The organism is Phenylobacterium sp. (assembly GCF_016793225.1).
Taxonomy (GTDB): domain Bacteria; phylum Pseudomonadota; class Alphaproteobacteria; order Caulobacterales; family Caulobacteraceae; genus Phenylobacterium.
The window spans coordinates 1-41,003 of the sequence record NZ_JAEUMN010000018.1 but is presented as its reverse complement, the minus strand read 5'-3'; the positions used below and the strand labels follow the sequence as shown (position 1 = coordinate 41,003).

Here is a 41,003-nt window from a genome sequence, read left to right as displayed (position 1 = left end):
ACCCAGCCGCCCCAGATCGCCGCCCAGACGCTGCGGATCTCGGACACGTGGCCCGCGTGGCTCCAGACGGCGTAGCGCCGGGCGCCGACCCGCAGGCGCGACAGGGCCGGCGGCAGGTCGGAGAAGTCGGTTACCTCCACGGCCGCGAGGTAGTCCGTGGCCCCGTCGTCGTCGCCGTTGAAGACGACCCCGTAGGTCGCCTGCGGGACCTGGCCGGGAATGGCGCCGAGCCAGGGGGCGAAGCGCTGCCACTGGCCCGGAATCCCCGACATGTCGCCGTCGCGGTAGTGCTCCAGCAGGCCCGCGAACAGCAGGGGGCCGCGGTCGACGAAGCGCGGCGGGGCGAGTTCCAGGCCGATGATCTGTTCCAAGGTGAGGGGCTCCACGAGCGCGAGGTCGGTGATGCGGCCTGCCGCACGGACCTGCTCCGGGGTGGCCCCGAACTGGTCGCGGAAGGCGCGGGTGAACGCCTCGTGGGAGCCGTAGCCGGCGTCGAGCGCCACCGACAGGATGTCCGGGGCCCCGGCCGCCAGCGCGCGGGCGGCCTCGGTGAGCCGGCGCGCGCGGACGTAGCGCATCACCGACCGGCCGGTGACCTGGCCGAAGGCGCGGACCATGTGGTGGCGCGACAGGCCGGCCACCTGCGCCACGTCGTCGAGGGTGATCTCCTCGCCGAGGTGGCCTTCGACGAACCAGATGGCGCGCTGCACGGGGTCCATGGCGACTCCTACGAAACGCCGACCTTCTCGCCCGCGCCAGTCCGCGCCGCTTGATCGCGGTTGCGTTTCCGGCGAACCCTCGCGCCATGGCCCGCGCGCTTCCGCCCCCGACGCTCGACGACGCGCCGCTCGCGCCCGGCCTGTACGTGGTGGCGACGCCGATCGGGAACCTGCGGGACATCACCCTGCGCGCCCTGGACGTGCTGGCCCAGGCCGACCTGGTGCTGGCGGAGGACACGCGGGTGACGGGCAAGCTGCTGTCGGCCTTCGGGCTGTCGGCGCGGCTGGAGCGGCACGACGAGCATGCGGCCGAGCGGGCTCGGGCCAAGGCCATGGCGCAGCTCGGCGACGGCGGCCGCGTGGCCCTGGTGAGCGACGCCGGGACGCCGCTGATCTCGGACCCGGGCTACCGGCTGGTGCGGGAGGCCGCCGCGGCGGGCCACGCGGTGCATCCGATCCCCGGCGCCTCGGCCCTGCTGGCGGGGCTTTCGGCGGCGGGCCTGCCGACGGACCGCTTCCTGTTCCTGGGCTTTCCGCCGTCGCGGTCCGCCGCCCGCCGCGCCTTCCTGGAGGAGGTGGCGGGACTCCGCGCCACCCTGGTGTTCTTCGAGGGGGGTTCGCGCCTGGCCGAGTGCCTGGCGGACATGGCGGCGGTGCTGGGCGCGCGCGAGGCGGTGGTCTGCCGCGAGCTCACCAAGCTGTACGAGACCTTCTACAGGGGACCGCTGGCCGAGCTGGCCGCCGACCCGCGGCTCGACGCGCCCAAGGGCGAGATCGTGATCCTGGTGGCGCCGGGCCGCGAGGCGGAGGCCACCGCCGCCGACGCCGACGCCGCCCTGGCCGAGGCGCTCTCGCGGCTGAAGCCCGCCGACGCGGCCGCGGAGGTCGCCAAGGCCCTGGGGCTGCCCCGCCGCGAGCTCTACCGGCGGGCGCTGGACATGAAGCCCGGAGGACCGAAGCGATGAACGTGCGGGTGGCGCGCGGCGCCCAGGCGCGCCGGTCGGGCCGCCGGGCCGAGGCGTGGGCGGCGGTGTGGCTGATGGCCAAGGGCTACCGCATCCTGGGCTTCCGCCTGAAGACGCCGCAGGCCGAGATCGACCTCCTGGCCAAGCGCGGGGACGTGCTTGCCGTCGTGGAGGTGAAGAGCCGGACGAGCCTGCAGGCGGCGATCGAGACCGTGACGGCCGACCAGCGCGAGCGGCTGCGCCGCGCCGGGGCGGGGATCGCGGCGAATCGTCCTGCGCTCAGGGGGTGCGGCGTTCGGCTCGATCTGCTGGCCCTCGCGCCCGGCCGCCTTCCCCGGCATATTCCCGACGCCTGGAGAGGCGGCTGAGTCCGTCGGTGGGCCTGGGGAACATGGACCGCGAGGAAGCCGAGACCATCCTGTCGCAAGCGGGGGCCGCGCCCGACGCGGAGTTCCCGCTGCTGGAAGCCGCCATCGCCTGCGCCATCCACGAGGACCCGGTGCGCGACCCGGCCCAGGCGCGGGAGATGGCCGCCCGCGGCGTGGAGCGGCTGGGCGAGCGCCTGAAGCGCGAGAGCCCCGAGGAGGCGATCGCCGAGACCATGGCCGGCGACCTGGGCCTGTCCGGAGATCTCTTCACCCTCGAGGACCCCGACAACGCCGACGTGCTGGCGGTGGCCGGCAAGCGGCGCGGCCTGGCGGTGACCATCGGGCTCTTCTACCTGCACGCGGCGCGGCGGTGCGGGCTCTCGGTGCAGGGCGTCGACTTCCCGGGGCACTTCCTGCTGCGGATCGAGACCGACGAAGGGCCGCTGGCGCTGGACCCGTTCTCGGAAGGTCGCGTGGTGCTGCCGTCGGAACTGACCCGCCGGGCGCTCCATGCGGGGCTGACGCCGAACGTCGCCGACCGCCTGGACCGGCTGATGACGCCCGTGAGCGACCGTGCGGTCCTGCTGCGGCTGCAGAACATCTGCTTCGCCACCGCCACGAACGGCGGCGACTTCGCCCGCGCCGAACGGGCCGCCCTGCGCCGCGCCCTGCTGGATCCGCTGGACCACCGTCCCTGGCTCGACGTGGCCGCGGCGCGCGAGGGGCAGGGGGCGCTGGCGGGGGCCCTGGAGGCCCTGCAGCGCGCCACGACGCTCGACGGCGGCGCGGCCCTCGCGGCCCGCGCGCAGCGGGAGCGGGTGAGGCTGCGGCTGAACTGAGCGCCAGCCCGCGCTGCCGACAAGCGGCAGGCCGTCTTCCCCGACGGCTCCTGGGTGGCGCTCGTCCGCGCGACGGCCTATGTCGGCTGAGCCTCAACGCCGAAGGACGCCCGCATGCCGCTCAAGGTCGCCGTGCAGATGGACCCCATCGAGGGGATCAACATCGAGGGCGACACGACCTTCCTGATGATGGAGTCGGCCCAGGCGCGGGGGCATTCGCTGTTCGTGTACCTGACGGACTCGCTGGCGCTGGAGGAAGGCCGCGTCTTCGCCCGCGGACGGGACATCACCGTCGACCGCGTGAAGGGCGACCACTTCAAGGCCGGGCCGGTGCGGCGCGCCGAACTCACCGAGTTCGACGTGGTGCTGATGCGCCAGGACCCGCCCTTCGACATGCACTACATCGACGCCACCTTCTTCCTGGAGGCCGTGCATCCGCAGGTGCTGGTGCTGAACAACCCGCGCGAGGTGCGCAGCGCGCCCGAGAAGCTGTTCGTCACCCGGTTCCCCCAGCTGCAGCCGCCGACCCTGATCACCAACGACCGCGAGGCGATCCGCGCGTTCCGGGAAAAGCACGGCGACATCGTGCTGAAGCCGCTGAACGGCAAGGGCGGCTCGGGCGTCACGCGGCACCTGAAGGACGACCCCAACCTGTCGGCCCTGCTCGAGATCCACGCCGAGCTGAGCCGCGAGCCGGTCATCGTCCAGAAGTTCCTGCCGTCGGTGACCAAGGGCGACAAGCGCATCCTGCTGGTGGACGGCGAGCCGGTGGGCGCCATCAACCGCGTGCCGGCCAAGGGGCAGATCCGTTCCAACCTCGCCGTCGGCGGCGAGGCGCACCCGGTGGAGCTGTCGGCGCGGGACCGGGAGATCTGCGCCACCATCGGCCCGGAGCTCAAGGCGCGCGGGCTGATGTTCGTCGGCATCGACGTGATCGGCGAGTGGCTGACCGAGATCAACGTCACGTCGCCCACGGGCGCGGTCGCCTTGAAGCGGTTCACCGGCGTCGATGCGACGGACGTAATGTGGGCGCGCGTCGAGGCGCTACGGCGGAAGGCTTAGGCCGTCGTCGAAGAGACTCCGAGAAGTCACGGAAACGTATCAGTTTCCTCGAAGTTCCCAATTTGTTCTTGATCTGACCCTGCCGGTATGCTCGGTTGTGGATAACTTTCGCCGGTCCACGAGGGGTTGAAGATGGCCGCACGCGTGGTGACGCTGGCCTTCAGCGGCGTCGAGGCCGTGCGCGTGGACTGCGAGGTCCAGATCGTCGGGGGCGAGAGCGCGTTCATCCTGGTGGGTCTGGGCGACAAGGCCGTGGGCGAGAGCCGCGAGCGGGTGCGCGCCGCGTTCACCGGCATGGGGCTGGCGCTGCCCTACAAGCGCATCGTCGCCAATCTCGCGCCCGCCGATCTGCCGAAGGTGGGCAGCCATTACGACCTGCCGATCGCGCTGGCCCTGATGGCGGCCATGGGGATCATCCCGGCCGACGCGCTGGACGGCTGGGCGGCGGTCGGCGAGCTCTCGCTGGACGGGCGCATCGTGCCGGTGGCCGGCGCGCTGCCGGCCGCGGTCGCGGCGAGCGGCCTGGGCCTGGGCCTGATCTGCCCGGAGGCCTGCGGGCCCGAGGCGGCGTGGGCGGGGGACGCGCGGATCATCGCCGCGCCGTCGCTGATCGCCCTGGTGAACCACTTCCGCGGCACGCAGGTTCTGGCGCCGCCAAGGGCCGGCGACATGCTGGACGCCGACCGTGTCCCCGACCTGCGCGATGTGAAGGGCCAGGAGAACGCCAAGCGGGCGCTCGAGATCGCCGCGGCCGGCGGCCACAACCTGTCGTTCATCGGGCCGCCGGGGTCGGGCAAGTCGATGATGGCGGCGCGGCTGCCGGGGCTGCTGCCGCCGCTCACGCCGGCGGAACTCCTCGAGACCTCGATGGTCCATTCCATCGCCGGCCTGATCGCCAAGGGCCAGCTCAGCCGCGCGCGGCCGTTCCGCAGTCCGCATCACTCGGCCAGCATGGCGGCGCTCACGGGCGGCGGCGCGAAGGCCAAGCCCGGCGAGGTGTCGCTGGCGCACAACGGCGTCCTGTTCCTCGACGAACTGCCCGAGTTCAGCGCCCAGGCCCTGGACTCGCTGCGCCAGCCGCTGGAGACGGGCGAGGTGGTGGTGGCGCGGGCCAACGCGCACGTGCGCTATCCGGCGCGGTTCCAGCTCGTGGCGGCCATGAACCCCTGCCGGTGCGGCCACGGCGGGCCGGGGCGCGGGGCCTGCGGGCGGGCGCCGCGCTGCCAGACCGACTACCAGGGCCGGATCTCGGGACCGCTGATGGACCGGATCGACCTGCAGGTGGAGGTCCCGCCGGTGACCGCCGCCGACCTCGCGCTGCCGCCGCCGGCGGAAGGCACGGCCGAGGCCGCCGCCCGGGTCGCCGCCGCACGCTCGCAGATGGCGGACCGGGCCGGAGACCGGGGCCCGCCGCTGAACGCCCAGGCCGAGGGGGACTTCCTCGAGGCGATCTGCGACCTGGACCCGCCGGCCCGCGCCCTGCTCGCCCGCGCCGCCGAGGTCGGCGGCCTCTCCGCGCGGGGCTGGACGCGCACCCTCAGGCTGGCCCGCACCATCGCCGACCTGGAGGGCTCGGGCCCCGTGCGCCGGGTGCACGTCGCCGAGGCGCTGATCTACCGCCGTGTCGCTCCGGGCGGCGTGACGGGCGCCGCCGTCGGCGCGGTCTGAGCCGCCACGGCAGGCGCCGGCGGCTCAGAACAGCGTGCGGATGTTGAAGACGCCCCGCCAGTCGCTGCGGTCCAGCGCCGGGATCGGGTTCGTCAGCGCCTTGGTGGCCTCGAGCTGCACGATCGCCCGGGACGCCACCACGACGCGGACGCCGCCGCCCGCCGACGAGAGCCTCGCCGACTGCGTGGGAAGATCGAAGCGGCCGCGGTACCAGACCTTGCCGCTGTCGACGTAGACGTAGGCCTCCGACCCCGCCAGCGAGACGGGGGCGGGGGGCCGCCAGGCCAGCTCGGCGACGGCGCCGTAGCCGTAGTCGCCGGCGATGAACGAGGCCTCGAAGGCGCGTCCGAACTCCTCGCCCCCGAGGGCGAACTGCTCCGACGCCGGCAGCCGGTCGCCCGTGTACTGACCGGCGCCCGTCAGCCGCAGCGTGATCGGCTGGGCCAGGGTGCGGTTAAAGGTGAGCCGTCCGTTGGCCTTGGTGAAGTCGAGCCTGCTGGCCTCGGGCACGGTGGCGCGCGCGCCCAGGCCGGCGATGCCGCGGCTGACGGCGCCGCTCGCGCCGAAGAGGCTCCTGTCGGTCGAGCGCGAATAGGCCAGCGACAGGCGCAACGCCCGGGTGCGGTCGTCCGAGAACGTGAAGCCGAAGAAGGCGTTGTCGCTGTCCACCCCGTCCAGGCCCAGGCCGACGCTCAGGTCCCGGTCGAAACTGCGGATGATCGGATGGGTGACCTGCACCCCGGCCGAGTAGGCGTGTCCCAGGAGCGCGGTGTCCTTCGGCCGCGTGCGCAGGGCGATCGCATTGACCTGCAGCGTCGCGCCGTCGGCGTTCAGCGGCTGGCTGTGGCCGAGCGCATAGAACTGGAAGCGGCGCGGCCGGGTGGGCGTCGCATAGGTGAGCCGCGTCTGGTCGCCGGGCCGCAGCAGGCTGTTGAAGTACACATCGGCCTGCACCTGGGTGCGGCCCAGGAAGGCCGTGCCCCGGTTGTTCACGGCCAGGCCGAACTGCACGGGACGATGGTCGAGCGTGGCGGCGACGCGCACGGCGCCCGGCTGGCCGCCGTTCTGCAGCTGGACGTCGGAGGTGAGGCCCGGGATGTCCCGGACGAGCGAGATGCTGCGCTGGAGCGTGCTGCGCTTCAGGGGGCGCTGGCCCTCCAGGCGGCGCAGGTACGACTGGGCCAGGCCTCGGGCCCGCCCCGGCTCACCGTGGATCGTCACGGCCTCGACGTACCCCTCGACCGCGGTGAGTTCGAGCCGACCGCCCTCGAAGGTCTGGTCGGGGACGAGGATCGTGTAGAGCGCGATGTCGCTGCCGCCGTAGACGCCGGCGACCGCGTCGGCGATCTGCTGCAGCTCGGCGACCCCGACGGTCCGGCCGATGAACGGGCGGTAGCCGGCCTCGAGCTGCGCCGGCGGAAGGCTGGACCCTGCGACGGCGACCGACCGCAGCAGGAACGGCTGGACCTGCGGGGTGGCCGCGGCGGCGGGCGGCGCCGGGGGCGTCCCGCCGCGCGGGGCGCGGGGCGGCGCGGTCTGGTCCGGGCGGTTCGGCGGGACCACCCGCGACGGGGCGGTCTGGGCCAGGGCCAGTCCAGGCGCACAGATGAGCGCGAGCGCAATGAGGAGCTTGGCGGCCATGGCGGTCCTTGTCGCGGGAGTACCGTCAGCCGCCGGGCGGCGTGAGCCGGCCCACGACGGCGCGCAGCGTCTGGCTGCCGGGGACGCCCGCGGACATAGCCGGCGCAGGGGTCTGCCCCCCGGCCGGCGGCTGCATCCGCATGACCGCGCCGGCGGCGTTGGTCACCACCGTCCCGACGATCGCATTGGGGTTGGCCGCGCCGCTGACCCGCGGGCCGGCGATGACCCCGGGCGCGCCGCCGCGCCCCAGGGCGCCGCCCGCCAGCGTCACCAGCGGGGCCCCCGCCGCCGAGACGGCCGGCGCGGTCAGCCCGACCGCGGCCTGCGCCGCGCCGAGCTGCGCCGTTACGCCCACGGGGCCCAGGGGCGTCGTCGCTGCGGCGCCGACGCCGGCCCGCCCCGCGGGGAGGTCGGCGCGGGCGGTCAGGGTGGAGCCGAGGGTCGAACCGGCCGCAACGCCCACGGCGGCGGAACCCGGTCCGGCGGCCGCGCCCAGGCCCCCGCCCGCCGGCGCACGGCCGGTCAGCCCGGCGACGGCTCCGCCCAGCCCCGGACCGGGGACAGAGGCGACCGGCCGACCGCCGACATCCGCCGGGAACGGCAGCAGCACATTGCCCGAGGACGCCAGGACCGTGGAGGCGCCCGGGCCCATGGCGCCGTCCTCCGACGCCGGGTCCTCCTGGGCCCGTTCGCCGGCGGCGGCGGCGCCCGCAATGAAGACGCCTTGGCCGCTCGCGCAGCCGGTGACGGCCAGGGCGGCGGCGGTCAGCCGAAGGATCCGCAGCCCCCCGTCCACGCCAACTCGAACACGCGTCATCGGGGTCTCCGGCAAATCCACAGGCGTCAACCAGCCAGGGGCGCCGTTGTTCCGCGACCTCGCCGCGGCGCCGGGAGGGGTCAGGAGCCCGGGCGCTCCGCGCGCGGCGCGGTCCACGCGCCATAGGCGATCGCGATCAGCACGAGGTAGGCGAAGATCAGCCCGGCGGTCAGGTAGGCCCACCCGCTGACGCGCGGGTCCACGATCCTGCCGAAGTGGACCAGTACGACGAGGAGGTGGAAGGCGGTGGCGAACAGCGGCCAGTAGCGGCGGCTGCGCAGGGCGATCCAGAGCAGAAGGCTCAGCAGCGCGACGTCGGCCGCGAGCACGCCCCATTGGGTCTCGTCGCTGGTGGTCCCGCCGTTGGCGCGGACGAGGAGGATCGTCAGCGCCCAGTTGGCGAGCTGGCCGCCCGCGGCCAGACGTTCATCATCGCCGCCCCGCCAGACGGCGAGCGCGCAGACGGTCAGGAGCGCTGTCGGCCAGACCCAATGCGGCAACTGATACAAATACGGCCCCCGGAGGTCTCCGAGGGCCGCAATCTGTCAGAGGCCAGGCCTCCTTGAAACCGTCAGGATGCGATGCGGAGGTTCCGCATGCGCGTCCGCTCGAGCTCGACGCCGGTCGGCGGCGGCTTGTCCGTGCCCGGGTCGCCCGAGAGCTTCACGGCGCCGAGGCCGATCTGGCCCTGGACGACGCTGAGCTCCTTGTGGGTCTCGACGATGGCGCGGCGGGCTTCAGCGAGGGCCACGATGGCCTGGCTGGCCCGCTCGACGGCGTCCTGGCCGATCAGCGCCGAGGCGCCGGCGGCCTTGCGCAGCGCCGGCATCACACCGGTGAGCGCGGCAGTCTTGCTGAGGGCCGCGTCGATGGCGGTCTCAGCGTCGAAGAGTGCGGTGGCGACCTCTTGGGCGGCCAGGCGGCGTTCCTTAAGCATGACGTCTCTCCATGCGCGGCGTACAGACGACGCGCCTTGATGGTCTCAGGTCAGGGTTTCTCGGCCGTTCAGGCCTTTAGTAAATTCGCCGCCAGATCGTTGAGGGCGTGGAGCCCCGCCAGCATGCCCCCGAAGGCGAGGACCGTGACGACGGCGATTACGAGGATCGCCGCGATCCGCGCGGTCGGGCTCAGGTCATTTCTGCGGGTCCAGGCTCCGACTCGCCCTTGAAGTTCTCGTCCAGGAGAACCCAGGTGAGGCAGAGGATCTCCCGCAGCACCATCTCGGGCGGCTTGAACGGGGCCAGCTTCCGCGTGGCGGAAACCAGGTGCCGCGCCATGTCCGCCTGAGCCGGCGTCGCCGAGAGATCGACGAGCTGCCGCTCGAGCTGCGTCCAGGAGAAGCCCGGGAGGAGTTCCTCCCTCTTCGCCAAGGCCGGCCAACGCGCTTCGAAGTCGTCGATCTCCCGGCGAAGGCGGAGCGCCCTGCCAATCACCGCTCTGTTCTCGAAACTCGGCCACTCGCCCATTGGATGCCTCCTCCGTTGCGAGGTCATCCGGCCAGCTTGCATTAACCGTGTCTGTCCTGATCGCGTCGTGTCCTGATCCGATCAGGACAGAACCGTCGCCCTGCTGGCGCAGCAGCCGGGCCGCCTGGAAGCGGTCGTCCACGCCGAGCTTGCGGCGCGCGCGGTCACAATAGGTGTCGACCGACGTCTTCGACATCCCAAGTTCACGCGCGATCTGCTTGGAGCTGAGATGCTGGTCGACCAGTCGAAGGCAGTCCCGCTCCCGCTGCGTCAATAGCTCGACCGGGTTCATGGACGCTCCCCTCAGCGCACGCCATCCATAATCGTAGTAAACGACGGCTTTTGCGCCGCGTCTACTTTGCCGCGAGGTCTAGGGCCGTTCGCGCGGCGCCGCGTCGCGTCGTTTCGCCGCTTGACGGGCCGTTAAGCGGTTTGCGGCTACTTCGGCGCCCCATGCGCAGACCCGTACGTTCCCTCTCAGAGCGCCGGCCGGCGCGCGCCCAGATCAGCGCCGAACAACTCGCGTCGCTGAGCCACGAATTCCGGACGCCGCTCAACGGCGTGCTGGGCATGGCGCGCCTCCTGGAAGGCACCCGGCTCACCGCCGAACAGCAGACCTATGTCGCCGCGCTGCGCGACAGCGGCCAGCACCTGCTGACGCTGGTCAACGACGTGCTGGACTTCGCCAAGCTGGGCGCCGGCCGCGTCGAGCTGCACCCGGCCGAGACCGACCTGGAATCGCTGCTGCAGAGCGTCGCCGAACTGCTCTCGCCGCGCGCCCGCGAGAAGGACCTCGAGATCGCCTGGGCCGCTCCGGCCGCGCCGGCGACGATCCATGCGGACGAGAGCCGGCTCCGCCAGATCCTGCTCAACTTCGCCGGCAACGCCGTCAAGTTCACCGAGGCGGGGGGCGTCCTCATCACCGCCGAGTCGTCGGCGCCCGGCGTGGTGCGCTTCACCGTCGCCGACACCGGCCCCGGCGTGTCGGAGTCCGACCGCGACCGGATCTTCGAAGCCTTCGCCCAGGCGGACAACGCGCACGCCGACCTCGGCGGCTCGGGCCTTGGGCTCGCCATCGCGCGGCGGATCGCGCGCGCCATGGGCGGCGAGGTGGGTGTCGAAGCCGCCGCCGGCGGCGGCGCGGCCTTCTGGTTCGAGGCGGCCTTCCCGACGCCACGCGCGGCCGCACGTACGCACGGCCCGCTCGCCGGCCGAAGGGTCGCCGTGGCGTCGCCCAGCGGGATCGTCCGTGAAGCCGCGCGCCGGCAGATCGAGGCCAGCGGCGGCGAGGCGATCGTCGCCGACGCCCTGCCGGCCGCCATCGCGCGCACGCGCCCCGGCGACGTGATCCTGGTGGATGCGAGCCTGGCGTCGCCCAGCGGCGCGCTGAGGCCGCCGCTGCAGCGCAAGGGCATCGTGCTCCTCGCGCCCGACGAGCGCGACCGCATCACCCGCTACCGCCGCTCCGGCTTCGCGGGCTACCTCATCAAGCCGCTGCGCCGCGCCTCGCTGGCCGAGCGCGTGCTGATCGCGGCGGGCGCGACGCCGCTGGCGGCGCCCGAGCCCGAGGACGAGCGGATCGTGACGGCCGCCGCCCCCGGCGCGCGCGTGCTGCTGGTGGAGGACAACCCCATCAACGCGCTCCTGGCCCGCACGCTGCTGACCCGGGAGGGCTGCCACGTGGAGCACGTGGTCAGCGGCCCCGAGGCGCTGAAGGCCGCGGATGTGGAGGTCTACGACCTGATCCTCATGGACATGCGCATGCCGGTGCTTTCGGGCGAGGAGACCGCTCGTCGGCTGCGCGAGGCGGGCATCGACACCCCCATCGTGGCGCTGACCGCCAACGCCTTCGAGGACGACCGCCGGGCGTGCCTGGCGGCGGGCATGAACGACTTCCTGGTCAAGCCGCTGTCGCCCGACGCGCTGCGCGGGGCGCTCACGCGCTGGGCCGTCCGCGCCAACTGGACGAAGCCTGCCAAGCGCTTCAAGGTCGGCTGACTGGAGCGCATCCCGCCGAGGATGAGGCGCCCGCAGGCGATCAGGTTGCGCTCCAGGTAGAGGACGACGAGCCCGTTCTCCCGGGCCGGCCTGGACCAAACCAGCCGGGACGGGCACTAGGGAGGCGGGGCGCCCTTCGATCCGGAGTCGCGATGAGCGCAGATGCGGCGGAACCCAGGCGGGGCGCGTTGAGCGCGCTGGCCGTCTTCGTGGAGCGCCGGGCGCTGGTGATGCTGGCGCTGGGCTTCGCCTCGGGCCTGCCCAACCTGCTCATCTTCGACACCCTGTCGCTGTGGCTGCGCGAGGCCGGCCTGTCGCTGCAGGTGATCTCGATCTTCGCCCTGGCGACGCTGTCCTATTCCCTGAAGTTCCTGTGGGCGCCGCTGATCGACCGCACCCGCGTACCGGGCCTGACCCGGCTGCTGGGGCACCGGCGCAGCTGGATGATCGTGCTGCAGGTTCTGCTGATGATCGGCCTGTGGATGATCTCGGGCGTCGACCCGGCGCGCGACCTGGGCCTCATGGCCGCGTTCGCGGCGCTGGTGGCGTTCGTCTCCGCGACCCAGGACATCGTTATCGACGCCTGGCGGATCGAGGCGGCCGAGGTCGAGAAGCAGGGCGCCATGGCCGCCGCGTACCAGTGGGGCTACCGCATCGCCATGATCGTGGCGGGCGCCGCGCCGCTGCTGATCGCCGAAACCTACGGCTGGAGCACGTCGTACGCCGTGATGGCCGGCCTGATGCTGGCGGGCGTCCTGGGCGTGCTGGGGGCGCCGCGGGAGACGGCGCACGCGATCCGCCCGATCCATGCCGAGGGCGTGCCGAGCCGCCCGGCGCTCGAGCTGCCGGAATGGATCGCACGCCTCGCCGTCTTCGCCCTGGGGGCCCTGTTCCTGGGGTCGGGCCTCGCCGCCGACGCCTCGCTGCTGGCCGCCGGCCTGAACGGGATCGGCCTGCCCGACGCGGCCGGCGCCGTGACCGCCGCCTGGGCGATGAAGCCGCAGGGCGTCTACGTCCAGCTGCTGGCGGTGGCCGCGGGCCTGGCGGTGATCGTCCTGGCCGTCTGCCCGATCCCGCGCGTGAGGACGCGGCCCGGCGTCTACCTGTTCGCCGCCCTGGGCGATCCGCTGCGCGACTTCCTGGCGCGCTACCGGGGCGTGGCCGCGCTCATCCTGGCGCTGATCTGCCTCTACCGGCTGTCGGATTTCGTCCTCAACATCATGAACCCGTTCTACGCCGACCTCGGCTTCTCCAAGACCGAGATCGCCGAGGCGCGGAAGGTGTTCGGCGTGGTGATGACCGTCATCGGGGTGGGGCTGGGCGGCTTCCTGGTGGCGCGGCTCGGGATGATGCGCGCGCTGGTGATCGGCGCGTTCGCCGGCCCGATCAGCAACCTCGCCTTCGCCTGGCTGGCGCTGCAGGGGCCGGAGCTGTGGGCCCTCTTCGTGGCCATCGGCATCGACAACATCGCCGGCGGCGTCTCGGGCACCTGCCTGATCGCCTACATGTCGAGCCTGACGTCCGCGGGGTTCACGGCCACGCAGTACGCGCTCTTCTCCTCGCTCTACGCCCTGCCGGGCAAGCTGATCGCCTCGCAGTCGGGACGGATCGTGGAGTCCTCGGCGGCGGCGGCCGACGCGGGGGGGCCGATGGCCGGGCTGAAGGCCCTCTTCGCCGGCATGCCGCCCGACGCCTTCGCCGGGGCCATGGCGAAGTCCCAGGTGACGCCGGGCGCGCTCGGGGCCGGCTACCTGGTCTTCTTCCTCTACTCCTCGCTGATCGGCGTGGTGGCCGTCTTCCTGGCGTTCGCGGTGGCCCGCCGCACCCCAGAGAGCCAGCCGGCGCCGGAAAGCTAGTTCTCCAGGCAGACCACCTGCGCCACCTGCAGCTCGCGGCGCAGGTCATCGGCCACGTAGAAGTAGTTCTGCGGCGTGATCACCTCGCTGGCGGCGCTGGCGTCGGCGCGGCGCCCGGCGGTGGTGAGCGTGGCGCTGACGATCTCGGGCGCGGTGGTGTAGATGCGCCCGCGCCGCGGGCTCTCGGCGATCGTGACCCCCAGCACGCGGCCCTGCGCATCCAGCGCCGGCGCGCCGGAGAGGCCGCCCAGGGTGCCGTTCAGGCCCTCGGTCCGCCCCGTCTCGGCCCAGACCAGCACCGGCTCGGTGCGCGCGCCGTGCCCGCGGACGACCAGGTTCTCCCGGCCCAGCAGGCGCGACGAGGCCTCGCCCGGCTCGCCCTGGGGGAAGCCGGGATGGAAGGCGCGCTGGCCGCGGCGCAGGGGCTCGGACAGCGCCAGCGGCAGGGGCGCCGCGCCGCCCTCGGTGTAGAGCAGCGCCGCCTCGCCCTTGGGATCGATGCGCACCGTGACGGCGACGCCCGTGCCCGGCCCCACCACCAGGGCCACGCGGCGGCAGCCGTCGACCACGTGGCGCGCGGTCAGCCACACGCCCGAGCGGGCGATGGAGAAGGCGGTGCCCGCCGCGGGGCCGGGCCGGTCGGGCACGTCCACCACGATCGCCGGGTCGAAGGGGGAGGCGGGTCCCAGGGCCTCGCCCAGCGGATCGGCGCTCTTGGGCGGCGGCGGCGGCGCGTCGGTGCGCTCGTTGCGGCCCAGCGCAGCCGCCAGCACCACCACGATGATCGCGGCGTAGACCACCCAGTCCGGCAGCCGCGGGAACTTCATGCTACGAGCGCGCGGCCGCCAGGATGATGGCCGTGGCGAGCTTCGCGCCGACGAGCAGGGCCGCCGCCGACACCTCGCCGTCCTGGATCCGACGCGGCAGCCCGCGCAGGATCAGGTCCACCAGCCGGAAGATCAGCAGCTGGACGACCACGGTCACCGCCCCCCACAGGCCGATCTCGATCACGTTAGTCGAGGCCTTCAGCGAGGCCGACAGGGGGATCGCCAGGCCCAGGAGGACGCCGCCCAGCGACAGCGCCGCCGCCGTGTTGCCCTCGCGGATCAGGGTGATCTCCTTGTGCGGCGTCAGCAGCACATAGGCCGCGGCGGCCGCGACCAGGATCGCCATCGTCACCGAGACGTGGAGCAGGAAGACCGGGAAGCCGGCCGCGAAGGCCTGGATCTCGGGCGAAGGTGTGGGCATGCGCACGTCCCTGATTTGCCGGGCGCACCGTTAGCACGGCGGCAGAGCTTTGCAGAACGCGGCCCGCGGCCGCCGCGGCCACGCGTCTCACCGCCGGCGCGTTTCCCCCGGAGAGGAGAACGTGGACCATGCAGCAGCAGATATCCGTCATCACCCTGGGCGTCGTCGATCTCGCGCGCGCCAGGCGCTTCTATGCCGACGGCTTCGGCTGGACCCCGGTGTTCGAGAGCGACGAGATCGTCTTCTTCCAGATGAACGGCCTCATGCTGGGCCTGTGGCTGCAGCCGGGCCTCGAGGCGGACATGCAGCGCAGCGGTCTCAGCCGGCCGGGCGCCTACGCGCTGGCCCACAACGTCGGCGCGCAGGCCGAGGTGCAGCCGCTGGTCGACCGCCTCGCCGGGGCGGGCGGGACGGTCCTGCGCCAGGCCGACGCCCCGCCGCACGGCGGCTTCCGGGGCTATGTGGCCGACCCGGACGACCATGCCTGGGAGATCGCCTGGAACCCGGCGTGGCCGATCGACGCCGAGGGACGCGTGACGTTCGGGGTGTAGGGGGAGCCTAGGCGGGGTCTGCGTTCGCCGCGGCCTTGCGGCGGGCGCTGGCGCGCAGCTTCTCGCTCTCGCTCTTGAGCTGGCCGCACGCGGCGAGGATGTCGCGGCCGCGCGGCGTGCGGATGGGGGAGGCGTAGCCCGCGCGGTTCAGGATCGCGGCGAAGGCCTCGATCGTGGACCAGGAAGAGCACTCATACTCGGTCCCCGGCCAGGGGTTGAACGGGATCAGGTTGATCTTGGCCGGGATCCCGGCCAGCAGCTTCACCAGCGCCTTGGCGTCGGCCGGGCTGTCGTTGACGCCCTTCAGCATCACGTACTCGAACGTCACCCGCTTGGCGTTGGAGAGGCCCGGGTAGGCGCGGATCGCGGCCATGAGCTCGGCGATCGGGTACTTCCTGTTGAGCGGCACCAGCTTCTCGCGCAGCGCGTCGTTGGTGGCGTGCAGGCTGATCGCCAGCATGGCCTGCGTCTTCTCGCCCAGTTCGCCCAGTTGCGGGACGACGCCCGATGTCGAGACGGTGATCCGCCGGCGCGAGATCGCGATGCCTTCGTGGTCGGCGATGATGTCGATGGCCTGGGCCACGCTGTCGAGATTGTAGAGCGGCTCGCCCATGCCCATGAACACGATGTTCGAGAGCCGGCGGTCCTCCTTGGGGCTCGGCCATTCGCCCAGGTCGTCCCGGGCCACCTGCACCTGGGCCACGATCTCGGCGGCGGTGAGGTTGCGGACCAGGGGCTGGGTGCCGGTGTGGCAGAAGGTGCAGTTGAGCGTGCAGCCCACCTGGCTGGAGACGCACAGCGCGCCGGCGCGGCCGACGTCGGGGATGTAGACGGTCTCGACCTCGACGCCCGGGGCCATGCGGATCAGCCACTTGCGGGTGCCGTCCTTGGACACCTGCCGCTCGACCACCTCGGGCCGCGCCAGCGTGAAGGCCTCGGCGAGGCGGGCGCGCTGCTCCTTGGCGATGTCGGTCATCCGCTCGAAGTCGGTGACGCCGTAGTGGTGGATCCAGCGCCAGACCTGGCTCGCGCGCATCTTCGCCTTCTCGGCCGGCACGCCGCCCGCGTCGACGAGCGCAGCGGCGAGTTCCCGGCGGGACAGCCCCGTCAGGTTCGGCGCCTTCGGCGCGAGCGGCGCCGCGGCCGCGCGGCTGAGGTCGAGGGTCACGCCCAAGGGTCGGTCCTTCCGGAGAGGCGGCGAATATAGGGGAGCGCGCTTCGGTCACCAAATCCCTGACGTTGCGGACGGCTTCAAACATCCGTTCGGCCCGGCTAGGGTCGCGCCACACATTCGGGAGAACGTCCATGAAAGCGCTGCTCAGCAAGGCCGTCGGCGGGCCGGAGACCCTGGTGCTGGAGGACGTGCCCTCGCCCGTGGCCAAGCCCGGCCAGGCGGTGGTCGAGGTGAAGGCCGTGGGCGTGAACTTCCCCGACGTGCTGATCATCGAGGACAAGTACCAGTTCAAGCCCGAGCGCCCATTCGCGCCGGGCGGCGAGATCTCGGGGATCGTGAAGTCTGTGGGCGAGGGCGTCACGCACGTGAAGCCGGGCGACCGCGTGCTGGGCAACACGGGCTGGGGCGGCATGGCCGAGGAACTGGCGCTCGAGGCGCACCGCCTGGTGAAGATCCCGGACTCGATGCCCTTCGACGACGCGGCCGCCTTCATCATGACCTATGGCACGAGCTGGCACGCGCTGAAGGACCGCGCCGACCTGCAGCCCGGCCAGTCGCTGCTGGTGCTGGGCGCCGCGGGCGGCGTCGGCCTGGCGGCCGTCGAGCTGGGCAAGGCCATGGGCGCGCGGGTGATCGCCGCGGCCTCCAGCCAGGAGAAGGTGGACCTCTGCCTGTCGCGCGGCGCGGCCTCGGGCGTGGTCTATCCCAAGGGCCCGTTCGACCGCGACGGCCAGAAGGCGCTGGCGGCCCTGTTCAAGGACGCCTGCGGCCCGGACGGCGCCGACGTGATCTACGACGCCATCGGCGACGCCTACGCCGAGCCGGCGCTGCGTTCGATCGCCTGGGAGGGCAAGTACCTGGTGGTGGGCTTCGCCGCCGGCGAGATCCCGAAGATCCCGCTGAACCTGGCCCTGCTGAAGGGCTGCCAGATCGTGGGCGTCTTCTGGGGCTCGTGGGTGAGCCGCAATCCGAAGCGGCACCAGGAGAGCGTCGCCGAGCTGATGCAGATGTACGTCGACGGCAAGATCAAGCCGCACGTCTCCGAGCGCTTCCCGCTGTCGCGCGCCTCTGAGGCCATCGCCCACCTCGCCAGCCGCAAGGCCATGGGCAAGGTGGTGGTGACCGTCTAGCTAGGGCTTTTCCCAGTCCACCTGCGGCCAGTCGGGGAAGACCTGCCCCTTCTGGCCGCTGGCGCGGAACGCGCCGTCCATCCGCGTCGACCAGATCGGGAGCCGCACCCCGCCCGGGACCGTCTCCAGCGGACCCAGCACCACGCCGGCGGCGGCATCGCCCACGCCGAACGCGTAGGGTTCGCCGGCCTCGTTCAGGCGGTACCACATCAGCTGCGTCCCATCGGACCGGACCAGTTCCAGCCGGCCCCCTTCCCCGAGCCGCGGCCGCACGCCGGGATCGGCTACGGCCAGGCGGCGGACGTTCCGGTAGGGATGGGCCTCCCACCAGTCGAGGTCGCCCTTCACCTGCGCGGGCGTCATGGGACCCAGCGGCGACACCTCGCTGACCCGCCAGCCGCGGTCGCCCACCACGGCCCGGACGCGCCGCATGCCCCAGGCGCTGCGGCCCTCGAAGCGCATGCGCGGCGCGTCCAGGGCGATCGCCAGCACGTTGTCGTAGGCGCCCGGAAGCTGCGGCTCGAAGTGGACGGCGGCGATCCGCAGGCCCCGCGCCGCGCGCCAAGCGGCCGCGCCGCCCATGGCCTCCACCAGCCTGGCCGCCAGCGCCTCGCCGGTCGGGGCCGGCTGGGCGGCCGCCGGGCCCGCCCCGGCCGCCGCGAGCATCCCGCCGATGATGGTCCGCCGGTCCGGCATGTGCGCACACCCTCTGATCCCGTGGCGCCGACGCTGGCCGGGGCGCGGCCGCAGGCCAAGGCCCTTCGCGGCGGACGGCGGGGAAACTTGCGGCCAGCGGCGCGCGCCCTTACCGATGGTCGCCGATGATCAGGCGCGCGGACACGATGCGGGGGCAGGTCGGGGACCGGCGCGTGGCCGTGGTCTTGGCCGCCGTGATCGCGCTGGCCGGCGCGGCCGGCGCGGCGTGCGCGAAACCCGCACGGGTGGAAGCCTCCGGGCCTGCGGCCTCCGCGCCGCCGCCCCCGACGGCGCTGCCCATGAAGCCCGAGCGCCTGTCCCGGCGGGTGAACGTGGCCCCGCCGCCCGCGGCAAGGACCGATCCGCATACGGCGCCCAAGCCGGCCCGCGTCGCGCGCGACAACCCGCCCGCGACAGCCGACGCCGCGCCTGCGCGCGCGAACCCCTGACCCGCCGCGGGCATGGCCGGCGCGGCTCCGAGACCCAGCAGTTCGAACCTCCAGGGCGCGCTCTGGATGCTGCTGTCGGCGCTGACGTTCTCGGCGATGACGACGCTCATCAAGTTCCTGGGCGACGACTACCCGGCGGCCCTGCAGACCTTCTACCGCCAGGCGGCCGGCATGGTCGTTCTGCTGCCGTTGATCATCCGCCACCGCAGCGCGGCGTTCGCCACCACGCGGCCCGGCATCATGATCTTCCGCTCCCTGACCGGCACGGTGGGGATGATCCTCAGCTTCTACGCCTTCCAGGAGATGCCGCTGGCCGACGCCAACGCGCTGTCGTTCACCCGCACGCTGTGGCTCGTGCCTCTGGCCGCCATCGTGGTGAAGGAGTCCGTGGGGGCCTTGCGGATCGGCGCGGCGGTGGTGGGCTTCGCGGGCGTTCTCCTGATGGTCCGGCCCGGCGCCGGCGGCGAGTTCGCCGTGGGGCTCCCGGCGCTGGCCATGCTGGCGGCGTCGCTGCTGTTCGCCTTCACGGTCACGGGCATGAAGGTGCTCACCCGGGACCACTCCACGACGGTGATCCTGGTCTGGTCGGCGGTGCTCGGGCTGGTGCTGGCGATCCCGGGCGCGGTGCTGACCTGGCGCTGGCCCGAGCCGATGGATCTGGCCCTGCTGTGCGCCATGGGCGCGATCGCGACCGCCAACCAGGCCTGCTACATCAAGGGGATGCAGCTCGGCGACGCCGCCGCGATGGCGCCGATCGACTACACCCGCCTCGTCTTCGCCGCCGCCATCGGCTTCCTGATGTTCAACGAGATCCCGACCGTGTGGACGCTCGCCGGCGCCGCGGTCGTGGTCGCCTCGACCCTCTTCATCACCCTGCGCGAACAACAGCTGGCCCGCTCGGCGCGGCTGAGCGCCGAGCCCGAGGGCGAGCGCTAGAGCCTCACCCGTTCAGACGGAACCGTCTGAACGGGAAAATGAGGCTCTAGATCAATAGCTTGAGCGCGTTCGGATCCGAAAACCGGTTCCCACTTTTCGGAACGCGCTCTAGTCGCCCCGCAGCCGCTCGATGTCCCGCGCCGCGGCGTCCTTGTGCTTCGGCTTCAGGTTGCGGCCGATCACGGCCATCAGCGCGGCGAACACGGCGGCGTCGTCGGTGTAGCCCAGTCCGGCGATCAGGTCGGGGATCGCGTCGACCGGCAGGACGAAGTAGGCGAGCGCCGCCAGCATCATCCCCTTGGCCGCGATGGGCGTGTCGTCGTCCTTGGCGCAGTACCAGACGCTGAGCGCGTCGCGGGCGAACGGAATGTGCGCGGCCACCCGGGCGATCTTGGGCCAGAAGCCCTTCGCCACGCGCTGCTCGTTCACGCGCATGACGCTGGGGACCAGGGCCCGGTCCTTCGAAATCACCTGGCTGGCGTCGAAGGTGACGTCGGGTGAGACTTTTTCGCCGCGGCTCATGGGGGTAAGGCTTCGCCGGTTTTACTCACGCCATCATATGGGAGCGGGCGTTCCATGGAACTCAATTCATCCGTCGCGGCGGTCATCACCGGCGGCGCGTCGGGCCTCGGCGAGGCGACCGCGCGTCGCCTGGCGGCCAAGGGCGTGAAGGTCGCCATCTTCGACATGAACGAGCAGAAGGGCGAAGCGGTCGCCAAGGAGATCGGCGGCGTCTTCTGCAAGTGCAACGTGACGTCCGAGGAGGAGGTGGACGCCGCCTTCGCCAAGGCGCGCGAGGCCCACGGCCAGGAGCGGATCCTGGTGAACTGCGCCGGCACCGGCAACGCCATCAAGACCGCCAGCCGCGACAAGGCCACGGGCGAGACCAAGCACTTCCCGCTGGATGCCTTCAACTGGATCATCCAGATCAACCTGGTCGGCACCTTCCGCTGCATCGCCAAGTCGGCGAAGGGCATGCTGGACCTGGAGCCTCTGGAAGGCGGCGAGCGCGGCGCCATCGTCAACACCGCCAGCGTGGCGGCCGAGGACGGCCAGATGGGCCAGGCGGCCTATTCGGCGTCGAAGGGCGGCGTGGTCGGCATGACCCTGCCCATCGCCCGGGACCTGGCCGGCGACGGCATCCGGGTGAACACCATCCTGCCCGGCATCTTCAACACGCCGCTGATGAACGCGGCGCCGCCGCAGGTGAAGGAGGCTCTGGCCGCCTCGGTGCCGTTCCCGAAGCGGCTCGGCAACGCCGAGGACTACGCCTCGCTGGCGCTGGAGATGATCACCAACAGCTACTTCAACGGCGAGGACGTGCGTCTCGACGGCGCCATCCGCATGGCGCCCCGCTAAGCGCCACGTCTGACGCGACGATGGAGCCTCCGCGCGAGCGGAGGCTCTTTTTGTCTGGGGCCCCTCAGATCTCCACCATGTCGAAATCCGACTTCGGCGTGCCGCACAGGGGGCAGATCCAGCTGTCGGGCAGATCGGACCAGCGCGTGCCCGGCGCCAGGCCCTCGGCCGGGTCGCCCGCCTCTTCGTCGTAGAGGTAGCCGCAGGTGCGGCACTGCCAGGTCTTGTAAGGCGCGTCGCTCATGGCGCCATCAGAACCGCGCCGCCCGGCGCGCCCGCATTGATCCCTGTCATTTCCGGCGCCGCGCGCGCCATGCTGGGCTTCCGACGACGCCCGCTCACGAGGACCCCGCCATGATCCCGCAGGAGATCGCCCGCACCATCATCGACCCCAAGGCCTATTCGGCCTGGACGCCGATCGACGAGGCCTTCGCCACCCTGCGCCGCGAGGCGCCCCTGGACGTGGCGCATCCCGAGGGCTTCGACCCCTTCTGGGTGGTCACCCGCCAGGACGACATCCGCGAGGTCGAGCTCAAGAACGACCTGTTCCACAACGGCGACCGCTCGACCGTGCTCACCACCATCGAGGCCGACCGCAAGGTGCGCGCGATGATGGGCGGCTCGCCGCACCTGGTCCGTTCGCTGGTGCAGATGGACAACCCCGACCACGGCGCCTACCGCCGCCTCACCCAGTCGTTCTTCGCCCCGCAGAGCCTGCGGGGGCTGGAGGCGCGGATCCGCGAGATCGCCCGCGGCTTCGTCGACCGGATGGCGGCCCACGGCGAGCGCTGCGACTTCGCCAAGGACGTGGCCTTCCTCTACCCCCTGCACGTGGTGATGGAGGTGCTGGGGGTGCCCGAGTGCGACGAGCCGCGGATGCTCAAGCTCACCCAGGAGCTGTTCGGCAGCTCTGACCCCGAGCTGAACCGCACCGGCGCGCGGACCGACGACACCGACCAGGCGCTGGCGGCCCTGCAGGGGACGGTGGCCGACTTCATCACCTACTTCAACGAGATGACCGAGGACCGGCGGCGCAAGCCGCGGGAGGACCTGGCCAGCGTCATCGCCAACGGGCAGATCGAGGGCCAGCCGCTCGGCCACCTCGAGGCGATGAGCTACTACATCATCGCCGCCACCGCGGGCCACGACACCACCTCCAGCACCACCGCCGGCGCGCTGTGGGCGCTGGCCGAGAACCCGGCGCAGTTCCGGGCCGTGAAGGCCGACCCCGGCCTGATCCGCGGGCTGATCGAAGAATCGATCCGCTGGGAGACCCCGGTGAAGCACTTCATGCGCACCGCCACCGCCGACGCCGAGCTCGGCGGCCGGAAGATCGCCGCCGGCGATTGGCTGATGTTGAGCTATCCGTCCGGCAACCGCGACGAGGCCGTCTTCGAACGGCCCTTCGAGTTCGACGTGACCCGCACGCCGAACAAGCACGTGGCCTTCGGCTACGGCGCCCACGTCTGCCTGGGCCAGCACCTGGCCCGCATGGAGATGCGCATCCTCTGGGAGGAACTGTTCGCCCGGCTGGAGTCGGTGGAGCTGGACGGGCAGCCCCGCCGGATGGAGGCCAGCTTCGTGTGCGGCCCGAAGGCCGTGCCGATCCGCTTCAGGATGCATTAGGAGCCCCCGTCCCCGACGGTGGTGCCCAGGAGAGGACTCGAACCTCCACGGCTATTAACCACTGGTACCTGAAACCAGCGCGTCTACCAATTCCGCCACCTGGGCCCGGTCCGTCGGATCGGGAGGCGGCTACATATGGCAAGGCCCCGGCGGGGTCAACGGCCTCCATTGCGAGGGCGCGCCGCATCGTCTAATCCCGCGCCCATGCAGAACCTCGTCACCGTGTTCGGCGGCTCCGGCTTCGTGGGCTCCCAGGCTGTCCGGTATCTGGCCAAGGCCGGCTGGCGCGTGCGGGTGGCCGTGCGCAATCCGAACCTCGCCTACAAGATGCGCCTGCTGGGCGACGTGGGGCAGGTGGACGTGGTCCAGGCCAATGTGCGGGACAAGCCCTCGCTGGAGCGTGCGCTGGACGGCGCGGCCGCGGCGGTGAACCTGGTGGCGGTGCTCTACGAAACCGGCCGCCAGGGCTTCCAGGCGCTGCACGTCATGGGGGCGAAGAACGTGGCCGAGGCGGCCCGCGCCCAGGGCGTGGAGCGCTTCGTCCAGGTCTCGGCGATCGGGGCGGATCCCGCGGTGGGTTCGAAGTACGCGCGCACCAAGGGCGAGGGCGAGGCGGCCGTGCGGGCCATCTATCCCGACGCGACCATCGTGCGGCCGTCCATCGTGTTCGGCCAGGGCGACGGCTTCTTCAACCGCTTCGCGACCATGGCCCAGTTCTCGCCGGCTCTGCCCCTGATCGGTGGCGGGCGCACGCGCTTCCAGCCGGTCTTCGTGGGCGACGTGGGCCAGGCTCTGGCGCGGATCGTGGGCGACGCCGCGACGGCGGGCCAGACCTACGAGCTGGCCGGTCCTGCCGCCTACAGCTTCCGCGAGCTCATGGAGATGATGCTGGCCGAGACGGGCCAGCGGCGGCTGCTGGTCCCGACGCCGTGGCCGGTGGCGCGGGCCCTGGGCGCGGTCGGGGACTTCGCCTCGTTCCTCATCCCGCCGCCGGTCACCGCCGACCAGGTGGAAAGCCTGCGCGTCGACAACGTGGCGAGCGGGCGCTTCCCCGGCCTGGCGGAGCTTGGCGTCACGCCCACCACGCTGGAGGCGGTGCTGCCGACCTACCTCTACACCTACCGCCGGGGGGGCCAGTACGCCGACCAGGAGGCGCGGGCGCTCGCCGGCTCCTGAACCCTGCAGCACCGGTCTGCAGGATCGCCGACATCCAGGCGACGCCGCGGAAAGTAAATTGGGCTCCAAGAGGAGCCTGACGTGTCCGCATCCGTACTACTCGACCTTCCGCGCAAGGTGCGCGAATTCCAGAACCACCACATGGACTCGACCTACTGGGACGGGTTCCAGTTCCGCGACGACGACGTGATCGTGGCGAGCTACGCCAAGTCGGGCACGACCTGGACGCAGCAGATCTGCGCGCAGCTGATCTTCCGCGGCGACCCCGACGTCTCGGTGGGCGCCATCTCGCCCTGGTGGGACATGCGCATCGTGCCCGAGGAGGTGCGTGACCTCGTCCGCGCCCAGGCCCACCGCCGCATCATCAAGACCCACCTGCCGGCCGACGCGCTGGCGATGTCGAACCGCGCCAAGTACCTCTACGTCGCCCGCGACGGTCGCGACGTGGTGTGGAGCATGCACAACCACCACGCGGGCTTCCGGCCGGAAATCTACGACCTGTTCAACAACGCCCCCGGCCCGCTGGTGGGCGAGCGTTTCGGCCCGGCCGACCCCGACATCCGGCGCTACTTCCAGACCTGGCTGGCGCGGGACGGGCATCCGTTCTGGCCCTTCTGGGAGAACACCGCCACCTGGTGGGCGCTGCGCGACCAGGCCAATGTGAAGCTGCTCCACTTCGCGAACCTGAAGGCCGATCTCGAGGGCGAGATGCGGAAGGTCGCCGAGTTCCTGGAGATCGAGCTCACCCCGGCCGAGTGGGCCGACGCCGTCCGGCACTGCACCTTCGACTGGATGAAGGCCAATGCGCCGAAGGTGGCGCCGCTGGGCGGCGATCCCTGGGAACGCGGCGCCGACGCCTTCATCAACAAGGGGGTGAACGGCCGCTGGAAGGACGTGCTCACGCCGGCCGAAAGCGCGGCCTACGAGCGGCGCGCCGTGGCCGAACTGGGCCCCGCCTGCGCCCGCTGGCTCGCCACGGGCGAGGGTCTTTAGAGCCTCAGGCGAACGTCAGCAGCGCCAGCCCGGCGCTGCCGATGGCGATGCGGATCCAGCCGAAGGGCGCGAGCCCCCGGCTGGTGACCACCGCCAGCATCGTGCGGATGACCACGATCGCCACGACGAAGGACACGGCGAAGCCGATGCCGATCAGCGGCAGGGTCTCGGCCGTCAGCTGGTCGCGGCTCTCCCAGGCGTCGAGCACGAAGGCGCCCAGCATGGTCGGGATGGCCAGGAAGAAGGTGAACTCGGCCGCCGCGCGCTTCTCCACCCCGAAGAGCATGCCGCCGACGATGGTGGCGCCCGACCGCGAAACCCCCGGCATCATCGCCAGCACCTGGAAGAGACCGATGGCCAGCGCGCGCTTCAGGGTCAGCCGGAACGGGTCGTGCTCGACCGGCGGCGGCGCCATGCGGTCGATGAACAGGAGCACGATCCCGCCGAGGATCAGCGAGATGCACTGCACCATGGGGCTGTCGAACAGCACCGCCTTGATGAAGTCGTGGAAGAGCAGCCCGAGGACCACCGAGGGGATGAAGGCCACGATCACAGTGAGCGCGAACTTGCGCGCCTCGGGGTCGGTCGGCAGGCGCACGACCTGGTCCCAGAGCTTGCGGAAGTAGAGCACGACCACCGCGAGGATCGCGCCCAGCTGGACCATCACCGCGAAGGTGTCCCAGAAGCCGCTGGGCAGGCCCATCGCCTGCTTGGCGAGCAGCATCATCCCCGTGGAGGAGACCGGAATGAACTCCGTCAGGCCTTCGATGACGCCGAGAATGACCGCGTAGACCCAATCCGGCAGCACGAAAACCTCTCCGCTTCGCAGGCGCGGACCATAGGCTGCGAATCTGCCGATCTCAAAGCGCCCCTGGGCGGCGGTCTGGGCGGCGGTCAGTCCGTCATGGGCTCGGGCCCCACGTAGCGCGCCCGCGGGCGGATCAGGGCGTCGGACTGGCCCTGCTCAATCGCGTGGGCGATCCAGCCGGCGCAGCGGGCGACGGCGAACAGGGCGAACGGCGCGTCGTCGGGCAGCCTCAGGGCCTCGCAGGCGGCGAGCAGGGCGAAGTCCACGTTGGCGGCCTGGCCGGTCGTGGCCTCCACCAGCGCCTGCAGGCGCGCGAGGGGCTCGGGCGGGGCGAAGCGCTCCAGCAGGGCGGCCGCGCGCGGGTCGCCGTCGGGATACAGGTTGTGGCCGAAGCCGGGCAGGGCCCTGTCGTCCGCCAGCCGGGCCTGGATCGCCGCGCGCGGGCCAAGGTCGTCGGCTTCGGCGACGAAGCGGCGGACCGCCGCGGTGGCCCCGCCGTGGCGTGGGCCCGACAGCGTGGCCAGCCCCGCCAGGGCGGCGGCGGACAGGCTGGCGCCCGTGGACGCGGCCACCCGGGCCGCGAACGCCGAGGCGTTCAGCTCATGGTCGGCCACGAGCACCAGGATGCGGCGGATGAGGTCGGCCCCCGGCCCGCCCGGCCCCTGGCCCCAGGCCATCGCCAACCGGTTGTGGATGGGCCCGCCGCCCACCGCCCCGGCCACGGCGTCGGTCAGGACGTCGAGCAGGGTGGCCGCCTCCACCGCGAGCGCCAGAGGCGCGCGCCCGCGCATGGGAGGATCGGCCGCCGCGCGGGCCGCGAGCGCCAGGAACGCCCGGCTGCGCATGTCGCCCGCCTGCGGCGGCCGTGGGCGGTCGGATTGCTTGAGCGCCGCGCCATGGCCCCCGCGAAGGAGCCGCGCCACCGCCTCGAGGGTCTCGGTCTCGGCCAGGCGGATGGCGTCGCGGCCCCGGTAGTAGAGGCGGCCTCCCTGCACCGTGGTGATCTCCGAGGCCAGCACGGGCTCGCCCCAGCTGATCGCGCCCGCCGCCACGTCCGAGACCTTGCGGCTGCGGCTCTTCCTCTCGGTGAGGGCCACGATGTCGGCCGCCCGGTAGAGGCTGCGCCGGGGATCGCCGGGGTCTGGCCGCACGCTGACGCGGCCGCGGCTGACGTAGGCGTACAGCGTCTGCGGCCGCACCTTCAGGCGGGCGCAGGCGTCATCGGCGGCGATCCAGTCCGTCTGGGGCATTTATATTGATCATATTGATCAAGATTGACGCCTTAGCTTCGCAGCTGTTCCGTCGCCTTACAAGAGAGATGGAGACAGCCATGACCGAACCGCTGACCGATGGCTCCGACGGACTGGAGCGCGTGATCGCCGCCCACACGGTGCTGAGCGAGGTCGACGGCGCCGCGGGGCGCCTGATCATCCGCGGCTATTCGCTCGACGAACTGGCCGGCCGCACGCGCTACGAAGACCTCGTCGCCCTGCTGATGGGCGGCTTCTACGACGACCTGCCGCCGGATCTCCCGGCCGCGCTGGGCCAGGCCCGCGCCGAGGTCTTCGCAGAGGTCGCCGCGCTGGACACGGGGCTGCTCGACCGTGCGCCCATCGAGGCGATGCGCGCGCTGACCGCGCGGCTGGCCGACGGCGACGACGCCGCGACCGCCCTTCGCCTGGTCGCCGCGCCGGCCGTGTTCACCGCCGCGGTGGTCCGCGCGCAAGCCGGCGAAGCCCCGGTGGCGCCCGACCCCGCGCTGCGACACGCCGCCGACGTCCTTCGCATGCTGCGCGGCGCGCCCGCCGGCGACGCCGAGGCGGACGCCCTGGACACCTACCTTGTCACGGTCAGCGACCACGGCCTGAACGCCTCGACGTTCGCGGCGCGTGTCGTGGCCTCGACCCGCGCGGGGCTGACGTCGGCGGTGCTGGCCGGGATCAGCGCGCTGAAGGGCCCGCTGCACGGCGGCGCGCCGGGGCCGATCATCGACATGCTGGACGAGATCGGCGAGCCCGCGAACGCCCGCGCCTGGATCGAGCAGGCGCTGGATCGGGGCGACCGGCTGATGGGCTTCGGCCACCGGGTCTACAAGGTGCGCGACCCGCGCGCCGACGCGCTGAAGCAGGCCGTGCGCTGGCTGGACGCGCGCCAGGGGCGGCTGGAGTTCGCCGAGGCCGTGGAGGCGGCGGCCCTGGCGATCCTGCGCGAGCGCAAGCCGAGCCGCAGCCTGCAGACCAACGTCGAGTTCTACACGGCGCTGCTGCTGGAGGCGCTCGCGTTTCCGCCCAGCGCGTTCACCTGCGTCTTCGCCATGGGCCGCGTGGCCGGCTGGCTGGCCCACGCCCGCGAGCAGCTGGCCGGCGGCCGCCTGATCCGGCCCGCCAGCGTCTACGTGGGGCCGATGCCGCGCAAGGCGGCCTGAGGCCGCGCTACGGCGTCAGGACGGCGGCGCCCACCACGCGGCCGGCGCGCAGGTCGTCGAGGGCGGCGTTGGCCTCGGCCAGCGGATAGGCGGTCACGTGCGCCCGCACGCCGTCCGCCACCGCCCGCGGCAGGTAGTCGATGGCGTCCTGGCGGGTGAGGTTGGCCACCGACACCAGGCGCCGCTCGCCCCACAGGAGGTCGTAGGCGAACCGCGGGATGTCGCTCATGTGGATGCCGCCGCATACGACCGACCCGCCCTTGCGCACCGCGGCCAGCGCCAGCGGGACCAGGTCTCCCACCGGGGCGAACAGGATGGCGGCGTCCAGCTCGTCGGGCGGGCGCGCCTCGGAGGGCCCGGCCCAGACGCAGCCGAGCTCGCGCGCCAGACGCTGGGCCGGCTCGTCGCCGTGGCGGGTGAAGGCGTAGACGGCCTGGCCCTCGTGGATGGCCAGCTGGGCCAGCAGATGCGCGGCCGCGCCGAAGCCGTACAGCCCGAGCCGCTGCACGCCGCCGCCCTCGCAGGCCATGCGCCAGGCGCGGAACCCGATCAGGCCCGCGCAGAGCAGCGGCGCGGCGTCGACGTCCGACAGGCCCTCAGGCAACGGGAAGGTGAAATCGGCGCGCGCAACGACGGCCTCGGCGTAGCCTCCGTCGCGGGTCCAGCCGGTGAACTCGGGCGCGTCACAGAGATTCTCGCGGCCCTCGCGGCAGTAGCGGCAGGTGCCGCAGGCGCCGCCCAGCCAGGGCGCGCCACGTCGCTCCCCGAGGGTGACGCCCGTCACCCCCGGCCCGATCGCGTCGACGACGCCGACGATCTCGTGCCCGGGGATGACGCCGGCGCGGCGCGGCTCGAGCTCGCCGTCCGCGATGTGGAGGTCAGTGCGGCACACGCCGCAGGCGCGGATGCGCAGCCGCAGTTCCCCAGGTCCCGGCTCAGGGTCCGGGAGCGCCTCGGCCACGAGGGGATGGCGGGGCGTCTTGAGCACCATGCCGAGCATGGCCGCAGTCTACACCGAGCCGCCGGGAGGGGCGTGATCTGGCTCAAGCCGCCACCCGCGACACAGTAAACGCGCCCTTAATCCCCGCGGCGTCTGTTGGTCGCCTTCTGATTCGCCTATGGAAGCGCGCCGCCAGAAGCCGCCATGACCATCGACCGCACCCTCTACCACTTCCCGCTCGACCCGGCCTCGCGCCAGGTGCGGCTCGCCCTGGGCGAGAAGCGGCTGGCGTTCGCCGACGCGCCGACCCGCTACTGGGAGCGACCGAAGGAGCTCACGCGGCTGAACCCGTCGGGCATGGTGCCGGTGCTGGTGGAGGCGCCGCAGGGCGGGGGCCAGCCCCTCGTGCTCTGCGAGACCCGCGCCATCCTCGACCATCTCGAGGAGACCTATCCCGACCCCGCGCTGCTCGGCGCGGACCCGGCCGAGCGGGCCGAGGCGCGCCGGCTGCTCACCTGGTTCGACCGCAAGTTCGAGTTCGAGGCCTCGGCCTACATCCTTCACGAGAAGATCGAGAAGCGGCTGCTCAGCCTGGGCCCGCCCGACCTGTCGAACCTGCGCCAGGGGCGCGACGGGCTGAAGTCGCACCTCTTCATGCTGGACGACCTGCTGCAGGCGCGCGAGTGGCTCGCCGGAAAGCGCCTGTCGCTGGCGGACTTCGCCGCGGCGGCCCACATATCGGTCATCGACTACTTCGGCGACATGCCCTGGCGCGATTTCCCGGCGGTGAAGACCTGGTACATGAAGCTCAAGTCGCGGCCGGCGTTCCGGCCGCTCCTGTCGGACCGCTGGCCGGGCCTGCACCCGGCCGGGCACTATGACGACCTCGATTTCTGAGCGCGCCAGCCCGGACCCGCGCGACCCGATCCGCGCCGAGGCGCTGGCCCTCGGCTTCGACCTCTGCCGCTTCACCGACATCGACGAGGCCTGGCCGGCCGGCGATCGGCTGATGGACTTCGTGGGCGCCGGGCGCCACGGCGAGATGACCTGGATGGCCGAGACCGCCGCGCGGCACCGGCACCCCCGCGCGATGTGGTCCGGCGCGCGCTCGGCGATCGTGCTGGGCGTGAACTACGGCCCCGACCGCGATCCGCTGGAGATCCTGGCGCGGCCCGACCGCGGCGCGATCAGCGTCTACGCCCAGGGCGACGACTACCACGAGGTCATCAAGGGGCGGCTCAAGCGGCTGGGCGGATGGCTGCAGCACAGGTTCGGCGGCGAGCTGAAGGTGTTCGTCGACACCGCGCCCCTGCTCGAGAAGCCCCTGGCGGAGCGCGCCGGCGCCGGCTGGCAGGGCAAGCACACCAACCTGGTGAGCCGCGAGTTCGGCTCGTGGCTGTTCCTGGGCTCGATCCTGACCACGCTGGAGCTTTCGCCCGACCCGCCCGAGCCGACGACCTGCGGGACCTGCCGGGCGTGCCTGGACGTCTGCCCCACCAACGCCTTTCCCGCGCCGTTCCAGCTCGATGCGCGGCGCTGCATCAGCTACCTGACCATCGAACTCAAGGGCCCGGTCCCGCGGGCGTTCCGCGAGGCCCTGGGCAACCGCATCTACGGCTGCGACGACTGCCTGGCGGTCTGTCCATGGAACAAGTTCGCGACGACCGCGCGCGAACAGAAGCTGGCGGCGCGGGCGGCGCTGCGGTCGCCGACCCTGGCCGAGCTGGCCCGGCTGGACGATGCGGCGTTCCGCGAGCTGTTCCGCAAGAGCCCGGTCAAGCGCATCGGCCGCGACCGCTTCCTCCGCAACGTCCTCTACGCCATCGGCAACTCGGGGGAGCCGAGGCTGGCGGCGGAGGCCGAGCGGCTGCTGGACGACCCGGCCCCGCTGGTGCGGGGCGCGGCGGTCTGGGCGCTGTCGCGGCTGCTGCCGGCCGAGACGTTCGCGGCGCTGCGGGCCGCGCGTCTGGCCCAGGAGCCCGACGCCGGGGTGCAGGAGGAGTGGACGCCGCTGTGATGCCGGGTTCCGCGCCCGCGTACCACGGGGATCTCTAGATCAGCGAGGCGCGGCGGCGACGCCGCGGGCCGCCTCCGCCATCGGGCGCGTATGGGTCCCGGTCTTCGCCCTGCGGCGAAACCGGGATGACAGCCCGGTTGAGAGCAGCCCTTCAGAAAGCGACGGGGTCCAGGTCCTTCAGGCGGGGCAGGACCTGGTCCTTGCCGGAGAGGATCGGCTCGCCCGCCACCGGCCAGGGGATCGCGAGGTCCGGGTCGTTCCAGATGATCCCGCCCTCGCTCTGCGGGGCGTAGGGCCCGTCGACCTTGTAGAAGATCTCGCAGTCGTCGGTGATCGTGCAGTAGCCGTGGGCGAAGCCCCGGGGCACCCACAGCTGCTCGCCGCCCTCGGCGGTGAGCTCGGCCGAGACCCACCGCCCGTAGGTGGGCGAGCCGGCGCGGATGTCGACGGCCACGTCGAAGATCGCGCCCCGCAGCGCCCGGATCAGCTTGCCCTGCGCGTTCGGGGCCAGCTGGAAATGCAGGCCGCGCAGGGTGCCCTTCGCGGCGCTGAAGGCCTGGTTGTCCTGCACGAACGTCGTGTCGGCGACGCTGCCGGCCAGCGCCTTCTGACTCCACGTCTCGGCGAACCAGCCGCGCGCATCGCCATGACGCTTGGGCGTGATAAGCAGGACGTCGGGGATGGCGAGCGGCGTGATCGTCGTCATTTCGATTCCAGCAGGACAGGTGAAGCGCTCGCATGGCGCACGGACCGAGCGATGACAAGGCCCCCGCCGCCACGGTGTGCGTCATCGCCTACAACTCGGGACCGACGCTGCGCGCCTGTCTGCAGCACCTGGGCGCCCAGGCCTTCCGCGACTTCGAGACGCTGATCATCGACAACGCCTCCCCCGACCCGGGCGACGCGGCGATCGCGGAGGCGTTCGTCCGGTCGCACGCCGGCGCGCGGCTGATCCGCAACCCGGAAAACCTCGGCTTCACCGGCGCGGGCAACCAGGGCGCGCGGGAGGGGCGGGGGCGATGGTACGTGCTCCTGAACCCCGACGCCTACGCCGAGCCCGACTGGTTGGCGGGGCTGATGGCGGCGGCCGGGCGGCATCCGGACGTCCGGGCCTTCACCTCGCGCCAGGTGGTGGCCGAGGATCCCGGGCTGCTGGACGGCCTGGGCGACGTGATGAGCATCACCGGCATCCCCTACCGCGGCGGCTACCTCAACCCCGACCGCGGCCAGGCGCGCGAGGGCGAGGTGTTCAGCCCCTGCGGCGCGGCGATGATGATCGACCGCGAGCTCTTCCTGCGCCTCGGCGGCTTCGACGAGGCCTTCTTCTGCTACGGCGAGGACGTCGACCTGGGCTACCGTCTGCAGCTCGCGGGGGAGCCGACGCTGCTGGTCCCGGCGGCGACCATCCGCCATGTCGGCTCGGCGTCCACCGGCGGGCGCAAGTCGGAGTTCGCCGTCTTCCACGGCACACGCAACCGGTTCTGGGTGCTGTTCAAGAACACGCCGGCCCCGCTCCTGCCGCTGGTCGTGCCGCTGCACCTGATGGCGCTGGTCCTGATCTACCTGCGGCGCGAGAACCGGCCGCACATCCGGCTGATCCTGCGGGCGGTGCGGGCGGCCTTCGCCGGGGCCCCGGCCATGTTCCGCGCGCGGCGGCGCGTCCAGGCCCAGCGCCGCGCCACCCTGGGCGAGATCGCCCGCGCCATGACCTGGAATCCGCGCGACCTGTCCGGACGCCGGCCCGTGATCAGGCCTCTTCGGCCGCGGCCCACTCGATCAGGCGGCGCATGAACTGCGCGCCGCGCTGCATCTGGCTCACCTCGACGTACTCGTTCGGCTGGTGGGCCTGGTCGATGGAGCCGGGGCCGCAGATCACGGTGGAGAAACCGGCCTGCTGGAACTGGCCCGCCTCGGCGGCGTAGGCCACCACGCGCGGCGGGCCGTTGTCGCCGGCGAGCCGCCGGGCGAAGGCCTCGGCCGGGCCGTCGCGTTCGGGGACGAACGGCGGCACGTCCGTGCGCATCTCCACGACGACGCCGCATTCGGGGAAGCGCGCCTTCAGCGCCTTGTCCATGGCCTCGGCCTCGGCCAGGAACGGCGCCACGATCTCCTTCGGCGTCCGGGGTCCCGGCGAGCGGACGTCGAACACGAAGCGGCACTCGCGCGCGATGATGTTGTGCGCCGTCCCGCCGTTGACCATCCCGATAGTGAGGGAGGGCCCCTTCGGCGTGAAGGGCGAGCCGGGGTCGGCCTCGTCCTGCAGCCGCCCGGCCAGCCCGTTCAGCGCGGCCATCAGCTTCACCGCCTCCATCACGGCCGAGACGCCCAGATGGGGCTGGCTGGAGTGGCACTCGCGCCCCGTGACGGTCACGTGGAAGGTGGCGATCCCCTTATGGCCGTTCACGGCCACCATGTCGGTGGGTTCGCCCACGACGACGAGGGCGGGCTTCGGCAGTTCGCGGCGGATCACCTCGATCATGGCCGGCGCGCCCAGGCAGCCGATCTCCTCGTCGTACGAGAAGGCCAGATGCACCGGCCGTCGCGCGGTGCGGGCGAGTTCCGGGGCGGCGGCGAGGGCGAGCGCCAGGAACCCCTTCATGTCGCAGGTCCCGCGCCCGTAGAGCCGGCCGTCGGCCTCGACGACCGCGAAGGGGTCGGTCGTCCACGGCTGCCCGTCCACCGGGACCACGTCGGTGTGGCCCGACAACACGACGCCGCCCTCGATCGCCGGGCCGATGGTCGCCAGCAGGTTCGACTTCGTGCCGTCGGCGTTGGGGACGCGGCGGTGGGCGATCTTCAGGTCGTCGAGGTAGCCCTCGACCCACGCGATCAGCGGCAGGTTCGACCCGCGCGACGTGGTGTCGAAGCTCACCAGCCTGGCCAGCAGCTCGCGCGCGTCGGGATAGAGGTCGGTCATCGTCCAGGCTTAGACCCGGGCGGCCTCCCGGTGAACCCCTCGGCGGCGCCTCAGCCCTGCTGGATGCGGCCCGGACCGGCGAGGACGTCGATCAGCTCGATGCGGAAGATGAGCGGGGCGCCGGGCGGGATGGGCCCCTGGCCTTCCTCGCCGTAGCCCAGGTTGGACGGGACGTAGAGGATCCACTCGTCGCCGGGCCGCATCATCGGCAAGGCCTCCTGCCACGCCGGGATCAGGCCCCTGAGCGGCATGGCGGCCGGCTGGCCGCGCTCGTAGGACGAGTCGAACACCGTGCCGTTCTCGAGCTTGCCTTCGTAGTGGACCTTCACCTCGTCCTGCGCCTGCGGCTTGAGGCCGGTGGCGGGGCCGGATCGGACGACCTTGTAGGCCAGGCCCGAGGGCAGGACCTTCACGCCCGGCTCCTTGGCGACCTTGGCCATGTAGGCGGTGCTCTGGGCCGAGGGCTTCTGCTGGGCCAGGTCGTCGCCCTTCGCGGCCGGCTTGTCCTGGCAGGCGGCGAGCGCGACGACGGCGAGCGCGAGAACGGCGAGGCGTTTCATCTGAACAGTCCTTACACGACCCGGGGCGGGTAGCCGCGCTCGCGCAGGGCGTCCATGACTTCCTGGGTGTGCTGGGCGTCGCGGGTCTCGATCATCACGTCGAACTCGGCGCCCTTGGCCGGCACGTCGAGCGCGAGGCGGTTGTGCGCCACCTCGATGATGTTCGCGCCCATCTGCCCGATGGTGGCCGAGACGTTGGCCAGCAGGCCCGGCCGGTCGTCGCCGATGATCCGCAGGGAGACGATCCGGCTCTCGCGGACCAGTTCTCGGGTGAGGACCGAGGCCAGCAGGCGCGTGTCGATATTGCCGCCCGTGATGACCAGGCCGCACTTCTTGCCGCGGAACCGCTCGGGATAGGCCAGCAGCCCGGCCAGCGAGGCCGCGCCGGCGCCTTCGGCCACCGTCTTCTCGACGTTGCAGTAGAGAGCGATGCCGCGTTCGAAGAAGGGCTCCTCCACCAGCAGGACCTCGTCGATCAGCGGGCGCGCGATCGAATAGGTGAGGCCGCCCACCTCCTTCACCGCGATGCCCTCGGCGATGGTCGAGGCGCCGTTGTTGGCGGCGGTGCGCACGCCGCGCATCTTGGCCGTGAACGACGGGAACATCGCCGGCTCCAGCCCGACGATACGGATGTCCTTGTTCAGGTGCTTGGCCGCCGTCGCCATGCCGGCGATCAGGCCGCCGCCGCCGATCGGGATCGGCAGGACCTCGAGGTCGGGGACGTCCTCGAGCATCTCGAGCGCCACGGTCCCCTGGCCGGCCATGACGTCCATGTCGTCGAAGGGGTGGACGAAGGTCAGCTCGCGCTCGTCGCAGACCTTGCGGGCGTGCGCCGCCGCCTCGTCGTAGCTCTCGCCGTCGATGACCACCTCGGCGCCGTGGGCCCGGGTCTGCTGCACCTTCATGAAGGGCGTGCCCTTGGGCATCACGATGGTGACCGGGATGCCCAGGCGGGCGGCGTGGTAGGCCAGCCCCTGGCTGTGGTTGCCGGCCGAAGCGGCGATCACGCCGCGCGCACGGACGTTCTCGCCGAGCAGCAGCAGCTTGTTGAGCGCCCCGCGCTCCTTGTAGGCGGCGGTGAACTGCAGGTTCTCGAACTTCACCCAGACCTCGGCCCCGGTGATCTCGGACAGGGTGCGTGACCGGCGGCACGGGGTGCGCTCGATATGGCCCCGCAACCGCTCCTGGGCGGCGAGGATGTCGTCGAAGGCGAGGCTCATGTCTGCGGCGGCCGGGTCTGCAAAAGGCGGCGCAACCTAGCGGCGCCGCGCCCATGCCGCAACGCAGCGTCGGTCGGCCCGGCGCGGCGGTGAGTCGCGAGGGTTTGGAGGCCGCCGCTGAATCGGGCATTGGGAAGCGGGATGCCCCACCAGAAACCCGCCCTGTTCCTGGACCGCGACGGCGTGCTGAACGAGGACCGCGGCTACGTCCATAGCTGGGCGGACTTCCGCTGGATCCCGGGGGCGCGCGAGACGGTGGCGGCGTTCAACCGCGCCGGCTGGATCGTGCTGGTGGTCACCAACCAGTCGGGGATCGGGCGCGGCTACTACACCGAGGACGCCATGCACGCCCTGCACGCGCGGATGCAGGCCGACCTGGCCGAGGCGGGCGGACGGATCGACGCCTTCTACCACGCGCCGCATCACCCCGAGGCTCCGCTCGAGGCCTACCGCCACCCCGACCCGCCGCTCCGCAAGCCGAACCCCGGCATGATCCTGCAGGCGCTCCAGGACTGGCCGATCGACCGCGAGGCCTCGCTCCTGGTGGGCGACAAGCCGTCCGACCTGGAGGCGGCCCTGCGGGCGGGCGTGCGCGCCGTCCTCTTCGGCGGGGGCGACCTGGCGGCGTTCCTGCAGTCGGAAGCCCTCTGGCCGGACGGCGCCGGCGGACCGTGACCCGGGTCGCCTGGATCACCTTCGCCGCGCCGATCCGCGACCCGGCGGGCGGCCTCACCTCCGACGTGGCCAGCCTCCGCTACCGCGTCCTGGCGCCCGCACGGGGGCTGGCGGAAGCGGACTGGAGCCACGCGATCGTCGCCAACACGGGGGTCGACGCGGCCGCGCGCGACGCCGCTGCGGACGCCGACGTGCTGGTCTTCTCCAAGAGCGTCGCCGTCGGCAACGAGGCGATCACGGAGCGGGCCCGCACCGCCGGCCGCCGCGTGATCTTCGACATCTGCGACGACCACTTCGGCCACCCGCGCCTGGGCGCCCACTACCGGCGGATGGCCGGTCTCGCGGATCAGGTCGTCTGCAACACGCCCGCCATGGCCGAGGCGGCCGCGCCGTTCGCCGCGCGGCCGCCGGTGGTGATCCCCGATCCCTACGAAGGCCCCGGGGGCGCGGCACGGTTCGCGCCCGGCGCGCGCCTGAAGCTGCTCTGGTTCGGGCATCCGTCGAACCTCGACAGCCTGCAGGCCGAGCTCCCGGGGCTCATCGCCTTCGCCCGCGCCAGGCCGCTCTCGCTCAGCGTGCTCACGGCGCTGACGCCGCGGATCGTCGAGGTCTGCGCCCAGGTCTCCGCCGCCTCGCAAGGCGCGCTGGCGATGACCGCCGCCCCGTGGTCGCTGCCCGCGCAATGGTCCGCGCTCGCCGCCTGCGACGCCGTGGTGATTCCCAGCCGGGCCACGCCCGGGAAGCGCGTGAAGTCGGCCAACCGCATGGTCGAGGCGCTCTGGGCCGGACGGCCCGTGGCCGCCCAGCCCATGCCGGCCTACGCGCCCTTCGCGGCCCACACGCCGGTGCGGCCGACGCTCGCCGAAGGCCTTTCGGACCTCCTGGCCGACCCGGCCGCCGTTCCGGCGCGGATCGAGGCCGCCCAGGCGCTGATCGCCGCCGACTTCGCGCCCCGCGCCATCGCGCGACAGTGGGCGTCCGTGCTAGCAGCCCGCGCATGATCCGGCTCAATCTCGGCTGCGGCGACAAGATCCTGGACGGCTACGTCAACGTGGACGTGGTGGAGAGCCGCGCCGGGAAGCGGCCGGACGTCATCTGCGACCTTCACCAGCTGACCCCGTTCCCCGACGACCATGCCGACGAGGTGATGGCGATCCACGTGGTCGAGCACTTCTGGCGCTGGGAGGTGGTCGACGTGCTCAAGGAGTGGGTGCGGGTCCTGAAGCCGGGCGGGAAGATGATCCTGGAGTGCCCGAACCTGATCTCCGCCGCCCAGGCGCTGCTGGCCGATCCGGACCGGGCCTCGGGGCCGGGCGGCGAAGGGCAACGCAGCATGTGGGTCTTCTACGGCGACCCGCAGTGGAAGGACCCGCTCATGGTCCACCGCTGGGGCTACACACCGCGCAGCCTCGCCTTCGTGATGCACGAGGCGGGTCTCGTGGAGCTCCGCCAGGAGCCGGCGCAGTTCAAGCTGCGCGAGCCGCGCGACATGCGCATCACCGGGATCAAGCCCAGGCAGGCCGATGCATCCGCCGGCGCTTGAATACTTGAAGTGGTACCACCAGACGAACGTCTGGAAGCAGGTGACCTGGCGCGGCGTGCGGACGCTGAAGCTTCCGTCCGACATGTGGAACTACCAGGAGATCATCACCGGCCACGGCGTGGGCTGGGTGGTCGAGACCGGCTCGCGGCACGGCGGCTCGGCGCTCTACTTCGCCGACCTGCTGCGCAACAGCGGCGCGCCCGGACGCGTGTTCTCGATCGACTTCCGGCCGGCGCTCGACCCGCGCGCGGCCGCCGACCCCCTGATCGACTTCATCACCGGCGACAGCGCCGACCCGGCGATCGCCGCGCGCATCCTGGACGGCCTGCCCGCGGATCGGGCGCCGCTGTTCCTGATCCTCGACTCCGACCATGCGGCGGCCCACGTGCGGCGGGAGCTCGACCTCTGGGCGCCCCGGCTGCGGTCGGGCGACTACCTCGTGGTCGAGGACACCGTGGTGAACGGCCATCCCGTCCGGCCCGACCACGGACCGGGTCCGATGGAGGCGATCCGCGCGTTCCGCGCCGACAACCCCGGCCTGCTGATCGCCGACCCGGCGCGCGAGGCGAAGTTCGGGGCCACCTTCGCGCGCGAGGGCTACTACCTCCGCGCCTAGGGTTCGAACTGTATTCTGTATCAGCGATTTCAACAGCTTCCGACCGTCCCGGCGAATGCCGGGACCCAGATCCACGTGCGGGGTCGTGATGGGAAGGGCTCCGAACCTACCGAAGCCGCGCCTAAGCCATTCCATCTGGATCCCGGCTTTCGCCGGGATGACCGGGTGTTGAGTGGGCGACTCTAGCGGGCTTCGATCTTCCGCAGCAGGCGCTCCAGGGCGTCGATCTCGTCGGCCTCGCCGGGCGGCTTGTCCCAGCGGATCCGGTTGATGCGGGGAAAGCGCATGGCGACGCCCGATTTGTGGCGCGTGGAGCGCTGCAGGCCCTCGAACGCCACCTCGAACACCAGGCCGTGGTGCGGCTCGGCGCGCACCGAGCGCACGGGGCCGAACCGCTCGATCGTGTTGTCGCGCACGAACTTGTCGATCTGCAGCAGCTCCTCGTCGGTGAAGCCGAAGTAGGCCTTGCCGACGGGCGTCAGCATCCGCTGGCCTGCGCCGTCCTGCGTCCAGACGCCGAAGGTGTAGTCGGAATAGAAGCTCGAGCGCTTCCCGTGCCCCCGCTGGGCGTACATCAGGACCGCGTCCACCAGGAACGGGTCGCGCTTCCACTTGAACCAGGGCCCCTTGGGCCGTCCGGCCTCGTAGCGGCTGTCCCAGCGCTTCAGCATCACGCCCTCGGCGATCTGCGGGTCGCCCGCGGGGGGATCCGCGCGCAGGGCGGTGAGTTCGGCCCACGTCTCGAACGGCTGCAGCGGCGACAGGTCGATCCGCGGACTGGCCTGCCGCGCCACGAAGGCCTCCAGGCGCGCCCGGCGCTCGGCGAAGGGCCGGCTTCGCAGGTCCTCGTCGCCCTCCTGCAACAGGTCGTAGACCCGGATCGCGGCGGGGAACTGCGCCATCATCCTCGCATCCACGGTCTTGCGGTTCAGGCGCTGCTGCAGGTCGGCGAAGGGGGCGACCCGGCCGTCGCGGATCACCAGGAGCTCGCCGTCGATCACGCCCACGTCGTCCAGCGCGTCCAGGACGTCGGGGAAGGTGCGGCTGATGTCGTCGCCGGTGCGGGTGTAAAGCCGGCGCTGCAGGCCCTCATGGGCGGCCTGCACCCGGATGCCGTCCCACTTCCATTCGGCGGCGTAGTCGGCGGGATCGAGCTTGCCGAAGTCCACGGCCTCGTCGAGGGCCTGGGCCAGCATCACGGGCCGGAAGCGCGCCGGATGCTCGGCGGTGGGCTTCTCCGAGCGGCCCTCCAGCCACGCGAACAGGTCCTCGTAGGGCGGCGAGAGGGCATGCCACAGCTCCTCGATCTCGGCGGGATCGACGCCGCCCATCTCGGCGGCGGCGCGCTTGGCGAGGCGCGCGGTCATGCCGACCCGCAGGGCGCCGGTCATCAGCTTGAGGAGCGCCCAGCGCTCGCGCGGCTCGGCCATGGCGTCGAGCCAGCCTTCGATCAGCCGCTGCACCTCGCTGCGCGAGGCGGTGCGCAGGGCCTCGATCACCTCGGAGAGCTCGGGCTCGCGGTTGGCGCCGGGGCGCGCGGGCCAGACCAGGGATACCGCCTCGGCCAGGTCGCCCACGTAGTCGTACGACCACCAGAAGAGCTGGGGGTCCATCCGCGCCTCGACGGCCTTGCGGATGAAGGCCGGCTTGGCGGCATCGAAGGTCAGGTCGCCGGTGAGCGCCGCCAGCGCCCAGCCGCGGTCAGGGTCCGGCGTCTCGCGCAGGTAGTCGCGGACGAGCGTCAGCTTGGCGTTGCGCGACGGCGTCAGCGACAGTCGGTCCAGAAGCTCGGCGAAAGCCCGCATGCCTGACAGCTAGGCCCTGGACGCCGGTTCGCCAATCAGGCGCCGGGAATCTGGCCGGGCGTGTCGACCCCGCGATCGCCGTCGCCCTCCAGCAGGCCCGGGTCCACCGCGTCGCCGGGACCGGGCGGCTCGCGCCCGCCGTCCACCGCAGGCAGGCCGTCGCCGGACGGGCGCGACAGGGGACCGCCGAGGCTGTCGGGGGGCGTATGGGGTTCGGACATGGCGCGGCTCCTCTTGCGGGGAGCCAACGCCACGCCTTCGCGACCGTTCCGCCTAGCGCTTCGAAGGCTCGGTCTGCGCCGTCGGCTGCTCAGGTGTGCCGGGCGGCGCCGTGGGCGCGGCGGCCGCCGGCGCTGCGGGCTGCGGCGGCACGGTCGTCGCCGCCTCGGGGGCCGGCTCGGGCGCGGGGTCCTTCTGCCAGAACGGCTTGCAGGCCACGAGCCCGCCCGCGACGAGGGCGACGGTGGTCAAGGTCAGGGTCTTGCGCATGGATCACCTCCGTGTTGGCGCGGGGTGACGGTAGGGGCGCGCCGATCACGCGTTCGTGATCGACCTCGGGAGAACCGGTGGAGGAGCCGCGTGGCTTCGGCTCAGCTGTCCTCGTCGTCCTCGTAGCCCACCAGGGCCAGGGCGCGGGCGGGGATGTCGTGCAGGGCGGCCCAGCGGGCCAGGGCCTCCTCGCGCCCGTGGGTGATCCAGAGCTCGCCCGGGCGCAGTTCGTCGACTGTGGCGGTGAGCTC

The 41,003-nt window shown here is 72.4% G+C and carries 45 protein-coding genes, 1 tRNA gene and 2 pseudogenes; 23 read left to right on the top strand and 25 right to left on the bottom strand.

The annotated features are described in order from the left end of the window. Positions 1-719 (bottom strand): helix-turn-helix domain-containing protein (locus JNK30_RS01890; RefSeq protein WP_293479620.1); only part of this gene is annotated, 719 nt, incomplete at its 3' end. 86 nt (positions 720-805) lie between these two features. Here JNK30_RS01890 and rsmI point away from each other — a divergent pair. The 5 genes from rsmI to JNK30_RS01865 all read left to right on the top strand — a co-directional run bounded on the left by rsmI (position 806) and on the right by JNK30_RS01865 (position 5,621). Then, the gene (gene rsmI, locus JNK30_RS01885) at positions 806-1,684 is read left to right on the top strand and encodes a 16S rRNA (cytidine(1402)-2'-O)-methyltransferase (RefSeq protein ID WP_293479619.1); all 879 of its coding nucleotides are present in this window, start codon (positions 806-808) and stop codon (positions 1,682-1,684) included. After that, complete coding sequence (locus JNK30_RS01880; protein WP_293479618.1) at positions 1,681-2,052, top strand: YraN family protein; 372 nt, start codon at positions 1,681-1,683, stop codon at positions 2,050-2,052. Before rsmI ends, JNK30_RS01880 begins: the two co-directional genes overlap by 4 nt. A gap of 23 nt (positions 2,053-2,075) precedes the next feature. Then, positions 2,076-2,891: a transglutaminase family protein gene (locus JNK30_RS01875; protein WP_293479622.1), complete on the top strand. Its 816-nt coding sequence runs from the start codon at positions 2,076-2,078 to the stop codon at positions 2,889-2,891. A gap of 114 nt (positions 2,892-3,005) precedes the next feature. After that, positions 3,006-3,953 carry a glutathione synthase gene (gene gshB, locus JNK30_RS01870; RefSeq protein WP_293479617.1) on the top strand — a complete coding sequence of 316 codons (948 nt, stop codon included), beginning with the start codon at positions 3,006-3,008 and terminating at the stop codon, positions 3,951-3,953. Positions 3,954-4,085: 132 nt separating this feature from the next. Further along, entirely contained in the window at positions 4,086-5,621 is a 1,536-nt protein-coding gene (locus JNK30_RS01865; protein WP_293479616.1) for a YifB family Mg chelatase-like AAA ATPase, read from the top strand. Positions 5,622-5,645: 24 nt separating this feature from the next. Here the strand turns inward: JNK30_RS01865 and JNK30_RS01860 are convergent, their stop codons facing one another. The 6 genes and pseudogenes from JNK30_RS01860 to JNK30_RS22960 form a co-directional block, all read right to left on the bottom strand. Further along, entirely contained in the window at positions 5,646-7,262 is a 1,617-nt protein-coding gene (locus JNK30_RS01860) for a ShlB/FhaC/HecB family hemolysin secretion/activation protein (RefSeq protein WP_293479615.1), read from the bottom strand. Between the two features lie 25 nt (positions 7,263-7,287). Continuing rightward, complete coding sequence (locus JNK30_RS01855) at positions 7,288-8,079, bottom strand: hypothetical protein (protein ID WP_293479614.1); 792 nt, start codon at positions 8,077-8,079, stop codon at positions 7,288-7,290. Between the two features lie 80 nt (positions 8,080-8,159). Continuing rightward, positions 8,160-8,579, bottom strand: a complete 420-nt coding sequence (locus JNK30_RS01850; protein ID WP_293479613.1) for a hypothetical protein — start codon at positions 8,577-8,579, stop codon at positions 8,160-8,162. Positions 8,580-8,650: 71 nt separating this feature from the next. Next, complete coding sequence (locus JNK30_RS01845; RefSeq protein WP_293479612.1) at positions 8,651-9,016, bottom strand: hypothetical protein; 366 nt, start codon at positions 9,014-9,016, stop codon at positions 8,651-8,653. 190 nt (positions 9,017-9,206) lie between these two features. Further along, the gene (locus JNK30_RS01840; protein ID WP_293479611.1) at positions 9,207-9,449 is read right to left on the bottom strand and encodes a hypothetical protein; all 243 of its coding nucleotides are present in this window, start codon (positions 9,447-9,449) and stop codon (positions 9,207-9,209) included. 220 nt (positions 9,450-9,669) lie between these two features. After that, a pseudogene (locus tag JNK30_RS22960) lies at positions 9,670-9,837 on the bottom strand (response regulator transcription factor); the annotation flags it as partial. A 161-nt stretch (positions 9,838-9,998) separates the two neighbouring features. Between JNK30_RS22960 and JNK30_RS01835 the strand changes: the two are divergent. Both JNK30_RS01835 and JNK30_RS01830 read left to right on the top strand, forming a co-directional pair. Continuing rightward, positions 9,999-11,543, top strand: coding sequence for a response regulator (locus tag JNK30_RS01835; RefSeq protein ID WP_293479610.1), 1,545 nt, complete (start codon positions 9,999-10,001; stop codon positions 11,541-11,543). 188 nt (positions 11,544-11,731) lie between these two features. Beyond that, entirely contained in the window at positions 11,732-13,399 is a 1,668-nt protein-coding gene (locus tag JNK30_RS01830) for an MFS transporter (RefSeq protein ID WP_367118723.1), read from the top strand. Here the strand turns inward: JNK30_RS01830 and JNK30_RS01825 are convergent. Together JNK30_RS01825 and JNK30_RS01820 are read right to left on the bottom strand one after the other, a co-directional pair. Beyond that, complete coding sequence (locus tag JNK30_RS01825; protein WP_293479608.1) at positions 13,396-14,226, bottom strand: serine protease; 831 nt, start codon at positions 14,224-14,226, stop codon at positions 13,396-13,398. The genes JNK30_RS01830 and JNK30_RS01825 overlap by 4 nt on opposite strands. A 1-nt stretch (position 14,227) precedes the next feature. Continuing rightward, positions 14,228-14,647 carry a DUF350 domain-containing protein gene (locus JNK30_RS01820; RefSeq protein WP_293479607.1) on the bottom strand — a complete coding sequence of 140 codons (420 nt, stop codon included), beginning with the start codon at positions 14,645-14,647 and terminating at the stop codon, positions 14,228-14,230. Between the two features lie 128 nt (positions 14,648-14,775). Between JNK30_RS01820 and JNK30_RS01815 the strand changes: the two genes are divergently transcribed. Beyond that, complete coding sequence (locus JNK30_RS01815) at positions 14,776-15,198, top strand: VOC family protein (RefSeq protein WP_293479606.1); 423 nt, start codon at positions 14,776-14,778, stop codon at positions 15,196-15,198. A 7-nt stretch (positions 15,199-15,205) separates the two neighbouring features. On the opposite strand, the gene rlmN is transcribed toward JNK30_RS01815, so the two are convergent. After that, on the bottom strand, positions 15,206-16,372 hold the full coding sequence (gene rlmN, locus JNK30_RS01810; RefSeq protein WP_293479605.1) for a 23S rRNA (adenine(2503)-C(2))-methyltransferase RlmN: 1,167 nt from the start codon (positions 16,370-16,372) through the stop codon (positions 15,206-15,208). A 131-nt stretch (positions 16,373-16,503) separates the two neighbouring features. On the opposite strand from rlmN, the gene JNK30_RS01805 reads away from it, so the two are divergent. Then, positions 16,504-17,502, top strand: a complete 999-nt coding sequence (locus JNK30_RS01805) for an NADPH:quinone oxidoreductase family protein (RefSeq protein WP_293479604.1) — start codon at positions 16,504-16,506, stop codon at positions 17,500-17,502. Here JNK30_RS01805 and JNK30_RS01800 read toward each other — a convergent pair whose 3' ends face one another. Further along, the gene (locus JNK30_RS01800; protein WP_293479603.1) at positions 17,503-18,198 is read right to left on the bottom strand and encodes a hypothetical protein; all 696 of its coding nucleotides are present in this window, start codon (positions 18,196-18,198) and stop codon (positions 17,503-17,505) included. A 125-nt stretch (positions 18,199-18,323) separates the two neighbouring features. On the opposite strand from JNK30_RS01800, the gene JNK30_RS01795 reads away from it, so the two are divergent. Continuing rightward, positions 18,324-18,647 (top strand): hypothetical protein, encoded by a 324-nt coding sequence (locus JNK30_RS01795; RefSeq protein WP_293479602.1) that lies wholly within the window; start codon positions 18,324-18,326, stop codon positions 18,645-18,647. A gap of 12 nt (positions 18,648-18,659) precedes the next feature. Next, complete coding sequence (locus JNK30_RS01790) at positions 18,660-19,583, top strand: DMT family transporter (RefSeq protein ID WP_367118722.1); 924 nt, start codon at positions 18,660-18,662, stop codon at positions 19,581-19,583. Between the two features lie 108 nt (positions 19,584-19,691). Here the strand turns inward: JNK30_RS01790 and JNK30_RS01785 are convergent, their stop codons facing one another. Continuing rightward, the gene (locus JNK30_RS01785) at positions 19,692-20,105 is read right to left on the bottom strand and encodes a YkvA family protein (RefSeq protein ID WP_293479600.1); all 414 of its coding nucleotides are present in this window, start codon (positions 20,103-20,105) and stop codon (positions 19,692-19,694) included. A 54-nt stretch (positions 20,106-20,159) separates the two neighbouring features. Between JNK30_RS01785 and JNK30_RS01780 the strand changes: the two genes are divergently transcribed. Continuing rightward, positions 20,160-20,942, top strand: coding sequence for an SDR family NAD(P)-dependent oxidoreductase (locus JNK30_RS01780; RefSeq protein WP_293479599.1), 783 nt, complete (start codon positions 20,160-20,162; stop codon positions 20,940-20,942). 64 nt (positions 20,943-21,006) lie between these two features. On the opposite strand, the gene JNK30_RS01775 is transcribed toward JNK30_RS01780, so the two are convergent. Continuing rightward, positions 21,007-21,186: a rubredoxin gene (locus tag JNK30_RS01775; RefSeq protein WP_293479598.1), complete on the bottom strand. Its 180-nt coding sequence runs from the start codon at positions 21,184-21,186 to the stop codon at positions 21,007-21,009. 110 nt (positions 21,187-21,296) lie between these two features. Between JNK30_RS01775 and JNK30_RS01770 the strand changes: the two genes are divergently transcribed. Then, complete coding sequence (locus JNK30_RS01770) at positions 21,297-22,568, top strand: cytochrome P450 (protein ID WP_293479597.1); 1,272 nt, start codon at positions 21,297-21,299, stop codon at positions 22,566-22,568. A 19-nt stretch (positions 22,569-22,587) separates the two neighbouring features. Here the strand turns inward: JNK30_RS01770 and JNK30_RS01765 are convergent. Beyond that, positions 22,588-22,673: transfer RNA gene (locus tag JNK30_RS01765), tRNA-Leu, on the bottom strand. 99 nt (positions 22,674-22,772) lie between these two features. Between JNK30_RS01765 and JNK30_RS01760 the strand changes: the two genes are divergently transcribed. Then, a complete protein-coding gene (locus tag JNK30_RS01760; protein WP_293479596.1) occupies positions 22,773-23,744 on the top strand; it encodes a complex I NDUFA9 subunit family protein in 972 nt (323 codons plus the stop codon). Positions 23,745-23,825: 81 nt separating this feature from the next. After that, positions 23,826-24,737, top strand: coding sequence for a sulfotransferase domain-containing protein (locus JNK30_RS01755; RefSeq protein WP_293479595.1), 912 nt, complete (start codon positions 23,826-23,828; stop codon positions 24,735-24,737). 4 nt (positions 24,738-24,741) lie between these two features. Here the strand turns inward: JNK30_RS01755 and JNK30_RS01750 are convergent, their stop codons facing one another. Together JNK30_RS01750 and JNK30_RS01745 are read right to left on the bottom strand one after the other, a co-directional pair. Then, positions 24,742-25,545 (bottom strand): undecaprenyl-diphosphate phosphatase, encoded by an 804-nt coding sequence (locus JNK30_RS01750; protein WP_367118721.1) that lies wholly within the window; start codon positions 25,543-25,545, stop codon positions 24,742-24,744. A gap of 86 nt (positions 25,546-25,631) precedes the next feature. Next, positions 25,632-26,795, bottom strand: coding sequence for a citrate synthase (locus tag JNK30_RS01745; RefSeq protein WP_293479594.1), 1,164 nt, complete (start codon positions 26,793-26,795; stop codon positions 25,632-25,634). Between the two features lie 80 nt (positions 26,796-26,875). Between JNK30_RS01745 and JNK30_RS01740 the strand changes: the two genes are divergently transcribed. Continuing rightward, entirely contained in the window at positions 26,876-27,970 is a 1,095-nt protein-coding gene (locus JNK30_RS01740) for a citrate synthase/methylcitrate synthase (RefSeq protein WP_293479593.1), read from the top strand. Positions 27,971-27,977: 7 nt separating this feature from the next. Here JNK30_RS01740 and JNK30_RS01735 read toward each other — a convergent pair whose 3' ends face one another. Continuing rightward, positions 27,978-28,970, bottom strand: coding sequence for a zinc-dependent alcohol dehydrogenase family protein (locus JNK30_RS01735; protein ID WP_293479591.1), 993 nt, complete (start codon positions 28,968-28,970; stop codon positions 27,978-27,980). 144 nt (positions 28,971-29,114) lie between these two features. Between JNK30_RS01735 and JNK30_RS01730 the strand changes: the two genes are divergently transcribed. Together JNK30_RS01730 and queG are read left to right on the top strand one after the other, a co-directional pair. Further along, a complete protein-coding gene (locus JNK30_RS01730) occupies positions 29,115-29,807 on the top strand; it encodes a glutathione S-transferase family protein (RefSeq protein ID WP_293479589.1) in 693 nt (230 codons plus the stop codon). Continuing rightward, on the top strand, positions 29,788-30,927 hold the full coding sequence (gene queG, locus JNK30_RS01725) for a tRNA epoxyqueuosine(34) reductase QueG (protein ID WP_293479587.1): 1,140 nt from the start codon (positions 29,788-29,790) through the stop codon (positions 30,925-30,927). The genes JNK30_RS01730 and queG overlap by 20 nt, the downstream gene beginning before the upstream one ends. Positions 30,928-31,078: 151 nt before the next feature. Here queG and rfbC read toward each other — a convergent pair whose 3' ends face one another. Further along, positions 31,079-31,633, bottom strand: a complete 555-nt coding sequence (gene rfbC / locus JNK30_RS01720; RefSeq protein WP_293479585.1) for a dTDP-4-dehydrorhamnose 3,5-epimerase — start codon at positions 31,631-31,633, stop codon at positions 31,079-31,081. Between the two features lie 32 nt (positions 31,634-31,665). Between rfbC and JNK30_RS01715 the strand changes: the two genes are divergently transcribed. Further along, positions 31,666-32,718, top strand: a complete 1,053-nt coding sequence (locus JNK30_RS01715) for a glycosyltransferase family 2 protein (RefSeq protein WP_293479583.1) — start codon at positions 31,666-31,668, stop codon at positions 32,716-32,718. On the opposite strand, the gene argE is transcribed toward JNK30_RS01715, so the two are convergent. From argE to JNK30_RS01700, 3 genes are read right to left on the bottom strand one after another with little or no spacing between them, the layout of a single operon-like run. Then, complete coding sequence (gene argE, locus JNK30_RS01710) at positions 32,675-33,844, bottom strand: acetylornithine deacetylase (protein ID WP_293479581.1); 1,170 nt, start codon at positions 33,842-33,844, stop codon at positions 32,675-32,677. The two genes, JNK30_RS01715 and argE, sit on opposite strands and share 44 nt — an antisense overlap. A 50-nt stretch (positions 33,845-33,894) precedes the next feature. Continuing rightward, the gene (locus JNK30_RS01705) at positions 33,895-34,404 is read right to left on the bottom strand and encodes an FKBP-type peptidyl-prolyl cis-trans isomerase (RefSeq protein ID WP_293479579.1); all 510 of its coding nucleotides are present in this window, start codon (positions 34,402-34,404) and stop codon (positions 33,895-33,897) included. An 11-nt stretch (positions 34,405-34,415) separates the two neighbouring features. Then, positions 34,416-35,624: a threonine ammonia-lyase gene (locus tag JNK30_RS01700; RefSeq protein ID WP_293479578.1), complete on the bottom strand. Its 1,209-nt coding sequence runs from the start codon at positions 35,622-35,624 to the stop codon at positions 34,416-34,418. 141 nt (positions 35,625-35,765) lie between these two features. Between JNK30_RS01700 and JNK30_RS01695 the strand changes: the two genes are divergently transcribed. The 4 genes from JNK30_RS01695 to JNK30_RS01680 are packed head-to-tail and all read left to right on the top strand — an operon-like array spanning position 35,766 to position 38,458. Then, entirely contained in the window at positions 35,766-36,299 is a 534-nt protein-coding gene (locus JNK30_RS01695) for an HAD family hydrolase (RefSeq protein WP_293479576.1), read from the top strand. Further along, positions 36,296-37,300, top strand: coding sequence for a hypothetical protein (locus tag JNK30_RS01690; RefSeq protein ID WP_293479574.1), 1,005 nt, complete (start codon positions 36,296-36,298; stop codon positions 37,298-37,300). The genes JNK30_RS01695 and JNK30_RS01690 overlap by 4 nt, the downstream gene beginning before the upstream one ends. Next, on the top strand, positions 37,297-37,842 hold the full coding sequence (locus JNK30_RS01685) for a methyltransferase domain-containing protein (RefSeq protein ID WP_293479573.1): 546 nt from the start codon (positions 37,297-37,299) through the stop codon (positions 37,840-37,842). Before JNK30_RS01690 ends, JNK30_RS01685 begins: the two co-directional genes overlap by 4 nt. Positions 37,843-37,846: 4 nt before the next feature. Continuing rightward, on the top strand, positions 37,847-38,458 hold the full coding sequence (locus JNK30_RS01680; RefSeq protein WP_293479571.1) for a CmcI family methyltransferase: 612 nt from the start codon (positions 37,847-37,849) through the stop codon (positions 38,456-38,458). Between the two features lie 182 nt (positions 38,459-38,640). On the opposite strand, the gene JNK30_RS01675 is transcribed toward JNK30_RS01680, so the two are convergent. The 4 genes and pseudogenes from JNK30_RS01675 to JNK30_RS01660 all read right to left on the bottom strand — a co-directional run. Continuing rightward, a complete protein-coding gene (locus tag JNK30_RS01675; RefSeq protein WP_293479569.1) occupies positions 38,641-40,263 on the bottom strand; it encodes a cisplatin damage response ATP-dependent DNA ligase in 1,623 nt (540 codons plus the stop codon). A 35-nt stretch (positions 40,264-40,298) separates the two neighbouring features. Continuing rightward, the gene (locus JNK30_RS01670) at positions 40,299-40,484 is read right to left on the bottom strand and encodes a hypothetical protein (protein ID WP_293479567.1); all 186 of its coding nucleotides are present in this window, start codon (positions 40,482-40,484) and stop codon (positions 40,299-40,301) included. Between the two features lie 52 nt (positions 40,485-40,536). Continuing rightward, a complete protein-coding gene (locus tag JNK30_RS01665) occupies positions 40,537-40,752 on the bottom strand; it encodes a hypothetical protein (protein ID WP_293479565.1) in 216 nt (71 codons plus the stop codon). Positions 40,753-40,853: 101 nt separating this feature from the next. Beyond that, positions 40,854-41,003: pseudogene (locus JNK30_RS01660) on the bottom strand (DNA ligase-associated DEXH box helicase); the annotation flags it as partial.

Excerpts from the sequence above, each read along its gene's own strand:
- rsmI (WP_293479619.1), top strand. The coding sequence starts at position 806 with ATGGCCCGCGCGCTTCCGCCCCCGACGCTCGACGACGCGCCGCTCGCG.
- JNK30_RS01880 (WP_293479618.1), top strand. The coding sequence starts at position 1,681 with ATGAACGTGCGGGTGGCGCGCGGCGCCCAGGCGCGCCGGTCGGGCCGC.
- JNK30_RS01875 (WP_293479622.1), top strand. The coding sequence starts at position 2,076 with ATGGACCGCGAGGAAGCCGAGACCATCCTGTCGCAAGCGGGGGCCGCG.
- gshB (WP_293479617.1), top strand. The coding sequence starts at position 3,006 with ATGCCGCTCAAGGTCGCCGTGCAGATGGACCCCATCGAGGGGATCAAC.
- JNK30_RS01865 (WP_293479616.1), top strand. The coding sequence starts at position 4,086 with ATGGCCGCACGCGTGGTGACGCTGGCCTTCAGCGGCGTCGAGGCCGTG.
- JNK30_RS01860 (WP_293479615.1), bottom strand. The coding sequence starts at position 7,262 with ATGGCCGCCAAGCTCCTCATTGCGCTCGCGCTCATCTGTGCGCCTGGA.
- JNK30_RS01855 (WP_293479614.1), bottom strand. The coding sequence starts at position 8,079 with ATGACGCGTGTTCGAGTTGGCGTGGACGGGGGGCTGCGGATCCTTCGG.
- JNK30_RS01845 (WP_293479612.1), bottom strand. The coding sequence starts at position 9,016 with ATGCTTAAGGAACGCCGCCTGGCCGCCCAAGAGGTCGCCACCGCACTC.
- JNK30_RS01835 (WP_293479610.1), top strand. The coding sequence starts at position 9,999 with ATGCGCAGACCCGTACGTTCCCTCTCAGAGCGCCGGCCGGCGCGCGCC.
- JNK30_RS01825 (WP_293479608.1), bottom strand. The coding sequence starts at position 14,226 with ATGAAGTTCCCGCGGCTGCCGGACTGGGTGGTCTACGCCGCGATCATC.
- JNK30_RS01820 (WP_293479607.1), bottom strand. The coding sequence starts at position 14,647 with ATGCCCACACCTTCGCCCGAGATCCAGGCCTTCGCGGCCGGCTTCCCG.
- JNK30_RS01815 (WP_293479606.1), top strand. The coding sequence starts at position 14,776 with ATGCAGCAGCAGATATCCGTCATCACCCTGGGCGTCGTCGATCTCGCG.
- JNK30_RS01805 (WP_293479604.1), top strand. The coding sequence starts at position 16,504 with ATGAAAGCGCTGCTCAGCAAGGCCGTCGGCGGGCCGGAGACCCTGGTG.
- JNK30_RS01800 (WP_293479603.1), bottom strand. The coding sequence starts at position 18,198 with ATGCCGGACCGGCGGACCATCATCGGCGGGATGCTCGCGGCGGCCGGG.
- JNK30_RS01795 (WP_293479602.1), top strand. The coding sequence starts at position 18,324 with ATGATCAGGCGCGCGGACACGATGCGGGGGCAGGTCGGGGACCGGCGC.
- JNK30_RS01790 (WP_367118722.1), top strand. The coding sequence starts at position 18,660 with ATGGCCGGCGCGGCTCCGAGACCCAGCAGTTCGAACCTCCAGGGCGCG.
- JNK30_RS01785 (WP_293479600.1), bottom strand. The coding sequence starts at position 20,105 with ATGAGCCGCGGCGAAAAAGTCTCACCCGACGTCACCTTCGACGCCAGC.
- JNK30_RS01780 (WP_293479599.1), top strand. The coding sequence starts at position 20,160 with ATGGAACTCAATTCATCCGTCGCGGCGGTCATCACCGGCGGCGCGTCG.
- JNK30_RS01775 (WP_293479598.1), bottom strand. The coding sequence starts at position 21,186 with ATGAGCGACGCGCCTTACAAGACCTGGCAGTGCCGCACCTGCGGCTAC.
- JNK30_RS01770 (WP_293479597.1), top strand. The coding sequence starts at position 21,297 with ATGATCCCGCAGGAGATCGCCCGCACCATCATCGACCCCAAGGCCTAT.
- JNK30_RS01760 (WP_293479596.1), top strand. The coding sequence starts at position 22,773 with ATGCAGAACCTCGTCACCGTGTTCGGCGGCTCCGGCTTCGTGGGCTCC.
- JNK30_RS01745 (WP_293479594.1), bottom strand. The coding sequence starts at position 26,795 with ATGCCCCAGACGGACTGGATCGCCGCCGATGACGCCTGCGCCCGCCTG.
- JNK30_RS01740 (WP_293479593.1), top strand. The coding sequence starts at position 26,876 with ATGACCGAACCGCTGACCGATGGCTCCGACGGACTGGAGCGCGTGATC.
- JNK30_RS01735 (WP_293479591.1), bottom strand. The coding sequence starts at position 28,970 with ATGCTCGGCATGGTGCTCAAGACGCCCCGCCATCCCCTCGTGGCCGAG.
- JNK30_RS01730 (WP_293479589.1), top strand. The coding sequence starts at position 29,115 with ATGACCATCGACCGCACCCTCTACCACTTCCCGCTCGACCCGGCCTCG.
- queG (WP_293479587.1), top strand. The coding sequence starts at position 29,788 with ATGACGACCTCGATTTCTGAGCGCGCCAGCCCGGACCCGCGCGACCCG.
- rfbC (WP_293479585.1), bottom strand. The coding sequence starts at position 31,633 with ATGACGACGATCACGCCGCTCGCCATCCCCGACGTCCTGCTTATCACG.
- JNK30_RS01715 (WP_293479583.1), top strand. The coding sequence starts at position 31,666 with ATGGCGCACGGACCGAGCGATGACAAGGCCCCCGCCGCCACGGTGTGC.
- argE (WP_293479581.1), bottom strand. The coding sequence starts at position 33,844 with ATGACCGACCTCTATCCCGACGCGCGCGAGCTGCTGGCCAGGCTGGTG.
- JNK30_RS01705 (WP_293479579.1), bottom strand. The coding sequence starts at position 34,404 with ATGAAACGCCTCGCCGTTCTCGCGCTCGCCGTCGTCGCGCTCGCCGCC.
- JNK30_RS01700 (WP_293479578.1), bottom strand. The coding sequence starts at position 35,624 with ATGAGCCTCGCCTTCGACGACATCCTCGCCGCCCAGGAGCGGTTGCGG.
- JNK30_RS01695 (WP_293479576.1), top strand. The coding sequence starts at position 35,766 with ATGCCCCACCAGAAACCCGCCCTGTTCCTGGACCGCGACGGCGTGCTG.
- JNK30_RS01685 (WP_293479573.1), top strand. The coding sequence starts at position 37,297 with ATGATCCGGCTCAATCTCGGCTGCGGCGACAAGATCCTGGACGGCTAC.
- JNK30_RS01675 (WP_293479569.1), bottom strand. The coding sequence starts at position 40,263 with ATGCGGGCTTTCGCCGAGCTTCTGGACCGACTGTCGCTGACGCCGTCG.
- JNK30_RS01670 (WP_293479567.1), bottom strand. The coding sequence starts at position 40,484 with ATGTCCGAACCCCATACGCCCCCCGACAGCCTCGGCGGTCCCCTGTCG.
- JNK30_RS01665 (WP_293479565.1), bottom strand. The coding sequence starts at position 40,752 with ATGCGCAAGACCCTGACCTTGACCACCGTCGCCCTCGTCGCGGGCGGG.